Below are 45,232 nucleotides of genomic sequence, written 5' to 3'. Positions count from 1 at the left end.
CGCCCCTCCAGCCGGATCACCCGGGGCACGCGCTGGGCCGGCTCGATCGCCCGCCACTCGCGCTCCATCAGGACGGCCACCTCCTCGCGGTCGGGCGGCCCCGCGCTCTCCCGGCCGTTCTCCCGCTGCCAGACCGCCAGGACCGAGCCGATCACCTCGTGCAGGCTGGGCCGCGCGGCCGGGTCGGGGTCCAGGGACCGGGACACCAGCGGCACCAGCCCCTTGGGCAGCCCGGTCAGGTTGTACTCCCCGGCCGCGGCGCGCCCGGCGATCTCCTCGGCCTCGCCGGGGCCGAACGGCAGCCGCCCGGTGCCCGCGTAGGCGGTGACCGCGCCCCAGGCGAACACGTCGCCGGCGGGGGAGGCCTCCGCGCCCCGGTAGCGCTCCGGGCTCAGCCAGGTGGCGCCCGAACCGCTCGTGTGGGCGTCGGCGACCGCGCAGTCCATGATGTGCGGACCGTGCGACTCCAGCAGCACCCGCTCGTGGTTGAGCGACCCGTGCGCGACGCCGCGCGCGTGCAGCGCGGACAGCCCCTCGGCCAGGCCCACGGCCAGCGCCAGCAGCTTCCCGGTGCCCAGGCCGCCGCGCTTGGTGACGAAGTGCGAGAGCCGCTGCCCCTCCATGTACGGCATGGCCAGCCACGGGCGGTCGGCCCGGGCGTCGAACGTCAGGGGCACCACCACCCGTGCCGGATCCACCTGCGCCAGCGCGGTCAGCCGCCGCACCAGCGCCTCGCGTTCGGGCTCCCCTGCCGGGGACTTGAGGACCTTCACCGCGACCAGCCGCTCGCCCGCGGTGGGCGAGGCGGCGTCGACCGCGGCGTAGACCGTCCCGGACGCACCCTGCCCCAAGCGCCCGAGGACGAGGTAGGGACCTATCCTCGCCGGGTCGTCCGGATAGAGCGGGGGCAGGTGCTCCGGTACCAGTACGGAGATCTCTCGGGGAGAACGAGGGCTCATGGGTGTCCTGTCGCGATGCTTCTGGGCCGACGGGGCGGCGGAGTGTCCGGACATCGTAGTGAAGATCCGGATCCATGTTCATTCTCCCGAACGACCGGCACATGAATCGACATCCACGGCCGCCATCGGCCACCGGTCCGCGGCGGGTCGGGCCGCACACGGCGAGGCCCGCGCACGTCCGTCGGCCCGACGCGATATGGTCGGCCGGAACCCGTCGGTTCGGACGCCCCCACCCCGGAGCGCGGCCGACGGGCGGCCCCCGACGCTCTCCGGCGCGACGCGCGGGGGGCCGTGTCGCACACAGACCCTCATCAGAAGTAACCCCTATCCGCCTTACGGAGCCCGCATGCTTACCGGAGGAGAGGTCGCCGCGCTCGTCGCCGCGGTGGTCTGGGCGGTGCTGGCCACGTTCATCTGCGTGGCGCTCGTCAAACTGATCAAGCTCATCAACGCCGCGACCGTCGTCGTCTCGGAACTGGGCGACCGCACCCCGCCCCTGATGAACGACGTCGCCGCCACGGTCGAACGCGCCAACACCTCGTTGGAGCGCGTGGAGGAGATCACCGCCAACGCGCAGGCCAGCAGCGAGGACGTGGCCACCATGACCGCGCTGACCCGCTCGGTGGTCACCGGCCCGCTCGTCAAGGCGGCCTCGCTGTCCTACGGGGTCCGCCGGGTCCTGGGCCAGCGCCGCGCCCTGGCGGTCGTGCGCGGCCGCCGCCGGAGGGAGAACCGGTGATCAGGCGACTGCTCTACCTCGCCGCGGGCGCCGCCCTGGGCGGCTACGCCGTGCACCGCGTCCACCAGGCCCGGCGCGCCCTCACACCCGGCGGCATCGCCGAGCGGGTCGAGGGCCGGGTCGGCGAGTACCGGGGCGCGCTGCGCGAACTCAACGAGGACCTGGCCCACGCCGTCCGCGAGCAGGAGGAGGAGTTGCTGCGCACCTACGCGCCCCGCCGCTCCCGCGCCCTGCCGCCCGCCGACCGCCGGGCCCTCCCGGAGGACTGACCGGCTCCGGAAGCCCGGACCCCTTTTCCCATAGGGGTTTACGGGGTATCGAACCCTTCCAGGTCGGACGCGCCCGCCGTCCGGCCGGAAAGGGAATCCCCCGTGTACCCACCCCCCGGTGACGGTCCCCCGAACCCGTACGTCCCGCACGGCCCACCGCCACCGCCGCCGCCCCCGCCGATACGGCAGGGCCCCGCCGGCGTGCCCGGCGCGGCCACCCTCGTCCGGGTGCTCATGATGATCGGCGGCGTCCTCGGCCTCGGCCTGGCCCTGCTGGCGGCCTGGGTCTCCCTGGACGGTACGGCGTTGATGCAAGTGGACAGCGCTGAACTCCTCATCACCGTGGTGCTCTTTGTCCACTCCGCCATCGCCATCACCCTGGCGGTCCGGATGGGCCGTCCCGGCGCAGGCGTGTACGTGGGCGTACTCACCTTCCAGGCCTTGTCGCTCCTGGTCATCCTGGCCACCCTGATACTCACCCCGGGTCTCGGGATGAGCCTCATCTACGACCTCCTCTGGGACGACAGCGTTTTCAGGATCTTCGCGCTGCTGGTCCTCGCACCTGTCCCCTTCTCCTTGACGATGATCCTGCTCATGCTGCCGCCCGGCCCCCGCGCCTACTACCTGTCGGGCGCCTGACCGCCGCCGGGAGGCGCCGGGCAGCGGTCCACCCGGCACGGGTCCCGCCGACCCGGCGCCTCGCGGTGCCCGACGGCGATAGCCTTGGAACAACCGAGGTCCCGGCGTTGTCGTCAACGGGGCGGGGCCCGGGTCGGCAGCCCCCCACCGGGCGGTCGGCCGCGAAGACGAAAACCACAGGCATCCGCGTGGTCGTCCGCCCTACCATGGGCCACTCACCGACCACGCGCAATCAGGTCCCGGGCAGGGACGGGCCCGCCGAGGGCGGCGGAGCCGAGCACAGGAGGGCATCAATGGAGACGGCAGAGATCGCGCGCCGCTTCCTCAGTTTCTTCGAGAAGAACGGACACACCGTGGTGCCCTCGGCAAGCCTCATCGCCGAAGACCCCACGCTGCTGCTGGTGCCCGCAGGCATGGTCCCCTTCAAGCCCTACTTCCTGGGCCAGCGCACTCCGCCGTACGAGACCGCCACCAGCGTCCAGAAGTGCATCCGCACCAAGGACATCGAGGAGGTGGGCAAGACCTCCCGGCACGCCACCTTCTTCCAGATGCTCGGCAACTTCTCCTTCGGCGCCTACTTCAAGGAGCAGGCGATCCCGCTGGCGTGGGAGCTGGTCACCACCCCGGTGGCCGAGGGCGGCTTCGGCATCGACCCGGAGAAGCTGTGGGTCACCGTCTACCTCGACGACGACGAGGCCGAGGCGATCTGGCGCGACAAGGTGGGCGTGCGCCCCGAGCGCATCCAGCGCATGGGGATGGAGGAGAACTACTGGTCGATGGGCGTCCCCGGACCCTGCGGCCCCTGCTCCGAGATCTTCTACGACCGCGGCCCCGAGTACGGCGCCGAGGGCGGCCCCGAGGCGGACGAGAACCGCTACATCGAGATCTGGAACCTCGTCTTCATGCAGTACGAGCGGGGTGAGGGCGGCGACAAGTCCGGCTTCCCGATCCTCGGCGAGCTGCCCAAGAAGAACATCGACACCGGCATGGGCCTGGAGCGCCTGGCCGCGGTCCTCCAGGGCGTCGACAACATCTACGAGACCGACATCATCGGCCGCGTCCTGCACCGCGCCGCCGAGCTGGCCGGGGTCCGCTACGGCGACGACCACGAACAGGACGTCCTGCTGCGCGTGGTCGCCGACCACGTCCGCAGCGCCGTCATGCTGGTCGGCGACGGCGTCAAGCCGGGCAACGAGAAGGCCGGCTACGTCCTGCGCCGCATCCTGCGCCGCTCCATCCGCAACATGCGCCTGCTCTCGGGCACCGAGACCGCGTTCATGCACGACCTCACCGCGGTCAGCATCGACGCGATGAAGGACATCTACCCGGACCTGCTCGACAAGGCCGATGTCATCCACGGTGTCATCGACACCGAGGAGAGGAACTTCGCCGACACCCTGCGCGCGGGCACCGCCCTGTTCGCCCGGGCGGCCGAGCGCACCCGCCACGCGGGCGGCACCGTCTTCTCCGGCTCCGACGCCTTCCAGCTCCACGACACCTACGGCTTCCCCATCGACCTCACCCTGGAGATGGCGGCCGAGCAGGGCCTGACCGTGGACGAGGGCTCCTTCCGCGAGCTCATGCAGCGGCAGAAGGACACCGCCAAGGCCGACGCCAAGTCCAAGAAGCTCGGCAACGCGGACATCTCCCTGTACGCGCAGCTGCTCGAAGGCGCGGGCGCCACCGACTTCCTCGGCTACACCGACGCCCAGAGCGAGTCGACGGTCAAGGGCATCGTGGTCGGCGGGGTCTCCTCGCCCGCCGCGCGCCAGGGGGAGAAGGTCGAGATCGTCCTGGACCGCACCCCGTTCTACGCCGAGAGCGGCGGCCAGCTGGCCGACACCGGCACGCTCACCGTCGACGGCCGCGGGATCGTCGACGTCGAGGACGTCCAGAAGCCCCTGCCGGGCCTGTTCGTCCACCGCGGCACCGTCCGCGCGGGCGAGGTCACCGTGGACGACACCGTGCACGCGGCGATCGACAGCGGCCGCCGGCACGCCATCGAGCGCTCCCACTCGGCCACCCACCTCATCCACTCGGCGCTGCGCAACGCGCTGGGCCCGTCGGCGGGCCAGGCCGGCTCGGAGAACAGCCCGGGCCGCCTGCGCTTCGACTTCACCGCCGACAACGCCCTGGGCGAGTCCCGGCTGGCGGAGGTCGAGGAGGAGGTCAACACCGTCCTGGCCGGCGACATCGCGGTGCGCACCGAGGAGAAGAGCCTGGACGAGGCCCTCAAGATGGGCGCCCTGGCCATGTTCGGCGAGAAGTACGGCGACCGCGTCCGCGTCGTGGAGATGAGCGATTACTCGGTCGAGCTGTGCGGTGGCACCCACGTGCCCTCCACCGCGCGGCTGGGCATCGTCAAGCTCCTGGGCGAGTCCTCCATCGGCTCCGGCGTGCGCCGGGTCGAGGCGGCGGTCGGCGTGGACGCCTTCAAGCGCCTGTCCAAGGAGTCGGCGCTGGTCGGCCGCCTGTCCGAGCAGCTCAAGGCCCCGCGCGAGGAACTGCCCGAGCGCATCGACGCCGTGATCTCCCGGCTGCGCGCCGCGGAGAAGGAGATCGAGAAGCTGCGCGCCGCGCAGGTCCTCCAGGCCGCGGGCTCCATCGCGGAGAAGGCCCGCCGCCACGGCCCGGCGCTGGTCGTGGCCGAGCGGGCCCCCGAGGGCACCGGCGGCGACGAGCTGCGCGCCCTGGCCGCGGACGTGCGCGGCCGCCTGGGCGAGGCCGAGCCCGCCGTGGTGGCGCTGACCGCGGTGCCCAAGGACCGCCCGGTCGTGGTGATCGCGGTCAACAAGGCGGCGCAGAAGGCCGGCATCAAGGCCGGTGACCTGGTGGGCGTGGCGGCCCGCGCGCTCGGCGGCGGTGGCGGCGGCAAGCCCGACATGGCCCAGGGCGGCGGCACCGACGCGACCAAGGTCGACGAGGCCCTGCGCGCCGTCGAGGCCCGCGTCGCGAGCGCCTAGCCGTCGCGTGCCCGCCGGGGACGGTGACCCTCATCCGGTCGCCGTCCCCGGCGTGGTCTTCGCAACACGGGTGTGATTACACACCGTGACACACAAAGCCGGGTAACATCACGACCTGTGACGATCCGGGCGAACGCGGTCGTCCGTACGCCCGGCCTCGGCCGTGCGCGGACGGTTCGTCGCGGTGATGGGGGATTCGGGTGACTTACACTCGGATGCGGCCTCCACGGCCGACCCCGCATCCCGTACAGCGGCGGACCGGACGCCCGGGTCGTGACCCGGTGACCGCTCCGCGTGACCCGGGCTGCGTACGGTCATCGAATCGGGCATACTGTGGCGCGTCACAGCCGATCACACGGCTGTCTGCGCGGAGTTTTCCCGCGATCCACCTGACGAACAGGACCACCGTGTCGAGGATTTTCCCATCGCGGTGCCGTACCCGTACCGGGACGGCCCGCCCGTGCCGCCTCCCCCGAGCAGGGGGGCGCTCCTCGTGAGGAACGGTGTGCGCCTGGCCGTCGACCCGGGCAACGCCCGCATCGGTGTGGCCGTCAGCGACCCCTCCGGCACGCTCGCCAGCCCCCTGGAGACGGTCCCGCGCGGCAGGGGCGACAAGAACCGGATCGCCCTGCTGGTCCTGGAGAAAGAGGCGCGGGAAGTCATCGTGGGTTACCCTGCCTCTCTGTCAGGAGAGGAGGGGCCGGCCGCCCGGTCGGCCCGGGAGTTCGCAACGGGACTGGCCGGACTCCTGCACCCCGTCCCCGTCCGCTTGGTCGACGAACGCCTCACCACGGTGACCGCGCAGGGACATCTGCTCTCCGGAGCCTCCTTCAGTAAGAAGGGCGCCAAGGGCGGACGTGCCCGTCGAACGGTCATCGACCAGGCGGCGGCCACGGTCCTCCTGCAGAGCGCCTTGGACCAGGAACGGTCGACAGGCCGGCCCCCGGGCGAGATCGTCCGCTCCAGCCAGGGAGAATCATGAACGACAGGGATGACCACCCCGACAATCCCTATCGTGGACGCGCCGACCGCGAGAGCGGTCGCGACTACGACCCGCGCGGCGGCCCCGCGCGCGGCCGCCGTGCCCGGCCCGAGGCCTCCCCGTGGGCCGAGCCCGAGGCGCCGGACCCGCGGCGCTCGGGACCCTCGACCGGTGAGTTCCGCACCCCCCGCTACGCCCCCCGCCCCGACCAGGAGTACGACCCCGTGAACCAGGGCCGTTCCGGCCGCGACCAGGAGCCCACCGGCGCACCGCGCCGCGGCGGCGCCGCCGACGCCCTGCGGGGCGGTCGCGCGGCCCGCTCCGGCGGCCGACGCGCCGCGGAGCCCGCTCCCGCCGCCGACACCACCCAGGACGCCCTGGCCGCACTGGCCGGCCTGGGATCGCCCGCGGCGCCCGCGCACACCGAGGAGCCGCCGCGCCGCGCCCGGCGCCCCGAACCCGAGCCCGAGCCGGCACCGCCCGCGGCCGAGGAGGAGCCGCCGCGCGGCCCCCGCCGCGGCCGCCGCAACGCCGCCGCCGAGGAGGCCCCGCGCCGCGGGCGCGGGGGCCGCAAGCGCGGCCGCCGCGACGAGGAGCCCGGCTTCCTGGACGGCCTGCCCGAGGACACCGGGGCGTTCGACGCCGTCGCGTTCCCCGGCGTGAACAGCTCCGCCGACACCGGCGCGTTCGCCGCCCTCACCGACGCGGACACGCGGCCGCGCCGCGCCCGCGGCGAGGACGCCTCCGACACCGGCTCCTTCGACTCCGCCCCGCGCCGGGGCCGCCGCCACCGCGGGGCCGCCGCCGAGGAACCGGCCGAGCCGGCCCCGGAGACGGGCCGCACCCGCTCCGGTCGCCGCCGCCGGGGGCCGGTGGACGAGCCGCCCGCGGACGGCGGCGCGTTCGTCGCCGACGCCCCGCCCCGGGGCCGCCGCGCCCGCCGCGCGCAGGAGCGGCCCCAGGACACGGGCGCCCAGGACACCGGTTCGCACGACACCGGGTCGTACGACACGGGCTCCTATGACACCGGCTCCTATGACACCGGGTCCTACGACACGGGTTCCCTGAACACCGGGTCCCGGTCCCGCGACACGGGCTCCCACGACACCGGTTCCTACGACGCGGAGTCCTTCCAGGACGCCGCCTCCGCCGACAGCGGCGCCTTCGAGGCCCCGGCGGAGCCCCGCCGCTCCCGGCGCCGCCGCGGTGCGGCCGCCGACGAGGCACCCGAGCCCGAGGAGACCCCCGAGTCCGAGGACGCCGGGTTCGGCGCCGAGGCCGACGAGGACGAGGAGCCCTCCGGCCGGCGCGGCCGGGGCCGCGGCCGGCGCGGCGGCGGCACCCGTCGCGGGGGCCGCAAGCGCGGCCGCCGCGAGGAGGAGCCCGAACCCGAGCCCGAGGAGACCGCCGAGGCCGACGAGGACGACTACGAGTACGAAGAACCGGCCCTCGCCGACATCGCCGCCGCCTACGGGGGCGGCCGCAGCAGCCGCAAGAAGGCCAAGGAACTCAAACGAGCCCGCCTGGCCCAGCACCACCGCACCCCGGAGGGCCGCCGGGCCAAGGCGCGCGGCAAGGGCATGATGATCCTGCTCGTCCTGGCGCTCATCGCCGGCATCGGCGGCGGCGGGTTCTTCGTGATGCGCACCTACGTCTTCCCGCCGGACTTCGACGGCGCGGGCAGCGGCGAGGTCGTCTACGTCATCCAGGAGAACCAGAGCGGCCTGGCCGTCGGCCAGGGGCTGACCGACCTGGGCGTGGTGGCCAGCCCGCGGGCGTTCACCAATGCCCTGGAGGACCTGTCCGAGGAGGAGCTCGGCCAGGGCCTGGTCCCGGGCAGCTACTCCCTGGCCCTGGGCATGAGCGCCGACGACGCCGTGCGCGCCCTGCTGGACCCCGCCAACCGCCTGGGCGGCCGGGTCACCATCAAGGAGGGGCTGCGCAACGAGCAGGCCATGGAGGAGCTGGCCCTCAAGACCGGCGTCCCCTACGAGGAGCTGGAGGAGGCCCACTCCCGCCCCGACGAACTCGGCCTGCCCGAGTACGCCGAGGGCGAGGCCGCCGGCTACCTGTTCCCCTCGACCTACATGTTCGACCCCGGCACCGACGCGCAGACCATGCTCAGGACCATGGTCCAGCAGTTCCACAAGGTCGCCGAGGAGGTGCAGCTGGAGGAGAAGGCCGCCGCGCTGGACCTCACGCCCGACGAGGTCATGGCCGTCGCCTCCATCGTCCAGGCCGAGAGCGGCAACGAGGGCGACATGCCCAAGGTCGCCCAGGTGATCTACAACCGCCTTGAGATCAACATGAACCTCGGCATGGACAGCACCTGCTTCTACGCCATCGGCGAGTACGGCATCGCGCTCAACAACGAGCAGCTGCAGAAGTGCAACCAGGACACCAGCGGGTTCGACACCTACCACAAGCCGGGCCTGCCCCCGGGGCCGTTCGTCGCCCCCGGCCAGGCGGCCATCGAGGCGGCCCTGAACCCCGCCGACGTCCCGTACCTGTACTTCGTGACCACCGACCCGGAGAACGGCGTCACCAAGTTCACCGACAGCGAGGCCGAGTTCCTGCTCCTCAAGCAGGAGTTCATGGAGAACTGGGGCGGCGGCTGATGCGCGCGGCCGTCCTGGGCTCCCCGGTCGCCCACTCGCTCTCCCCGGTCCTGCACACCGCCGCCTACGCGGCGATGGGCCTGGACGACTGGTCCTACGGTCTGCACGAGTGCGGCGAGGAGGGGCTGGCCCCCCTCCTCGCCGGGCTCGGCCCGGACTGGGCCGGGCTGTCCCTGACCATGCCGCTCAAGCGGCGGGCGCTGGAGCTGGCCGACCGGGCCGAGGACCTGGCCGTCCGGGTCGGCGGGGCCAACACCCTGGTCCGCGAGGGCGGCGGCTGGGCCGCCCACAACACCGACGTCGAGGGCATCGTCACCGCCCTGGCCGAAGCGGGTGTGGACGCCCCGCGCAGCGCCACCGTCCTGGGCGCCGGGGCCACCGCGGCCTCGGCCCTGGCCGCGCTGCGCGGCCTCGGGCTCACCGCCCCGGTCACCGTCCTGGCCCGGGACACCTCCCGGGCCGGCGAGGTGGTCGCCGCCGCCGGACGCCTGGGACACCCGGTGGAGGTGTTCCCGCTGGCCGAGGTCGACCGGCACCTGGACGTCGACCTCGTCGTCTCGTCGCTGCCCTCGGGCGCGGCCGACGACCTGACCGAACCGCTGGCCAAGAGCGGCGCCGACCTGTTCGACGTGGTGTACGCCCCCTGGCCCACCGCCGCCGCCCGGCGTGTGGCCGAACGCGGCGGCCGGGTCGTGGGCGGGTTCCCCATGCTGCTGCACCAGGCGGTGGCCCAGGTCCGCCTCATGACGGGACACGAACAGGTGCCGGTGGAGGCGATGCGCGCCGCCGGCGAGGCCGAACTGGCCCGCCGCGCCGCCGCCTGAACAGCCGGGCCCGGCGCCGGGCCCGCCCGGTCCGTTCGGCTGGTAACATGAGATATCGACTTGGTCCGGTGTGCCTGGCACACTGGAACCGCAAGCGGAGATGATCCTCCCACCCGTCGGGTTTCGCCCGGGCGGGTCCACCGAGTCGGCCCGATCCGTTGCCATCGTGACGGGACGCCGTGTACACGGCGCCCGCCCGGCACCCGGATCGTCGTGCCGTCCACCGGATCGACCCCGCTTGCACACGCTGGCGGGGTTTTCGCTTTTTCAGGGGGACCCCGACGCGGTCGGTCCAACCGGTGGAGACGGGCGGGCCGATCCAGCAGGCCGCTCCAATCAGGGGCGGCCGGTCCCAGGTAATCCGAGAAAGCTAGGGAGGGGTCTCATCAGCGCCGAGCCCCGCATCAATGACCGCATCCGGGTGCCCGAGGTCCGACTCGTCGGACCCAACGGTGAGCAGGTCGGAATCGTCTCCGTGCAGGACGCACTGCGTCTGGCCCAGGAGTCGGACCTCGACCTCGTCGAGGTAGCGCCGACCGCGCGCCCGCCGGTCGCCAAGCTGATGGACTACGGCAAGTTCAAGTACGAGTCAGCGGTCAAGGCCCGCGAAGCCCGTAAGAACCAGTCGAACACGATCATCAAGGAGATCAAGCTCCGCCCGAAGATCGACCCGCACGACTACGAGACCAAGAAGGGTCACGTGGTGCGGTTCCTCAAGAGCGGGGACAAGGTCAAGGTGACGATCATGTTCCGTGGTCGTGAGCAGTCCCGTCCGGAGCTGGGCCGCCGTCTGCTGGCGCGGCTCGCCGAGGACGTCCAGGACCTTGGCACGGTGGAGTCGCAGCCCAAGCAGGACGGCCGCAACATGGTCATGGTGATCGGCCCGCACAAGCGGCGGTCCGAGCACAAGGCCGAGGCCCGCGCGGCCGCGGCGGGGGACAAGGCCCGCCGCGAACAGCCCGACGCAGAGGCCTAGCGGCTCCGGGGAAGTCCCCCACCGCCCGGCCGCCGGAAGGGACCGGGTGGTGGGGTGGGCTGTGCGCGGACATCCGGACGCGTCACGGCCGGCGTCCAGGGACCCCGCCACGGTGACGGATTCAGTGGCGGAACAACCGTGTCGCCCGCGCCCCGTGCGCGGACCGACACGCCGACGGAGTAGGAGACGACGGCGACATGCCGAAGAACAAGACCCACAGTGGGGCCAAGGACCGCTTCAAGGTCACCGGCTCTGGCAAGATCATGCGCCGCCGTGCCAACAAGAACCACATCCTTGAGCACAAGACCTCCAAGCGCAAGCGCAAGCTGGGCAACGAGGCCGTGGTCGCCCCCGCGGACGCGAAGTTCATCAAGAAGCTTCTCGGCAAGTAGTCCGCGAACCTTCCCCTCCCCCCGGAAGAGCCCCCGCGCCCTCACGGCGCGGTGACGGCCGCCGGGCGGGATCTTTCAGAAGCGAATCCGGTCGCCGGACTCCTCGGAGTCGGGCCGGTCGGCGCGCCCCGCGCGCCGGAACACACAAGAGGGAGTCACAGTGGCACGCGTGAAGCGGGCTCTCAACGCCAAGAAGAAGCGCAAGGTCGTCCTCGACCGGGCGAGCGGCTACCGCGGTCAGCGTTCGCGCCTGTACCGCAAGGCCAAGGAGCAGATGCTCCACTCGATGACCTACGCCTACCGCGACCGCAAGGACCGCAAGGGCCAGTTCCGTCGTCTGTGGATCCAGCGGATCAACGCCGCCTCCCGCGCCAACGGCCTCACCTACAACCGCTTCATGCAGGGCCTGAAGCTGGCCGGCATCGAGGTCGACCGCCGCATGCTCGCCGAGCTGGCCGTCAACGACGAGGCCGCGTTCGCGACCCTGGTGGAGACCGCCAAGAAGGCCCTCCCGGCCGAGACCGCGGCCTGACCGGAGTCTGACGGGTAGAGCGATGGCGAGCCACGAGTTCACGAGTGTCCGGTCACCCAGGATCAAGGGGGTTCGGCGGCTCGCCAAACGCACCTTCCGCCAGCGCGAGCGGCGCTTCCTCGCCGAGGGGCCGCAGGCCGTGCGCGAGGCACTGGCCGCCGCGGGCGGTGCCGGGCGGTCCCCCTACGGCGGGACCGCCCCCGGCGTGGTCGAGGTGTACGCCACGACCGAGGCGATGCAGCGCCACCTGGACCTGGTGGACGCCGCCCACACGGCGGGCGTCCCGGTCCACCGGGTCAGCCTCGACGTCATGACGGAGCTGGCCCAGACCGTCACCCCGCAGGGCGTCATCGCCGTCTGCGAGTTCGTCGACGTCCCCCTGGACAAGGTCGGCGACGTGCGGCTGGCGGCGGTCCTGTCCCACGTCCGCGACCCGGGCAACGCCGGCACGGTGCTGCGCACCGCCGACGCCGCCGGGGCCGACGTGGTCATCTTCACCGACGCCTCCGTCGACCCCTACAACGGCAAGTGCGTGCGGGCCTCCGCCGGAAGCCTGTTCCACCTGCCGATCGTGGTGGGCGTCCCGGTGGCGCGCGCGGTCGACTTCCTGCGCGAACGCGGCGCCCGCGTCTGGGCCGCCGACGGCGGCGGGACCCGCGACCTGCACGAAGTGGCCGACGGCGGGGACCTGGACGGCCCGGTCGGCTGGGTCTTCGGCAACGAGGCCTGGGGGCTGCCCGAGGAGACCGTCCGACTGACGGACGGCGCGGTCAGCGTCCCCATCTACGGCGGGGCCGAAAGCCTGAATCTGGCCACGGCCGCGGCCGTGTGCCTCTACACCACCGCACGCCAGCAGCGCCGCCCCTGACGGTCCCGCGAGGGATTTTCCGACACCGACCCGCCATTCGCATTGGCAAATGCACGTGCACGGGGGGTCGGTGCCGATAGGGTCTGAGCGGGATCTCGGTGGCGCCCCCCGATGCGCCGCACACCCCCGACGTGGGCGGAGATCCCTGTTCAAGAGGCGTACCGGGCGGACGTGCCGGGTAGATCTGCGGTGGTGGTCGCGGATGCCGGCGCCATCGGTCGGCGGCCCGCAGGCGCAGATGCCCTGCGTCCGTGGACCTACAAGGGGAGCGGGGAGAGGCGTGGGCAGCGGCCGGCAGGTGGATCACCCGGTGGAGGACGGAGAGGGCACACCCCCCTCCGACACCCCCCCGGACGAGGGCACCGGAGGCGACCGGACCCCCGCACCGCTGTGGGACGTGGACGACACCGTCACCGGCCACACCCCCCTGCACGCCGACGACCTGCCCGACGGCGTCGTCGTCGCCGACGCCCGCGGCCGCGTCGTCCTCTACAACGCCCAGGCCGCCCAGCTCACCGGCATCCCCGCCGACGCCGCCCTGCGCCGCGACTTCCGCGCCGCCCTGCCGCTGGTCGGCGCCGACGGCAACGACTGGTGGGAGGCCAGCGACCCCTACGGAGGCGACCGCGGCCGCACCCGCCAGACCGAGCGCGCCCTGTACCTGCCCGACGACCGCGAGATCCTCGTCGCCGCCCGCTACGTGCGCGCCCGCCCCGGCGGCGACCTCGTCCGCCTGGTCGTCACCCTGCGCGACGCCTCCACCCGCGCCGAGCGCAGCCGCGCCGACCTGGTGTCCGAGGTCGCCCACGAGCTGCGCTCCCCGCTGACCAGCGTCAAAGGGTTCACCTCCACCCTGCTCACCAAGTGGGAACGGCTCACCGACAAGCAGAAGCTGTTCATGCTGGAGACCGTCAACGCCGACGCCGACCGCGTCACCCGGCTCATCCACGACCTGCTCGACGTGTCCCGCATCGAGTCCGGGCGCATCGAGGTCCGCCGCCAGATCGTCGACGTCACCGAGGTGGTGCGCCGGGTCGTCGCCGGGCGCGTCGCCTCCGGCGAGTCCGAGGAGCGCTTCCGGGTCGAGACGCGCGCCGGCCTGCCGCAGATGTGGCTGGACCCCGACAAGATCGAGCAGGTCCTCTCCAACCTGGTGGAAAACGGGGTGCGGCACGGCGCTGGTACTGTCAGTATCGTGATCGAGCCGTGTGAGGGAGGAGCAGCGGTGTCGGTGCGCGACGAAGGCCAGGGCATAGCGCCCGAGACCATTCCGCGCGTCTTCCGCCAGTTCTGGCGCAGCAAGCGCCGGAGCGGGACCGGCCTCGGGCTGTTCATCGTCAAGGGCCTCGTCGAGGCCCACGGCGGCACGATCACCGTCGGACGCGCCCCCAGCGGCGGCGCCGAGTTCCGATTTACCATGCCCGCCGGGACGCCCGAGTTCGTCTGAGCCCTTCAGACCCTCCACGTCCCCGGTGGGCTCCACGGCGTGCCCGGGATCGGTGAGTGGACCCTTCCGTGCGCGCCCGACATCCCTGAGCCTTCCCTGTCGGCCTCGTCCGCCCCACGGCGGACCGTGACCACCGCGCGCCCCCTCCTGCACGGGGCGCGACGGTGAGGTGAGCAACCATGTCTGCACCGAACAATTCCTTCGACCCGGTCGAGGTGACCCCCCTGCACCCCGACGAGGTCGCCCGCATGCGCGAGGAGGCACTGGCCGCCATCGCCGCGGCCGCCGACCTCGCCGAACTCAAAGAGGTCCGCCTCGCCCACGCCGGCGACCGGTCCCCGCTGGCCCTGGCCAACCGGGAGATCGGGGCGCTGCCCCCGGCCGCCAAGGCCGACGCGGGCAAGCGCGTCGGCGGCGCCCGCCGCGACGTCGGCCAGGCCCTCAAGGAGCGCCAGGCCGCCCTGGAGGCCGAGCGCGACGAGCGCGTCCTCGTCGAGGAGCGGGTCGACGTCACCCTGCCCTGGGACCGGGCCCCGCGCGGCGCCCGCCACCCGCTGACCACCGTCGCCGAGCGCATGGCCGACGTGTTCGTCGGCATGGGCTTCGAGGTCGCGGAGGGCCCCGAGGTCGAGGCCGAGTGGTTCAACTTCGACGCCCTCAACTTCCAGCCCGACCACCCGGCCCGCACCATGCAGGACACGTTCTTCGTGGAGGGCCCCAAGGGCGCCGAATCAGGCCTGGTCATGCGCACCCACACCTCGCCGGTGCAGGTCCGCGCGCTGCTCTCGCGCGAGCTGCCCGTCTACGTGGTCGCGCCCGGCAAGACCTTCCGCACCGACGAGCTCGACGCCACCCACAGCCCGGTCTTCCACCAGCTGGAGGGCCTGGTCGTGGACAGGGGCATCACGATGGCGCATCTGCGCGGCGCCATCGACGCCTTCGTCGAGACCATGTTCGGCGCGGGCCTGCGCACCCGGTTCCGCGCCTCCTACTTCCCCTTCACCGAGCCGTCGGCCGAGGTGGACATGGAGTGCTTCGTGTGCCGCGGCGCGTCGGTGGGCGACCCCGACAACCCGTGCCGCACCTGCTCCAGCGAGGGCTGGATCGAGATCGGCGGCTGCGGCGTGGTCAACCCGCGCGTGCTCGTCGCCGCCGGGGTCGACCCCGAGGTCTACAGCGGCTGGGCCTTCGGCCTGGGAATCGAACGGACACTGATGTTCGCGCACGGCGTGCGCGACATGCACGACATGGTCGAGGGCGACATCCGCTTCACCTCGGCGTTCGGGAGTGAGAACTGATGCGCGTCCCCCTTTCCTGGCTGCGGGAGTACGTCGACCTGCCGGCCGACGTCACCGCACGCGACCTGGCCTCCAGGCTCACCCTGGCCGGGCTGGAGGTCGAGACCGTCGACGCCCTGGGCGCGGACCTGACCGGTCCCATCGTCTACGGGCGCGTCCTGGAGATCGAGGAGCTCACCGAGTTCAAGAAGCCGATCCGCTACTGCAAGGTGGACGTCGGGTCGGCCAACGGCACCGGCGAGCCCCAGCGGATCATCTGCGGCGCCCGCAACTTCTCCGAGGGCGACCTGGTCGTCGTCTCGCTGCCCGGCGCCGAGCTGCCCGGCGGCTTCAAGATCGGGTCCCGCAAGACCTACGGCCGGATGTCCGAGGGCATGATCTGCTCGGCCACCGAGCTGGGCCTGTGGGAGGACCACAGCGGCATCGTCATCCTCCCCGAGGGCTTCGGCGAGGTCGGCGAGGACGCGATCGGCCCGCTCGGCCTGCGCGAGGACGTCCTCGACATCGCCGTCACGCCCGACCGCGGCTACGCGCTGTCGATCCGCGGCGTGGCCCGCGACACCGCCTCCCTGTACGGCGTCGCGTTCCACGACCCGGCCGGCATCGCCGTGCCCGCACCCGCGGGGGAGGGTCACCCGGCCGCCATCGCCGACGACACCCTGTGCGACAGCCTCGTGCTGCGCGGGGCCACCGGGTTCGACCCCGACGCGCCCAGCCCGCTGTGGATGATGCGCCGCCTGCACCAGAGCGGGGTGCGCCCCGTCTCCCTGGCCGTCGACGTCACCAACTACGTGATGCTCGAACTCGGCCAGCCGCTGCACGCCTGGGACCGCGACCGCCTCACCGGCACCGTCACCGTGCGCGCCGCCGAGGCGGGGGAGAAGCTGGAGACCCTGGACCACGTCCAGCGCTCCCTGGACCCCGACGACATCGTCATCGCCGACGGGTCCGGCGCCCAGGCGATCGCCGGGGTCATGGGCGGGGTGGACACCGAGATCGGCCTGTCCTCCACCGCGGTCCTCATCGAGGCCGCCCACTTCGACGAGATGCACATCGCCCGCGCCTCGCGCCGCCACCAGCTCTCCTCCGAGGCCTCCCGCCGCTTCGAGCGCGGTGTGGACTCCGGGCTCCAGCTCGCCGCCGCCACCCGCGCCGTCGGGCTGCTGGCCGAGCTGGGCGGGGCGACCGTCGAGGACGCCTACACCCACCTGGACCGGGTCGCCCCGCGCACGCCCATCACGGTCCGCGCCGGGCACGCCGCCTCGGTGTCGGGGGTCGACTACCCGGCGGGCACCGCCGAGAAGTGGCTGACGGCCATCGGCTGCGAGGTCGCCGCCGACGGGGACACCCTGGCGGTCACCCCGCCGTCCTGGCGGCCCGACCTCACCGACCCCAACGACCTGGCCGAAGAGGTCATCCGGTTCGAGGGCTACGAGAACATCCCCTCGATCCGGCCGCGCGGCTCGGGCCGCGGCCTCACCCCGGGCCAGCGGCTGCGCCGCGCCGTCGGCCGCACCCTGGCCGACGCCGGGTACAACGAGGTGCTGTCGTACCCGTTCACCGGCGAGCGCGACCTCGACGGGCTCCAGCTGCCCGCCGACGACGCCCGCCGGGCGGCCCTGCGCCTGGCCAACCCGCTCAAAGACGAGGAGCCGCTGCTGCGGACCACGCTGCTGCCGGGCCTGTTCAAGGCGCTGGCCCGCAACGTGGGGCGCGGCTTCACCGACGTCGCCCTCTTCGAGGTCGGCCTGGTGTACCGGCCCAAGCCGGATGCGGGGAGCGCCCCGCTGCTTCCGGTGGACCGAGGTCCGAGCACCGAGGAGCTGGCGCTGATCGACGCAGCCCTGCCCGAGCAGCCGCGCCGGGTCGGCGTCGTCATCACCGGCGACGCCGAGCGCGCCGGCTGGTGGGGCCAGGGCCGCACGGCCACCTGGGCCGACGCGATCCAGGCCGCCCGCGAGGTCGCCCGGGTCGCCGGTGTGGAGCTGGAGGTCGAGGCCGACGCCCACGCCCCCTGGCACCCCGGCCGCTGCGCCGCGCTGTACGTGCGGGTGGCGGACGAGCGCGTGCTCGTCGGCCACGCCGGTGAACTGCACCCGCGCACCGTCAAGGCGTTCGGGCTGCCCGAGCGCACCGCCGCGATGGAGCTGGAGCTGGACCGCATCGAGCGGGCCCGCACCCCGGTCGTCGCCCCGGAGGTGTCCACCTACCCGGTGGCCGTCCAGGACGTCGCCCTGGTCGTGGACGCGTCCGTGCCGGTCGGCGCCATCCAGGAGGCTCTGGCGGCGGGCGCCGGCGAGCTGCTGGAGAGCGTGCGCCTGTTCGACGTCTACACCGGCGAGCAGGTGGGCGAGGGCCGCAAGTCGGCGGCCTTCACCCTGCGCTTCCGCGCCGCCGACCGCACGCTGACGGCGGAGGAGGCGGGCGCCGCCCGCGACGCCGCCGTGGCGGCGGCCGCCGAGCGCACCGGCGCCGCGCTGCGCGCCTGACGCGCCGCGCCCGGTACGCCGGGCCGCTGTGAGGGGGCCGCCCCGTTGGGGGCGGCCCCCTCCGTGTTTCCCGGAGATGGCCGGAAGAGGTCGAAACAACGCCCCGATGAGCGGGGTCCAAGAACTTTTTCGGGCCCGTTCTCCCTGCGTGTCATGGGTTTTCGGGACCATGCGCCGGGGTAGCCGGAATGACCTCGGTGTTTCGGGGCATGAAAGTTCGTTTCGACTCTTGCTGTGAGGCACCCCCCGCATTTAGCCTGCAAGCAACCCGCCTCTCCTAGGGCGCCCGGAGACGGGTCCGCAGCATTCCCGGCAGCGCGTCGTCACTCGCGCACGTCCACGGCTCGGAGGTCGCCCCATGACCGAAACGGTTCTCCCGTCCGTCCCCGTCGCCCCGCCGACGCGGGAGCCCGGCCGCCTCTGGCACACGTTCTGCGATATGAACACGGTCCGCAAGGGCCCGGAATTCACGGTGGCGCGCGCCGAGGGCGTGTGGCTCTGGGACGAGGCGGGCGACCGGTACCTCGACGGCACGGCCAGCCTCTGGTACTGCAACGTCGGCCACGGCCGCCCCGAGATCGCCGAGGCCGTCCACCGGCAGATGCTGACCCTGGACGCCTACACCGTCTACGGCGACTTCTCCAACGCCCCCGCGGTGCGGCTCAGCGAACGGCTGGCCGCGCACGCCCCGGTCGCCGACCCGCGGGTCATCCTCACCTGCGGGGGAGGGGAGTCCATCGACACCGCGGCCAAGCTGGCCCGCCGCTTCCACGCCGTCACCGGCGCCCCGGACAAGGTCCACCTGATCAGCCGCACCGGCGGGTACCACGGCCTGCACGGGTTCGGCACCAGCGTCATCGGCATGGAGCGGTTCCGCACCGGGTACGGGCCGCTGGTCGAGGACGTGTCCGTGGTCCCGCACGACTCCGCGGCCGCTCTGGAGGCGGAGATCCTGCGGGTGGGGCCCGGCCGGGTGGCCGCGTTCTTCGCCGAACCCGTCATCGGGGCGGGCGGGGTGTACGCGCCGCCGCCGGACTACTTCACCGAGGTGGCCCGCATCTGCGATCGGTACGGCGTGCTGTTCATCGTCGACAGCGTCATCTGCGGGTTCGCCCGGCTGGGCGACTGGTTCGGGATCGAGCGCTTCGGGGTGCGCCCCGACATGATCGTTTTCGCCAAGGGCATCTCCAGCGGCTACCTGCCGCTGGGCGGCGTGGTGGTGAGCGGCCGGGTGGCCGACCCGTTCTGGTACCAGGACGGCCACCCGTTCCTGCACGGCACCACCTACGCGGGGCACCCGACCGCCTGCGCGGCGGCCATGGCCAACCTCGACATCCTGGAGCGGGAGGACCTGTTCACGGTCTCCCTGGAGGTGGAGCGCCAGCTCGACGGGGCGCTGCGCACCCTGGCCGACCACCCGCTGGTGGCGCAGGTCCGCGCGGGCACGGGGGTGATGGCCGCGGTGGAGCTCACCGAGGAGGCGCTGGCCGGGCGGGGGATCACCACGGCGGAGGTGTTCGCCGAGGCGCGGGCCCGCGGGGTGATCCTGCGGGCGGTCCCGACGGCGCTGCTGATCTCGCCGCCGCTGATCATCACCTGGGAGCAGATCGACCACCTGGTCTCCACCCTGGCCGGCGCCCTGGACGCGGTCGCCGCCCGCCACTGAGGGACCGGCCCGCGGGCACTCTCTGATTTCGGGCGGCCGGGGCGCGTTGCCCCGGCCGCCGCGAAGTTTTCCCGATGAAGTATTTTCCTTGGAAAAGACTTTCCTGTGTGACCATCGTCCGGTATTGTTTCTCGGGAAGATACTTCTTAAGGGGGCGGACGATGACCGCGCAGCCGACCGAGGACACCGCGACACTCACCGACGACGACCTGATCACCGCCTGGGGACTGCTGCACGAGGCCATGAACGGCGTGCACCCCAAGCTGCTGCGCGGCATCACCCCCGACGGCAAGGACATGGCCGGACCCTGGTTCGAGGTGCTCATACGCCTCCAGCGCACCCCCGGCCACCGGCTCCCGATGAGCCGCCTGGCCCGCGAGGTCAGCCTCAGCACCGGCGGCTTCACCAAGCTCGCCGACCGGCTCGAACGCGAGGGGTACCTCAAGCGCGAGAACTGTTCCTCCGACCGGCGCGTGGTCTACGCGACCCTCACCCCCCAGGGGGTGGAGTTCATCGGCCAGGTCCGGGTCAAGCACGTCGAGCGGCTGCGCGAACACGTCCTGGGTCCGCTGGGCGAGGAGGGCGTGCGCACCCTGTCCTCCGTCGCGCGCACGCTCCGTGACAGCTCCATCTGACCGGGGATCACCCGGCGGAAACGCTCGGTAGTCGATTCCCCGGCCGGAAGGCCGCCGCATCCGTACGAAAGTACGGGAAACGTCCCACCGGCCTTCGTTCCCGTGTAGGTTGGCGGATGTTCGAGGACCCCGCGGGGAGGGGTCCCAACGGGAGGCCCCGGGGGGAATCATGGGACTGTTCACCACTGCCGCGCAGCTGAGGCCGATCCCCCGGTCCACCCGGTTCGTCAACGGCTCCGTCTCCTTCTGGTTCCGTGACATCGGGCTTCCCGAGCGCCGGGACCCGCTGCCGGGCACCGCGGACTACGACGTCTGCATCGTCGGCGCCGGGTACACGGGGCTGTGGACCGCCTACTACCTCAAGAAGGCGCAGCCCGATCTGCGCATCGCGATCGTCGAGCGCGAGTTCGCCGGCTTCGGCGCCTCCGGCCGTAACGGAGGGTGGCTGTCGGCCGAGTTCGCGGGCTCCCGCGAGCGCTACGCGCAGTCACACGGCAAGAGCGCGTTCATCGCCCTGCAACGCGCCATGATGAGCACCGTCGACGAGGTCATCTCCGCCACCGCCGCCGAGGGCATCGACGCCGACATCGTCAAGGGCGGCATGCGCCTGGTCGCCACCAACGCCGCCCAGCGCGACCGGCTGGCCGAGGACATCGAGTACCTCCAGGAGTGGGGGTACTGGCCCGACGACATCCACATGCTCCCCGAGGGGCACACCCCCTCCCTGGCCATCGCCGACGCGGTCGCCTGCGCCTACTCCCCGCACGCCGCGCGCGTGCAGCCCGCCAAGCTGGTCACCGGCCTGGCCCGGGCGGTCGAGGCGCTGGGCGTGACCATCTTCGAGGGCACCGCGGTGGAGGAGATCCGCCCCCGCCGGGGCGCGGCCCGCCCGGCCGTGGTCACCGACCACGGCACCGTCTACGCCGACCACGTCGTCCGCGCCACCGAGGGCTTCACCTCCACCCTGCGCGGCCAGCGCCGCGAGTGGCTGCCGATGAACTCCTCGATGATCGTCACCGAGCCCGTTCCCGCGCAGGTCTGGGAGAAGATCGGCTGGGAGGGCCGCGACGTCCTGGGCGACACCGCCCACGCCTACGTCTACGCCCAGCGCACCGCCGACGACCGCATCGCCATCGGCGGCCGCGGCGTGCCCTACCGCTTCGGCTCGGCCCAGGACAAGGACGGCGCCACCCAGCCCCAGGCCATCGCCGAGCTGTGGCGCGCGCTCACCCGCATGTTCCCGGACGTGGCCGAGGTCCCCGTCGAGCACGCCTGGTCCGGCGTCCTGGGAGTGCCCCGCGACTGGTGCCCCAGCGTCCACATGGACACCGAGACCGGCATCGGCTGGGCCGGCGGCTACGTCGGCAGCGGCGTGGCCACCAGCAACCTGGCCGGCCGCACCCTGCGCGACCTCATCCTGGGCCGCGACACCGAGCTCACCCGCCTGCCCTGGGTGGGCCACCAGGTCCGCGGCTGGGAGCCCGAGCCGCTGCGCTGGGTCGGCACCCAGGTCATCTACGGCCTCTACCGCACCGCCGACCGCCGCGAGTCCAAGACCCCGGACGAGAAGGCCCACACCTCCCGCCTCGCCGACATCGCCACCCGCATCGCCGGCCGCTGACCGGACTCCGCCCGCCCGGGCCGGTGTGAGCGTGCTCGCACCGGCCCTCCTCCGATCCGGCTTGCATAAATTTGCAGCAGTGTGCATGATAGTTCAGTCATCGAGAGCGAGGGGAGCACCATGGGTTACAACGCGGCGGTCGCCGGGGCCAGTGGATACGCCGGAGGCGAGGTGCTCCGCCTGCTCATCGACCACCCCGACATCGAGATCGGCGCCGTCACCGCCGCCAGGAACGCCGGGACCCCCCTCATCCAACACCAGCCGCACCTGCTCCCGCTGGCGGACCGCGTCCTCGCCCCCACCGACGTCGACTCCCTGCGCGGCCACGACCTCGTGTTCCTGGCCCTGCCGCACGGCCAGTCCGCCGAGATCGCCCGGCAGCTCGGCGAGGACGTCCTCGTCATCGACTGCGGCGCCGACTTCCGGCTCGTGGACTCCTCCTCCTGGGAACGCTTCTACGGCACCCCCCACGTCGGCACCTGGCCCTACGGCCTGCCCGAGCTCCCCGGCCAGCGCGAACGCCTCACCGGTGCCAGGCGCGTCGCCGTCCCCGGCTGCCACGTCACCGTCGCCACCCTCGCGCTCTTCCCCGGCCTGGCCGAGCAGCTCGTCGAACCCGACCTCACCGTCGTCGCCGTCACCGGCACCTCCGGCGCCGGCAAGGCCCCCAAGCCCAACCTCGTCGGCAGCGAGGTCATGGGCGCCCTCACCCCCTACGGCGTCGGCGGCGTCCACCGCCACAACCCCGAGATCGTCCAGAACCTCACCGCGGTCACCGGCGAACCCGTCAAGCTGTCCTTCACCCCGGTCCTGGCCCCCCTGCCCCGCGGCATCCTCGCCACCTGCACCGCCCCCCTCAAGCCCGGCGTCACCGCCGACCAGGTCCGCGCCGCCTACGCGACCACCTACGCCGACGAGCCCTTCGTCCACCTCCTGCCCGAGGGGACCTGGCCCAGCACCGCCATGACGCTCGCCGCCAACACCACCCTCGTCCAGGTCACCGTCGACCCCGAGGCCGGCCGCATGGTCGCCGTCGCCGCCCTGGACAACCTCACCAAGGGCACCGCGGGCGGCGCGATCCAGAGCGCCAACCTCGCCCTGGGCCTGCCCGAGACCACCGGCCTCCCGCTCGCCGCCGTGGCCCCCTGACCACCGGAAATCCGGAAAGGCACAACGTGAGCGTCACCGCACCCCTGGGCTTTCGGGCCGCGGGCGTCAGCGCGGGCATCACCGGCACCGACGTGCGCGACGTCGCCGTCCTCGTCAACGACGGCCCCTCCCGGGCCGCCGGGGCGGTCTTCGGCACCGGCGCCGACCGCTCGGCGCCCGCCCTGTGGTCCCGCCAGGTCCTGGCCGGCGGCCGCGTCCGCGCCGCCGTCGTCCACTCCGGCCACGCCAACGTCGACACCGTCCCGCTCGGCTTCCAGGACGTCCACGCCCTGGCCGAGCACACCGCGAACGCCGTCGACGACTCCGCCGCCGAGATCGCCCTGTGCGCCGCCGGCCCCGTCGGCACCCGCCCGCCCCTGGACCGCCTCACCGCCGGGGTCACCGCCGCCGTCGCCGAACTCTCCCGCTCCGGCGGGCTGACCGCCGCCGACGCCGTCCGCACCACCGACACCGTCGTCAAGATCGTCTTCCGGCGCGGGGACGGCTACACCGTCGGCGCCATGGCCAAGGGCCCCGACCCGTCCCTGTCCAGCGGTCTGTACATCGTCACCACCGACGCCGACCTGCCCGCCGACCGCTGCCGCGCCCTCATCGCCGACGCCGCCGCCAAGACCCTGCCGCCGCTCACCGGCCCGGCCGACACCGCCCTGCTCATGGCCAGCGGAGCCGCCGGCACCACCCCCGACGAGGAGGCCTTCGCGGCCCTGCTCGCCGACGTGTGCGCGGACCTGGCCGCCCAGATCGACGCCGACCCCGCCACCACGGAGCACGAGAACCGGACATGATCTCCCGATCCACCGACAGCACCGCCACCGGCGACGACCGGGCCCAGGCCATCGACAAGGCCGCCAACCTCATCGAGGCGCTGCCCTGGCTGTCCCGCTTCCACGGCCGCACCGTCGTCGTCAAGTACGGCGGCAACGCCATGATCAGCGAGGAACTGCGCGTCCGCTTCGCCGAATCGGTCGTCTTCCTCTACTACGCCGGACTGCGCCCCGTCGTCGTCCACGGCGGCGGACCCCAGATCAGCGCCATGCTCGACCGCTCCGGCGTGGAGTCCACCTTCACCGCCGGGCTGCGCGTCACCACCGACGAGGCCATGGACATCGTCCGCATGGTCCTCACCGGCCAGGTCAACCGCGAGATCGTCGGCCTGATCAACCGGCACGGCCCCTTCGCCGTCGGCATGTCCGGCGAGGACGCCAACCTGCTGGTCGCCGAACGCAAGAGCGTCCGGGTGGACGGCGAGACCGTCGACATCGGCCGCGTCGGCGAGGTCACCGAGGTCAACGCCGGCGCCGTCGCCGCCCTGCTGGCCGACGGCCGCATCCCGGTGATCTCCAGCGTCGCCCGCGCCGACGACGGCGGCGTCTACAACGTCAACGCCGACACCGCCGCCTCCGAGCTCGCCGTCGCCCTGGGCGCAAGCAAGCTCATCATGCTCACCGACGTCGAAGGCCTCTACGCCGACTACCCGGCCAACACCGAGCTGATCAGCCGCCTCAACGTCGACGAGCTCAAGGCCCTGCTGCCCACGCTCTCCGCCGGCATGCTCCCCAAGATGGAGGCCTGCCTCACCGCCGTCCGGGGCGGCGTCCCCCAGGCCCACATCATCGACGGCCGCGTCCCGCACTCCCTCCTCCTGGAGGTCTTCACCGACCAGGGCGTCGGCACGATGGTCGCCGACGAGGAACTGGAGGCGGCCCTGCTCGCCGGCGACCGCCCGCGCCCCTGGCGCCCCCACGACATCCGCACCGACGACACCGACGGAGGCAGGCCATGACCGGCTCCGAACTGCGCGAACGCTTCTCCGCCTCGCTCATGCCCAACTACGGCGTCCCGCCGATCGCCCTCACCCTGGGCCGCGGCTGCGAGGTCTACGACGCCGACGGGCGCCAGTACCTCGACCTCATCGCGGGCATCGCCGTCTCCTCCCTGGGGCACGGCCACCCCGCCCTGGTCAAGGCCGTCGCCCACCAGGCGGCCACCCTCGCCCACACCAGCAACCTCTACATCAACGAACGCGAGATCGAGCTGGCCGAGCGGCTCGTCTCCCTGCTCGGCGGCGACGCCAAGGTCTTCTTCGCCAACTCCGGCACCGAGGCCAACGAGGCCGCCCTCAAGGTGGTCAAGCGCGCCGCCGGACCGGGCCGCCACTACTTCGTCGCCGCCGGCAGGGGCTTCCACGGCCGCACCTCCGGCTCCCTCGCCCTGACCGGCAAGGACTCCATCCGCGAGCCCTTCGGGCCGTTCGGCATGGACGTGCGCTTCGTCCCCCACGGCGACCTCGACGCCCTGCGCGAGGCCGTCGACACCGGCTGCACCGCCGTGTTCGTCGAACCCACCCAGGGCGAGGCCGGGGTCGTCCCCGCCCCCGAGGGCTACCTCGCCGGGGTCCGCGAGATCTGCGACGCCACCGGCGCCGCCTTCGTCCTGGACGAGATCCAGAGCGGCATCGGCCGCACCGGCGCCTGGTTCGCCCACCAGGAGGCCGGGGTGCGCCCCGACGTCCTCACCCTCGCCAAGGGGCTGGGCGGCGGCCTGCCCATCGGCGCCTGCGTCGGGTTCGGCCGCTACGCCGACGCCCTCCAGAAGGGCGACCACGGCTCCACCTTCGGCGGCAACCCCATCGCCTGCGCCGCGGCCCTGGCCGTCCTGGACACCATCGAGAAGGAGGGCCTGCTCGCGCACACCGCCGTCATGGGCGACCTGCTCGCCGAGCAGCTCGACGCGATCGACCACCCCCTGCTGGCCGGACAGCGCGGCTCGGGCCTGTGGCGGGCGCTGGCCCTGACCGGGCCGTACGCCGCCCACGTCCAGGAGCAGGCCGCCGTCCGCGGATTCCTCGTCAACGCCGTCGCCCCCGACGTCATCCGGCTCGCCCCGCCGCTGGTCATCACCCCCGAGCAGATCGGGGTGTTCATCGAGGCCCTGCCCACCGTCCTGGACGCCGCAGAGGCGGCCGCCGCCAAGGAGAAGCAGTCATGACCCGCCACTTCCTGCGCGACGACGACCTGAGCCGGGCCGAGCAGGCCCGGGTCCTCGACCTCGCCGACGCCATGAAGAAGGACCGCTTCGCCCAGCGGCCCCTGGCCGGGCCGCGCACCGTCGCCCTCCTCTTCGACAAGCCCTCGACCCGTACCCGCCTGTCCTTCAGCGTCGGCGTCGCCGACCTCGGCGGCACCCCGCTGGTCCTGGACTCGGGCAGCACCCAGATGGGCCGCGGCGAACCCCTCGCCGACACCGCCCGCGTCCTGGAGCGCCAGGTCGCCGCCGTCGTCTGGCGCACCTTCGCCCAGGCCGACCTGGAGACCCTGGCCGCCGACATCACCGTCCCGGTGGTCAACGCCCTCACCGACGAGTTCCACCCCTGCCAGATCCTCGCCGACCTCCAGACGGTCCGCGAGCACAAGGGCACCCTGGCCGGGCTCACCCTCGCCTACCTCGGCGACGGCGCCAACAACATGTCCCACTCCTACCTGCTGGGCGGCGCCACCGCCGGACTCCACGTCCGCATCGGCGCCCCCGACGGCTACCACCCCGACCCCGGGGTCCTGGCCCGGGCCGCCGAGATCGCCCGCACCACCGGGGGCTCGGTCGCCGTCACCACCGACCCCCGCGAGGCCGCCGCCGGGGCCGACGTCGTCGCCACCGACACCTGGGTGTCCATGGGCCAGGAGGCCGAGGCCGCCGACCGCGAGGCCCCCTTCCGCCCCTACATCGTCGACGAGGACCTCATGTCCGCCGCCGACCCCGCCGCGATCGCCCTGCACTGCCTGCCCGCCTACCGTGGGAAGGAGATCTCGGCCGGGGTCATCGACGGGCCCCAGAGCGTCGTCTGGGACGAGGCCGAGAACCGACGCCACGCGCAGAAGGCCCTGCTGGCCTTCCTGCTGGAGCGCACCGACGCCGAAGGGGACGTTCGACGATGACCGTTGACGGGGGCGCCACCGCACCGATGACCAAGGCGGCGCGGCACGCCCGCATCACCGAGGTCCTCACCCGCGAGGACATCCGCTCCCAGGGCGAGCTGGCCAAACGGCTCGCCGAGACGGGCGTCCAGGTCACCCAGGCCACCCTCTCCCGGGACCTGGACGAGCTCGGCGCGGTCAAGCTCCGCACCGCCGCCGGGCACCTGGCCTACGTCCTGCCGGGGGAGGGCGGCGAACGCCTCCAGCGCACCCGCCCCGACACCCTCGACCTGTCCCAGGCCTCCGGCGCCCGACTCACCCGGCTGGCCGAGGACCTGCTGGTGTCGGCGGAGGCGTCCGCCAACATGGTCATCGTCCGCACCCCGCCGGGCGCCGCGCAGTTCCTGGCCTCGGCCATCGACCACACCGACTTCCACGCCATCCTGGGGACGATCGCCGGAGACGACACCATCCTGGTCATCTCCCGCGACCCCCAGGGCGGCGAGGACCTGGCCGCCGCCCTGCTGCGGCTGGCCGACCGCAGGCCCTAGCGGCGCCCGCGCGCCGCCACCGGCGGCCCGCGGGCCGCATCCGAATCCAGAGGAGAACGACACCATGGCCGACCAGCCCGAGGCGCTGCGCCTGTGGGGAGGCCGCTTCGAGGGCGGACCGGACCAGGCCCTGGCCCGGCTGTCACTGAGCACCCACTTCGACTGGCGGCTGGCCCGCCACGACATCGCCGGATCGCGCGCCCACGCCCGGGCGCTGCACCGCGCCGGACTGCTCACCGCAGACGAGCTCGACCGCATGATCGCCGGCCTGGACCGGCTGGAGGCCGACGTCGCCTCGGGCGCCTTCACCCCCGTCCTGGAGGACGAGGACGTGCACACCGCCCTGGAGCGCGGCTTCATCGAGCGGGTCGGCGCCGAACTGGGCGGCCGCCTGCGCGCCGGCCGCTCCCGCAACGACCAGATCGCCACCCTGGTCCGCATGTACCTGCGCGAGGAGGCCCGGGCGATCGCCGCCGGGCTGCTGGAACTGGTCACCGCCCTGGCCGACCAGGCCGCCGCCCACCCCGGCGCCGCCATGCCCGGCCGCACCCACCTGCAGCACGCCCAGCCGGTCCTGCTCGCCCACCACCTCATGGCGCACGCCTGGCCGCTGGTCCGCGACATCGAGCGCCTGCGCGACTGGGACCGCCGCGCCGCCGTGTCCGCCTACGGCTCCGGCGCGCTGGCCGGGTCCTCCCTGGGCCTGGACCCCGAGGCCGTCGCCGCCGAACTGGGCTTCCCCGCCTCGGTGGAGAACTCCATCGACGGCACCGCCTCCCGCGACGTCGTCGCCGAGTTCGCGTTCGTCACCGCCATGATCGGCGTGGACCTGTCCCGCCTGTCGGAGGAGGTCATCCTCTGGGCGACCAAGGAGTTCTCCTTCGTCACCCTCGACGACGCCTTCTCCACCGGGTCGTCGATCATGCCCCAGAAGAAGAACCCCGACGTGGCCGAGCTGGCCCGCGGCAAGGCCGGCCGCCTCATCGGCGACCTCGCCGGGCTGCTCGCGACCCTCAAGGGCCTGCCGCTCGCCTACAACCGCGACCTCCAGGAGGACAAGGAGCCGGTGTTCGACGCCGTCGACACCCTCCACCTGCTGCTGCCCGCGATGACCGGCATGGTCGCGACCCTGGCCTTCCACACCGACCGCATGGCCGAGCTGGCCCCGCAGGGCTTCTCGCTGGCCACCGACATCGCCGAGTGGCTGGTCCGCGAGCGGGTGCCGTTCCGCGACGCCCACGAGATCGCCGGGACCTGCGTGCGGGTGTGCGAGGAACGCGGCATCGACCTGCCCGACCTGTCCGACGAGGACTTCGCCGCGATCTCCCCGCACCTGACCCCCGCGGTCCGCGAGGTGCTGGCGGTGGAGGGCTCCCTGGCCTCGCGCTCGGGCCGGGGCGGCACCGCGCCCGTCCGCGTCGCCGAGCAGCTCGACCGGCTGCGCGCCGCCGTCGACGAGAACCGCAAGGCCTTCTCCTAGACCTCTCCCCGGATCTTCCCCAGGCCTTCTCCGAGGTCGTTTTCACAGGTCGACATGGCAGGGCGTCCCGAGACACCGGGACGCCCTGCGGTGCTTTCCGCTCCCGGCACGGGACGGGCGCCGCGGCCGCTCCCGCGCGCCGATCGTGCGGCGGGCGCCCGGACCCGGGCGTATTTCGCCGTTTCCCCGGCGACCCGACCCGCGGTGCGATAGCTTCCAAAGACTGCGGGTGCCGCTGAGTGCTCTCCCCTTTGCACACGGTGACGATCCGCGTCGGAGCCACACCGACCGGTGCCCGCGATCAGTCCGCTGGAGGAGCGCAATGGGAAGACCGGGAGGCCAACGCCGAGGCATCCGGGCTCAGCTCAACAAGATCGTGCTGATCCCGAGCATCACCTTCCTGGCCCTGTTCGTCCTGCTCAGCATGGCGACACTGGCCCAGGCCGTCTCGCTGCGCTCGGCGGTGACCGAGGGCCGGGCGGGCATCCACCTGGTCACCGCGCTCACCCGCCTCCAGGAGGAGCGCCGCCTGGCCGCCGAACACCTGGCCGCCCCCGGGGCCGAGAGCCGGCAGGACCTGGCCGACCGCGCCCGCCTCACCGACGAGGCCGTCGCCACCGTCCGCGACCTCGACGGCTCCCTCGGCGACCGGGACGACCCCGCCACCCCCGCCCGCACCGAGGAGCTCCTGGCCTCCTTCGACGCCGTCGCCGCGGCCCGCACCGCCGCCCTGGACGACCCCCCGGCCGCCGCCGACGACACCCTGGAGACCTACACCTCGGCGATCCACCAGGGCATCCGCGTGTACTCCGGCACCATCCGCTCCCTGGACGACGGCCGCGCCTCCGCCGAGGCCGCCGCCACCACCGACCTGCTCTGGGCCCAGGAGTCCTTCAGCCACGCCGACGCCCTGGTCGCCGCCGTCGCCGCCCGCGGCGAGCTCACCCGCGACGACCAGACCCGGATCACCGCCCTGCTCCACGACGCCCGCATGCGCCTGGACACCGTCCACCCCGGCGACGATCGCCTGGAGCGCACCCCCGCCGCCGTCACCGAGAGCGGCGAATGGCTCCGCCTGCTGGAGATCGGCGGCGCCATCGGCACCCACGAGGCCCCCACCTCCCTCGACCCGATCACCGCCGAGATCGTCCGCGACACCTCCCCGCCCGCCGGGCTCGCCGATTGGCGGGCCGCGGCCGACCGGGTCAACGCCGAACTCGGCGACCTCACCGGGAACCGGGCCGGCGACGTGGTCACCGCCACCGAGGCCGCCAGCACCTGGATGCTTAGCCTGTCCCTGGGCGGCGGCATCACCTCCCTGTTCGCGGGCACCGTCGCCTACGGCGTGGCCGCCCGCTCCGCCGGGCGCCTCACCCACCGGCTGGCCCGGCTGCGCGCCGAGACCCTGGGCATCGCCCGCGTCGACCTGCCCCGCATCGTGCGCCGCCTGGAGGCCGGGGAGAGCGTCGACCCCGACGCCGAGATCAAGCAGCTCGACCACGGCGACGACGAGGTCGGCCAGGTCGCCGACGCGTTCAACATCGCCCAGCGCACCGCCGTCGCCGCCACCGTCAAACAGGCCCAGCTGCGCTCGGGCGTCAACCGGGTGTTCCTGGGCATCGCCCACCGCAACCAGTCCCTGGTACAGCGCCAGCTCCAGCTGCTGGACCGGATCGAACGCGAAGAGGACGACCCCGACCTGCTGGAGAGCATCTTCCGGCTCGACCACCTGGCCACCCGCGGCCGCCGCCACGCCGAGAACCTCATCATCCTCGGCGGCTCCCGGCCCGGGCGGCGCTGGCGACAGCCCATCCCGCTGATCGACATCCTGCGGGCCGCCGTCTCCGAGACCGAGGAGTACGCCCGGGTCCACGTCACCGCCGTGCCCGAGCTGTCCCTGACCGGGGCCGCCGTCGCCGACGTCATCCACCTGCTCGCCGAACTGGTGGAGAACGCCACCGCCTACTCGCCCCCGCACACCGACGTCACCATCTCGGCCGAACCCGTGCCCAAGGGCGTGGCCGTCGAGATCGAGGACCGCGGCCTGGGCATCACCGAGGACGCCCTGGCCCGCGCCAACACCACCCTGAGCGAGGCGCCAGAGTTCGACGTCATGGCGCCGGGCACCGACGCCCGCCTGGGCCTGTTCGTCGTCGCCCGCCTGGCCGTCAAACACGACGTCCAGGTGGAGCTGCGGCCCTCGCCCTACGGCGGTACCCGCGCGGTCGTGCTCATCCCCGGAGCGCTGTTCACCTCCGCCGGGGCGGTGCCCGACCGCCCCCGGTCCACCGCCCGCCGCGTTCCGCGCACCCCGGGCCACGACGGCGCCGACACCGGGACCGCGGTCGGCATCCTGGTCACCACCGACGACGCCCCCGCGCCCCGGCCCCTGCTGCGCCCGGTGCCCCCGCCCCAGGAGCACGACGGCGACCCCGGACACCGCGCCCCGCTGCTGCGCAGCGTTCCCGACCTGCGGCCCGCGCAGGAGGCGCCGGCCATCGCCGCGCCCCCGGCCGACCCCGATCGAGGCGGTACCGGACCGGACGGTCCCTCCCGCACCGACGACCGTGTGGAGGTCGCCGGAGACCGTCCCGGCCTGCCCCGACGCCGGCGGCAGGCCAACCTCGCCCCCCAGCTCAGACGCTCGCCCGCACCGGGACCGGGGGAGGAGACGGCCGAGCCGTCCAACGCCCGCAGCCCCGAACAGGCCCGCCGGATGATGGACGCCTTCAGCGCCGGGACCCGCCGGGGCCGCGCGGCGGAGGCCGACGGGGACGGGCGGCAGTACGACAGCAATGTCGGTGGCAGTACCGACGACCACACGGGAGAGAACGACTGAGATGGTGGGCAAGAGCAACGCCGCGGACAACCTCGACTGGCTCCTGGACGACCTGGCCGACCGGGTCGTCGGGGCCGCGCACGCGATCGTGCTGTCGGCCGACGGACTCCTCCTGGGCCGCTCCCGGGACCTGCCGCCCGAGGACGCCGAGCACCTGTCGGCCCTGGCCTCCGCCTTCCAGAGCCTGGCCCGCGGCACCGGCCGGCACTTCGGCGGCGGCGACGTCCGCCAGACGGTGGTGGAGATGGAGCGCTCCTACCTCTTCGTCACCGCCGCCGGCTCCGGGGCCTGCCTGGCGGTGCTGGCCGCCGAGGACGCCGACGTGGGCCTGGTCGCCTACGAGATGAACCTGCGGGTCAAACGGGTGGGCCAGTTCCTCACCGCCGCGCCCCGCCGCCCCGGGGAACTCACCGCCACCGGGGGTGCCGGCTCATGACCCCGCAGGAGGAACGACGGGGCCGGACCTCCCGGCGCCCCGCCATGCCCTGGCACCCCGGGCGCGGGCACCCCACCTCGGAGGGGCCGTCCGCGGGCGTATCGCCCGGCGCCGCCCCCGAGGGCGCCCTGGTCCGCCCCTACACGCTGACCCGCGGCCGTGTCCGGCCCAGCGCCATGGGCCCCCGGCTGGACCTCATCACCATCGTGGTGGCCGCCCGCGACCGGCGCGACCGGCCGCTGGAACCGGAGTGCCGGGCCATCCTCGAACTGTGTCGCAGGCCCATCTCGGTGGCGGAGGTCTCCGCCCGACTCGACATCCCCCTCACCGTGGTCAGGGTGCTGCTGGGCGACCTGCTCGCCGACGGCGACATCCGCACCCGGGCGGCGACGCCCATGTCCCGACTCCCCGAGAAGAAAGTGTTGCAGGCGGTACTCGATGGCATCCGCAGACTCTGAGACCAGGCCGGGGGAGACCGAGGCGATCCCCCAGGCGGTCAAGATCATCATCGCCGGCGGCTTCGGCGCCGGGAAGACCACCATGGTGGCCTCGGTCAGCGAGATCACCCCGCTGAGCACGGAGGAGGTGATGACCGAGGCCAGCTACGGGATCGACGACCTCGGGGGAGTGGAGGACAAGACCACCACCACCGTCGCCCTGGACTTCGGCCGCATCACCGTCAACTCCGACGTCGTCCTCTACCTCTTCGGCACCCCCGGGCAGAACCGCTTCTGGTTCATGTGGGACGAGCTCGCCGAGGGCGCCCTGGGCGCGGTGGTCCTGGCCGACACCCGCCGCCTGGAGACCTGCTTCCACGCGGTGGACTTCTTCGAGCGCCGCGGGGTGCCCTTCGTGGTGGCGGTCAACCGGTTCGAGGGCGCCGAGGACTACGACACCGAGGAGGTGCGCCGGGCCCTGGACGTGGACGCCGCGGTGCCCATCGTCCTGGCCGACGCCCGGGACCGCGCCTCCTGCCGGGACGTGCTGGTCGCCCTGGTCACCCACGTCATCCACGGCCGCAGCCCGGCCCTGAGCGGGTGAGCCCGCCGGGGTGGTACCCCGCCCCACCGGTGGGGGAGCGATCCGGTGTACGTTCGGGAGACACGCCCGTGGATATGCCCTGGAACGCTACAATGGCGCGTCAGTGACAACGCTCCGACCGGGCATCCCGTCCGCCTCTCATCCTGAATCCTGGTATGCGAAACTCTGATCGACTTCCCCCACGCGAACTGCCCAAGCGCAGGTCCGGCCGCCACCGGAACCCGCTGTCCTTCGACGACTGGTTCGGGACCCCGACCCTGATCATGGCGGTCCCGGGCACGGCCGAGCAGGCCAGGGGTGTCGACGGCGAGTCCATCGGTGCCCGGATGGCCGACCTGGTGCGCGCCTACCGGCCCGAGGTGACGATCCGCCACGGGCACCTCGAAGGTGAGGAGGACACCCTCGCCGAGGCGCTGGCCGGCCTGCAGGGCGACGGCGAGCGTCCGCTGACCGGCGTGGTCGTTCCGCTGGTCACCGCCCCGCACGCCGGGGTCTCGGCGACCATCGACGCCGCCGTGCGCGCCTCCGGCGCCGACGTGCGCGTCAGCGAGGGCCTGGGCCCGCACCCGATGCTCGCCGAGGTGCTGCACCTGCGGCTGGCCGAGAGCGGTTACGTGCGCGCCGACCGCATGCGCCTGATCAGCGTCGTGGCCCGTGACACCGGCATGGCCGACGGCGTCGTGGTGGGCGCGGTCGGCGGCGAGGCCGCCGTGGCCGCGGCCGGGGTGACCGCGGTCCTGCTGGCCGCCCGCCTGGGGCTGACCGTGCTGCCCGCCGACCTGGAGAACGAGGCGGCCCTGGAGCTGGCCATCGCCCAGCTGCGCCAGGGCGGCTGCCGCCGCCCGGTCATCGCCCCCAGCGCCCTGGGCCCGGAGCTGCACGCGGACCTGTCGGCCACGGCGGAGCGGTTCGGCGCGCGCCTGGGCACGTCGCTGGGCGCCGACGGCCTGCTCGGCAAGATCGCCGCGCTGCGCTACGCCGAGATCCTCAACTCGCTGGGCGTCGAGCAGCCGCCGACCGCCGACCAGCTGCCCGCCCCGGTCGGCTCGCGCCACCGCCCGGAGGCCTGATCGCGGCGACACGCCGTGGGATGAAGCGTGTTCGGGGGGCCGTCCGCTGTCGCGGGCGGCCCCTTCGGTGTTCACAGGGGCCTCGACCTGGCGGTTCGGAGGTGTCCGGGACGGTCATCGGGGGCCCTCCGTATCTCCGAAGGCAACTCGTAGTAATCGTTTGACAACGTTCCGCCATGATTTTTCGATAGCCTCGGCACGACCGAAAGCCGCCGAGGCCACCGGGCCCGGCACCCGCACAGGCTGGAGGGGCCATGCGCAGAACCCGGGTCAAAGCATCCACGATCCGTGGACAGCTCAACCGCATCGTGCTCGTTCCGAGCCTGTGCTTCCTGGCCCTGTGGCTGATCGTCGCCGCAGTCGGCACCGTCCAGGCCGTCCGGCTCATGGGCGCCGTCGCCCAGGCCCGCGAAGGCACCGAGGTCTTCTCCGCCGCCGTCCTCGAACTGCGCGCCGAACGCCGCCTGGGCCTGGTGCACCTGGGCCGCCTCGAAGCCGGGGACACCGTCGACACCGACGCCCTGCGCGAGCAGCGCGACCGCACCGACACCGCCGTCGCCGCCGCCGTCGGCCTGGCCGGGCAGCTCGAAGCCACCCGCGACGACGAGGTCCACCGCAGCGCCGAGGCGTTCATCGAGGCCGCCGACACCCTGCCCGCCCTGCGCACCGCCCTGGACGACGGCTCCGCCGTCCAGGAACAGATCCTCGTCGGCTACGCGCGGGTCCTCGACGACGCCACCGCCGTCACCACCGCCCTGGTGCACACCACCGACGGCGGGGAGAACCTCACCGACGCCGTCCTCACCAGCGAACTCCTCGGCGCCGCCGACGAATACTCCACCGCCGACGCCCTCCTGGCCGGGGTCGCCGCCCGCGGCGCCATGGGCTACGAGGAGACCGCCCACTTCACCTACCTCACCGCCTCCTACCGCGACACCCTGTCCGGGGCCGCCCCCCTGCTCTCCGCGACCGTGGCCGGCCACCACGAGTCGATGGCCGCCGACCCGGCCTGGACCCGCGCCGAGGACCTCAGCCGCGGCGTCGTCACCCGCCCGCCGGTGACCGCCGCCGACGACCCCGCACAGGCCGCGTCGCCGGAGTGGAACACCGCCATCGACGTCGACGCCGCCGACTGGGACGAATCCTCCGGCGCCTCCGTCGCCCTGCTTGACCGGGTGGCCCGCGCCCAGGCCGACCGGACCGTCGACCTGGCCTGGAGCGCCGCCCTCACCCAGGTGTCCCTCGGGATGGGCGCCGCCGTGGTCTTCCTGGCCGGCGGCGCCCTCGCCCTGGCCACCGTCGGCCGCTCCTCCCGGCGCCTCACCGACCGGCTCGCCCTGCTGCGCGAACGCGTCATGGAACGCGACGACGACCTGCCCGACATCGTCGACCGGGCCCAGCGCGGGGACCGGGTGGACGCCCACGAGGAGCTGCCGCCGCTGGACGAGTTCGGCGACGACGAGATCGGCCAGGTCGCCGAGGCGTTCGACAGCGCCCAGCTCACCGCCGTCGAGGCGGCCGTGCGCCAGGCCGAGATCCGCCGCGGCGCCAACAAGGCGTTCCTGGGCATCGCCTTCCGCAACCAGAACCTCGTCCAGCGCCAACTGCGGCTGCTCGACGAGATCGAATACGACGAACAGGACCCCGAGGCCCTCGGCAGGCTGTTCCGGCTCGACCACCTCACCACCCGGGCCCGCCGCTACGCCGACAACCTCATCATCCTCGGCGGCGGCCAGTCCGCCCGCCGCTGGCGCCAGCCGCGCCCCCTCGTGGACGTGCTGCGCGCCGCCATCGCCGAGACCGAGGACTTCGAACGCGTCCGGCTCACCTCGGCGCCCCGCCTGCTCATGCACGGCCAGGCCGTCGCCGACATCGTGCACCTGCTGGCGGAGCTGATCGAGAACGCCACCCAGTTCTCCCCGGCGGGCACCCCGGTGGACGTGGGCTGCGGCCCCTGCCCGGAGGGACTCCTGGTGGAGGTCGAGGACCGCGGCCTGGGCATGTCCGAGCACGGCTACGAGCAGGCCCGCCGCACCCTGGCGCGGCCGCCGGAGTTCGACGTCATGGCACTGCCCGACGACCCCCGGCTCGGCCTGTTCGTGGTGGCCCGCCTGGCCGAACGCCACGGCGTGCGCGTTTGGCTGGAGCCCTCGCCCTACGGGGGAACCCGAGCGATCACGCTCATCCCCAAGGCCCTGCTGGAACCCGCCGACGCCCCGGCCGCGGCGGGCCCCCGCGGCGTGGTCCCGCCCGCCGCCGCCCCCCAGGGCGACGTCCGCCGCGCCTTCGGCCTGCTGGAGCCCCAGCCCACCGCCGCGGGCGCGTGCCCCGAGCGCGAACCGGAACGCTGGACCGACCCCGACACCACCGACGACCTCGTCGAACTCGACCCCCGCACCGACGACCCCGTCCAGGCCGCCGGCCCCCGGGCCTCCCACGCCGACGGCCCGGGTCGGCCGGGCCCCCACCGCGCCCAGGGCACCGGTCCACAGATCGCTTTCGGAGATGGTTCCGATGCGGCGGGCCCGCATCCCGAGCACGTCCGGACCACCGGCCCGCAGCCCGCCTTCGGGGATTCGGGCCCCCACCGCGCCCAGGGCACCGGTCCACAGATCGCTTTCGGAGATGTGGGGCCGCACTCCGATCCGGTTCGGGTAACCGGTCCGCGGACATCCGGCGCCGGCAGCCCCGCGGATTCGGGTCCGCACCGTGTCCAGGGCAGCGGCCCGCAGCCGCCGGTCGATCCCCACTCCCCGGGGGAGGAACTCCGGTACGGGCAGCAGCCGGTCGACGTCTCGGGCGAGATCGACCTGTTCGCGGAACCGCCCGTCTTCGAGGACGCGCCCACCGGCGAGCGGCCGCGGCCGCGGCACTCCGCCCCGGCCCCGCCCGCCGGGCCCCGGCCGGGCCCCGACCAGTCGTGGGACGTGCGCTGGGGGAACACCGGTCCCCAGGAGGTACTCGGCGACGCCCGTCGGCGTCCCGATTCCTTCCCCGCCGCCGCCCCCCGGCCGTCCGGCCACCCGGGGGAGCCCACCGAACCCCTGCCCCACCTGACGGCGGAGCACCGACGGCCCGACCCCGCCGCACCGCGCCCGGGCGGCGCGCACGAGGGCGGCCGCACCCCGCACCGCCGCGACCTGCCTCCCGGGTTCACCGGGCCGCGGCCCGTCGCCCCCGACCACGGCCGCCCGCCCGGCCCCGCCGGGCCGTGGGCGGAGGGGGCGCCGAGCGCGCCCTTCCCGACCCCGGACGGGCCGCCCGCCGGCGAGCACCCCCGCGGCGTCCCCGACGAGCGGGCCGCGGGCCCCCGCCGCTCCCGGCGGTCCCCCGACGGGCCCCCGGAGCCGGAGCGGGTCCCCCTGCCCAAACGCCCCGTGCCCCGCGAGCGGGACGCCCCCCGAGTACCGGCTCCCACACCACCGGGAGGACACAGTGAGCCATGACAGACGCCGGGCCCTGGCCCGGCACGAAAAGGAGGGCGCGGACCGCGACCCCGACGACGAGAACGGCCCGGACCGGGCCGAGGAGCGGTTCCTGCGCCCGTTCGCCGTGGCCGCCGGCGACCCGGACGGAACCGGCCCGGGCCCGGGGCCGGAGACGCTCGACCTGCTCACCCTGGTGGTCGCCGCGCGCACCCCGGGGCGGCGCGAATGGCTGCGCCCCGAACGTGAGGCCATCCTCCGCCACGCCCTGAGGGCCCGCACCGTCGTCGAGCTGGCGGCCGAGGTCAACCTCCCCGTCGGCCAGGTCAGGGCCATCGCCGCCCGGATGATCGCGGACGGCTCCCTCCAGCGGTGCGGTCCCTCCCGCCCGCTGGCCCGCAAGGACATCCTGCACGCCGTCCTCGTCGGCCTGCGCTCCCTGTAGCGCCCCGCGCGGCAGGCCCCCGCCCCCGCGAGCCCGCACCCGGCGGCCCCCGCCCGTGCGCGCCCTCTCCGCGGCCCGGCGACCCCGAACGCCACCCCGGTTCCGGCCCCGCTGCACTCCCGTTTCCCCACGCTTCACACCGATATCCCCCGCCGTCCCCCGCCCCACCGGATTGGTCCGGGCGTGAGCGGGAAGGGGGAACCGGGCGGCGACGCGTGTCGGAGCGGGGTTATCCACAGGTTCCGGAACACGCTGGTCTGGGCCTCGGGCACGACCCAGCATGAAAAGGAGCCGGAAGGTCCGGGAGGGTCCCGCACCACACCGGTCGGAGGCCCCATGCCCGTCATCCGCCCGGCCGCGGCGTTCCTCGCCGCGGTGTTCATGCTCGCGCTCACGACGGCCGCCGCCGTCACCGACCTACGAGGGGGAGAGTTGGACGGCTTCAGCATCGGACATCTGCCCGCAGCGATCGACGACCGGACCTCGGTGCCCGACTTCGAGTACGAGTGGGGTGACGTCGCCTTCACCAGCAGGGTGTGGGAGCGCCCCAGGGAGGGGGGCGGCGCCGAGGTGGTGCTCCAGGTCCTGGTCCTGCGCGGGGACGCGCTCACCGACCTGGACGCGCTGCGCGCCTTCCTCGCCGAGTACCACGAACGCGACCCCGACGAGTGGGCGCTCACCCCGTTCGACAACGGCGGGGTCCCGGCCCTGCACGGCGAGACCGAGGCCTTCTGGACCCCCGGGCCGGGGGTCGCGGTGGAGGTCCGCGACGCCTTCGGGATCCTCGGCCAAGAGGAGCTGCTCGCCACCGCCCAGGGGGTCACCCCCGCCGAACCCACCGACCCCGGCTGAGGCCCGCCGCACGGCCCGGCGGCCCGACCCCGCCGTGCCCGGCTCCCACCGCCCTGCGACGGACGGCCCGGCGCCACGGGCCGGCCCCGGCCTGCCCACGGCCCGGCGGCCCGCCCCGTGCGGAACCCGTCCCGCCCCGCCCCACCGCCCTACGACGGACGGCCCGGCGCACCCGGGACGCACCCCGGCGCGCCGGGCCGTCCCGGCGTCGGTGCCGCCCCGCGGGCGGCCCCGGTCCAGCGGCTCAGCAGCCGGCCAGCACCTCGCGCAGCGCGGTCTCCTCCTCGGGGTCCACGCTCAGCTTCCAGACGTGCTTGACCTCGATCCACGCGGCCACGTACTCGCAGTGCACCGACTCCAGCGGCGGCATCCACTCGGAGGGGTCGGCGTCGCCCTTGGACCGGTTGGTCGAGGCGCTGACCGCCCACAGCTGCGGCGAGGACTCCAGGTCGTTGGCGAACCTGCCCCGCTCCTCCGTGGTCCACGCGTGGGCCCCCGAGCGCCAGCCCTCCTTCAGCGGCACCATGTGGTCGATGTCCAGGTCCGCGGGGTCGGTGAAGGTCTCGCCGTCGTAGGCGCTGTACCAGGAACCGGAGACGGCCTTGCAGTCGTCGCCCATGTCCACGCCCTCCCCGGACCGCTCCAGCACCGTCTGCCGGGTGTTGCACCCGTCCTGGCTGCTCCAGTGGGGGAACACCGCGCGGTCGTACCCGGGCGGGTCGTTCTCCTCCTCGACGGTCAACTCGTCCAGCATGGTCCGGGCCTGTTCGACGGACAGGTCCTCGGAGGGGGCGGAGGTGCCGCCGTCCTGCGGGGCGCCGCCGCCGGCCTCCTCCTGGCCCAGGTCGATGATCCCGAGCTGATACAGGACGAACGCCGCGACGACGATCGCACCGACGACGGCGGAGACGAGCCCGCCCAGCTTCGACGACGACTTCTTGTTCGACGACGACTTCTTATCGGCCATGAGGGAACTCCACGAGCTGGCGAACGGGGTGTACCGCCTGGGGGCGGCTGTACCGCCTGGGGGCGGCGTCGACCTCCAGCTTGTCGCATATCGGGGCCGGTCGGGAACACCGGGTGGCGTCACGTTCGTCTCGGCCGACCGGAACGGGGGAGGAGGTGGGGGCCGGGACGGGAGGGAGGAACGGGCCCCGGACCCATGGAACCTATGGGATCCATGGGGTCCGGGAACCTGTGGGGTCCAGAGGATCTGTGGGACACAGGGGACTCAGGAGGCGAAGACGTCGAACACGAACGACCCGGCCAGCAGCACCCCGATCCCGATGCTGTACGCCCACGCCCGTCTGCGGTCCGGCAGGTCCCGCAGCGTGCGCCACCCGTACAGCAGCACCCCGGCCGCGACCAGCGCGCCCTCCACCACGGCCGCCGCCACGGGGACCTCCCACAGGCCCAGGCCCAGCAGCGGGCCCGAACCGCCGGGCAGCAGCGGCATGTCGGGCCGGTGCACCAGCAGGTCGAGCAGCCAGTGCGAGAACACCACCCCGCCCAGCACCCACCCGGCGTCGGGCCCCCACCGCTCCCGCAGGAACACGTGCACCAGCAGCCCCACGGCCGCCGCCAGCACCACGTTCGACACCAGGGCGTGCGAGAACGGCGCCGTGATGAGCAGCGACCCGTACCCGCTCGCCCCGGGCTCGGCCGGGGCCAGGGACTCCACACCCATCGCGGCCAGCGGCGCGAACACCAGGTCGGGGACCTGGGAGGCCACCAGCAGCGCCGCCATCGGTATCCCCGGCCGCCACGCCTTGACGATTCCGGCCACTCCGAAATGTCCGGCCAACATCAGTCCGTCCCCTCTCCGCGGGTCCCCCCGCCGTCACCCGCGCCCCCGGGCCAGTCCCGGTAAGCGCGCACGAACCCCTCCACCAGCAGCGCGAAACTCTCGTCCACGTCCTCGGGCAGGCCGAACCCGCCCTGTACCTCCAGGTCCACGAACCCGTGCAGCGCGCTGCGCAGCGCCCGGATCGCGTGCACCGACCGGTCCTCGTCGATCCCGAACCCGCGCAGCACCGCCGCCAGCACCGCGACCGGATCGGTGTCGAGCTTCACCTCGGTGGCGGCGACCACCCGGGGTAGCCCCTGCAGGGCGGCGTACCGCCCGGGGTGGGCGTGGGCGTAGGCGCGGTAGGCGTCGGCGCAGGAGCGCAGCGCGTCCGCCCCGGACCGGCCCACCGCCGCCCGCTGGACGGCCTCACCGATCTCGTTCGCGGCCAGGAGCGCGATCCGGCTCCGCAGCCCGGGCAGGCCCTCGACGTGCTTGTACAGGCTGGGCACGGCGACGCCGAACCGCTTGGCCACCGCGGCCAGGGACAGCGCCTCCCAGCCCTCCTCGTCCACCAGCCGGGCCGCCTCGGCGACCACCAGCTCCGGGGTGAGCCCGACCCTAGGCACCGGCGCGCACCTGCGCGATCAGCTCCTCCAGCACCGGCACGACCAGGTCGGGGCGCTGGCTCTGGGGGTAGTGGCCGGTCTCGGGCAGCATCACCACGCGGCCGCCGACGACCGAGCCCACCCAGGCGGCCTCCGCCGCCGGGTCCTTCCAGTCGGGGTCCAGCTCCCCGCCGATCACCACGGCCCGGGCGCGCAGCCCTTCCGCCGCCAGGATCTCCTCGTTCGGTGCGTAGAGGGTCGCGCGCACGGACCGGAAGCGGTCGGCAGGACGCAGCATGGCCAGGACCCGGTCCAGCTGCTCGCGGTGCCCCCGCGGCGTGCGGCCCTTGTGCAGGCCGTCGTAGAAGGCCACCAGCAGCCGCGGGCCCCAGGGCCGCACCATCATCAGCCGCAGGGCGACCCGCATGAGCGGGCCCGGCTTCCCGGCGCGCAGGAAGGCGGCCATGGGGACGATGCCGGCCACCAGGTCGGGCCGCTCCAGCGCGGCGATGGTCACGGCCGCGCCGCCCATCGAGGTGCCGACCATGACGACGTCCCGCCCGCCCAGCTCCTCGGCGAGGGCGATGGCGTCGCCGGCCGCGGCCCGGCTGGTGTGGTCGTCGAAGGTCGCGTCGCTGTCCCCGTGCCCGCGCAGGTCCATGACGGCGACGCGGTGCCCGGCCGCGGCCAGGGCCTCGCCCACGAACCGGAAGGACGCCCGGTGGTCGAACATCCCGGGCACGGCGACCACCAGGGTCCCGTCGGTGTTGCCGGCCCCGTACAGGTCGTAGGCGATCCGCCCCCCGGGCCGGGTGAGGTGTCGCACGGTCCGCTCTTCACCACTCAAGCTCATCTCCATAGCCCAGAAGCTAATAGCATTAGCTTGAGATGTCAAGGGCCCTGTGCCGCAAGGAATCCGGGAGCCGTGCGAGCCCGTCCGGACACGGAACCGATAGCGTGGCGGTGGAGCGCAGGTCAGAGGCGGCGGAGGGAAAAGAGGGTGAGCCTCCTTCGGCCCCGACCTACACTGCAAGGCAGATCGGGCCCCGGGCCCGCCTACGAATCAGAGAGCAAGCACAGTGACCGACATCATCGACGAACTCCAGTGGCGCGACCTCATCGCGCAGACGACCGACCTTGACGCACTCCGCAAGGCGATCGCCGATGGTCCGATCACCCTGTATTGCGGATTCGACCCGACGGCGGGGAGCCTGCACGTCGGCCACCTCACCCAGATCCTCACCCTGGCCCGCTTCCAGCAGGCGGGCCACCGGCCCATCGCCCTGGTCGGCGGCGGGACCGGCATGATCGGCGACCCCAAGCCCAACGCCGAGCGCCAGCTCAACTCCGTGGAGACGGTGCTGGGCTGGGTGGAGGCGCTGCGCGGCCAGCTGTCCGCGTTCCTGCGGTTCACCCCGGAGGGGGAGACCGCGGCGCCGACCGACGCGATCCTGGCCAACAACGCCGAGTGGCTGTCGGGGATCAACGCCATCGAGTTCCTGCGCGACGTGGGCAAGCACTTCAGCATCAACCAGATGCTCGCCCGCGAGACCGTCAAGAGCCGCCTCGACGGCGAGGGCATGAGCTACACCGAGTTCAGCTACGTGCTGCTGCAGTCCTACGACTTCGTGCAGCTCTACCGGCGCTTCGGGTGCACGCTCCAGACCGGCGGCTCCGACCAGTGGGGCAACATCACCGCCGGCCTGGACCTCGTCCGCCGGATCGACGGCAACGAGCCGCACGGCCAGGCGCACGCCCTGACCACCAACCTGCTCACCAAGGCCGACGGCACCAAGTTCGGCAAGACCGAGACCGGCACCGTGTGGCTGGATCCGGAGCTGACCTCGCCGTACGCGTTCTACCAGTTCTGGTTCAACGCCGACGACCGCGACGTGGTCCGCTACCTCAAGGTGTTCAGCTTCCGCTCCCGGGACGAGATCGCCGAGCTGGAGCGCCAGACGCAGGAGCGCCCGCAAGCCCGCGCGGCCCAGCGCGCCCTGGCGGAGGAGCTCACCACGCTGGTGCACGGCGCGGACGAGTGCCGCAAGGTCATCGACGCCAGCCTGGCCCTCTTCGGCCGCGCCGAGCTCTCCGAGCTCGACGCGCGCACCCTGGAGGCGGCCCTGGCCGAGGTGCCCAAGGCCGAGGTCTCCGGCCCGGTGGCCGACCTGCCGACGGTCGCGGACCTGTTCGCCCAGAGCGGCCTGACCCCGAGCAAGTCCGCGGCCCGCCGCGCCATCCAGGAGGGCGGCGCCTACGTGAACAACACCAAGGTCACCGACGTGGAGGCGCGCCTCACCGAGGACGACGTCCTCCAGGGGCGGTTCGTGGTGCTGCGCAAGGGCAAGCGCAACATCGGCGGGGTCGTCCTGACCGGCTGAACCACACGATCGAAGGTGATCCAGGGGGTCGGCGCCTGTGGGCGCCGGCCCCCTGCGTTGTGGGGGAGGCGCGCGGCGGAGGGGGCACGCCGTGGAGGGGACGCGGTGTGCCGCGGAGGAGAGCGGTCGTGGAGGAGGCGGAAAATTTGCCCCGGTATGAGGGTTTCGAGGGGGAATCTCCCGGGGAGAACGACTGTTGTCCAGAGACAACGGCCCCGTGCGCAAGCGCTCCCGGTGTGGGGAGCGCCCGAGACACGAGGCCCCCAGGACCCAGAGACGCGACCGCAGCCCTCAGGGGCGCCGGGTTCCCGGTTCGACACACGACCCGGGCCGTGGTTTGACGTCCTCGATACACCTCCCTATACTCATGAGAGTCGCTGCGGGACGGCGAACGCCCTGAGGGCGTGTTCGGCCCCGGACCGCGTTGACGCGACACTTCTTCTCCACCTCGACCAGAGCGTCACGGGCATGTGCCCGGAGGCGGTAGGGTTCGAGGGTCGCCCTGAAAAGGGCAACGAAGGGAAACAGGAATTCTGCACTCCTGGTCGGTTGATTCCGGAAAACGCCGGTTTGGCGGGACATGGAAACGCTGATAAAGTGAAGACACAACAAAGCGGAAACGCAGACGCCTTCCACGGAAGAGCGATCGGGTCGAAAGACTCCGGGGCTTGTACGGGAAGGGCGGTTGCTTCTTGAGAACTCAACAGCGCGTGTTCGATTTTCTTTAAGCCAAGTTTGTTTTGGCCCCGTCACACGAACCGGTCGGTGAGACCGGCAGAGTGTGCGAGGTTCCTTTGATTGAGCCAGACATGGTTCGGTCAGGATTGCTTCTAGGTTTCCGCGCCCCCTTTGTGGGGGTGGCGGTGCAAGACCTTTATGGAGAGTTTGATCCTGGCTCAGGACGAACGCTGGCGGCGTGCTTAACACATGCAAGTCGAGCGGTAAGGCCCTTCGGGGTACACGAGCGGCGAACGGGTGAGTAACACGTGAGCAACCTGCCCCTGACTCCGGGATAAGCGGTGGAAACGCCGTCTAATACCGGATACGACCCTCCTCCGCATGGTGGGGGGTGGAAAGTTTTTTCGGTCGGGGATGGGCTCGCGGCCTATCAGCTTGTTGGTGGGGTAACGGCCTACCAAGGCGATTACGGGTAGCCGGCCTGAGAGGGCGACCGGCCACACTGGGACTGAGACACGGCCCAGACTCCTGCGGGAGGCAGCAGTGGGGAATATTGCGCAATGGGCGAAAGCCTGACGCAGCGACGCCGCGTGGGGGATGACGGCCTTCGGGTTGTAAACCTCTTTTACCACTCACGCAGGC

Annotated in this window: 38 protein-coding genes and 1 rRNA gene; 34 read left to right on the top strand and 5 right to left on the bottom strand. The window is 73.3% G+C overall.

The features are described from left to right. A partial coding sequence (locus tag ACJOT3_RS10895; RefSeq protein WP_406971512.1) for a protein kinase occupies nucleotides 1-959 on the bottom strand: 959 nt, incomplete at its 3' end. Between the two features lie 346 nt (nucleotides 960-1,305). On the opposite strand from ACJOT3_RS10895, the gene ACJOT3_RS10890 reads away from it, so the two are divergent. From ACJOT3_RS10890 to ACJOT3_RS10735, 32 genes are all read left to right on the top strand, one after another. Then, a complete protein-coding gene (locus ACJOT3_RS10890; protein ID WP_406971510.1) occupies nucleotides 1,306-1,698 on the top strand; it encodes a DUF948 domain-containing protein in 393 nt (130 codons plus the stop codon). Continuing rightward, entirely contained in the window at nucleotides 1,695-1,967 is a 273-nt protein-coding gene (locus ACJOT3_RS10885; RefSeq protein WP_406971508.1) for a hypothetical protein, read from the top strand. Before ACJOT3_RS10890 ends, ACJOT3_RS10885 begins: the two co-directional genes overlap by 4 nt. A 201-nt stretch (nucleotides 1,968-2,168) precedes the next feature. After that, on the top strand, nucleotides 2,169-2,606 hold the full coding sequence (locus tag ACJOT3_RS10880) for a hypothetical protein (protein ID WP_406971506.1): 438 nt from the start codon (nucleotides 2,169-2,171) through the stop codon (nucleotides 2,604-2,606). Between the two features lie 293 nt (nucleotides 2,607-2,899). After that, nucleotides 2,900-5,569 (top strand): alanine--tRNA ligase, encoded by a 2,670-nt coding sequence (alaS, locus tag ACJOT3_RS10875; RefSeq protein WP_406971504.1) that lies wholly within the window; start codon nucleotides 2,900-2,902, stop codon nucleotides 5,567-5,569. Between the two features lie 493 nt (nucleotides 5,570-6,062). Beyond that, entirely contained in the window at nucleotides 6,063-6,551 is a 489-nt protein-coding gene (ruvX, locus tag ACJOT3_RS10870) for a Holliday junction resolvase RuvX (RefSeq protein WP_406971502.1), read from the top strand. Then, nucleotides 6,548-9,169, top strand: coding sequence for an endolytic transglycosylase MltG (gene mltG, locus ACJOT3_RS10865; RefSeq protein WP_406971500.1), 2,622 nt, complete (start codon nucleotides 6,548-6,550; stop codon nucleotides 9,167-9,169). The genes ruvX and mltG overlap by 4 nt, the downstream gene beginning before the upstream one ends. Further along, nucleotides 9,169-9,993 (top strand): shikimate dehydrogenase, encoded by an 825-nt coding sequence (locus ACJOT3_RS10860; protein WP_406971498.1) that lies wholly within the window; start codon nucleotides 9,169-9,171, stop codon nucleotides 9,991-9,993. Before mltG ends, ACJOT3_RS10860 begins: the two co-directional genes overlap by 1 nt. Nucleotides 9,994-10,378: 385 nt before the next feature. After that, nucleotides 10,379-10,969 carry a translation initiation factor IF-3 gene (infC, locus tag ACJOT3_RS10855; RefSeq protein ID WP_406971518.1) on the top strand — a complete coding sequence of 197 codons (591 nt, stop codon included), beginning with the start codon at nucleotides 10,379-10,381 and terminating at the stop codon, nucleotides 10,967-10,969. Nucleotides 10,970-11,166: 197 nt separating this feature from the next. Beyond that, nucleotides 11,167-11,361 carry a 50S ribosomal protein L35 gene (rpmI, locus tag ACJOT3_RS10850; RefSeq protein ID WP_306371508.1) on the top strand — a complete coding sequence of 65 codons (195 nt, stop codon included), beginning with the start codon at nucleotides 11,167-11,169 and terminating at the stop codon, nucleotides 11,359-11,361. A 160-nt stretch (nucleotides 11,362-11,521) separates the two neighbouring features. After that, nucleotides 11,522-11,893, top strand: a complete 372-nt coding sequence (rplT, locus tag ACJOT3_RS10845; protein ID WP_406971496.1) for a 50S ribosomal protein L20 — start codon at nucleotides 11,522-11,524, stop codon at nucleotides 11,891-11,893. A 22-nt stretch (nucleotides 11,894-11,915) separates the two neighbouring features. Continuing rightward, nucleotides 11,916-12,761 (top strand): TrmH family RNA methyltransferase, encoded by an 846-nt coding sequence (locus tag ACJOT3_RS10840; RefSeq protein WP_406971494.1) that lies wholly within the window; start codon nucleotides 11,916-11,918, stop codon nucleotides 12,759-12,761. Between the two features lie 280 nt (nucleotides 12,762-13,041). Then, nucleotides 13,042-14,208, top strand: a complete 1,167-nt coding sequence (locus tag ACJOT3_RS10835; RefSeq protein WP_406971492.1) for a sensor histidine kinase — start codon at nucleotides 13,042-13,044, stop codon at nucleotides 14,206-14,208. Nucleotides 14,209-14,387: 179 nt separating this feature from the next. Then, the gene (gene pheS, locus ACJOT3_RS10830; RefSeq protein ID WP_406971490.1) at nucleotides 14,388-15,506 is read left to right on the top strand and encodes a phenylalanine--tRNA ligase subunit alpha; all 1,119 of its coding nucleotides are present in this window, start codon (nucleotides 14,388-14,390) and stop codon (nucleotides 15,504-15,506) included. Further along, complete coding sequence (pheT, locus tag ACJOT3_RS10825) at nucleotides 15,506-17,995, top strand: phenylalanine--tRNA ligase subunit beta (RefSeq protein WP_406971488.1); 2,490 nt, start codon at nucleotides 15,506-15,508, stop codon at nucleotides 17,993-17,995. Before pheS ends, pheT begins: the two co-directional genes overlap by 1 nt. A gap of 439 nt (nucleotides 17,996-18,434) precedes the next feature. Then, complete coding sequence (locus ACJOT3_RS10820; protein ID WP_406971516.1) at nucleotides 18,435-19,661, top strand: aminotransferase family protein; 1,227 nt, start codon at nucleotides 18,435-18,437, stop codon at nucleotides 19,659-19,661. A gap of 161 nt (nucleotides 19,662-19,822) precedes the next feature. Continuing rightward, nucleotides 19,823-20,296: a MarR family winged helix-turn-helix transcriptional regulator gene (locus ACJOT3_RS10815; RefSeq protein ID WP_406971486.1), complete on the top strand. Its 474-nt coding sequence runs from the start codon at nucleotides 19,823-19,825 to the stop codon at nucleotides 20,294-20,296. A 169-nt stretch (nucleotides 20,297-20,465) separates the two neighbouring features. Further along, nucleotides 20,466-21,917, top strand: coding sequence for an NAD(P)/FAD-dependent oxidoreductase (locus ACJOT3_RS10810; protein ID WP_406971484.1), 1,452 nt, complete (start codon nucleotides 20,466-20,468; stop codon nucleotides 21,915-21,917). 120 nt (nucleotides 21,918-22,037) lie between these two features. Further along, nucleotides 22,038-23,066, top strand: a complete 1,029-nt coding sequence (gene argC / locus ACJOT3_RS10805) for an N-acetyl-gamma-glutamyl-phosphate reductase (RefSeq protein WP_406971514.1) — start codon at nucleotides 22,038-22,040, stop codon at nucleotides 23,064-23,066. Between the two features lie 26 nt (nucleotides 23,067-23,092). Next, on the top strand, nucleotides 23,093-23,872 hold the full coding sequence (locus ACJOT3_RS10800; RefSeq protein WP_406971482.1) for a bifunctional ornithine acetyltransferase/N-acetylglutamate synthase: 780 nt from the start codon (nucleotides 23,093-23,095) through the stop codon (nucleotides 23,870-23,872). Further along, the gene (gene argB / locus ACJOT3_RS10795) at nucleotides 23,869-24,870 is read left to right on the top strand and encodes an acetylglutamate kinase (RefSeq protein WP_406971480.1); all 1,002 of its coding nucleotides are present in this window, start codon (nucleotides 23,869-23,871) and stop codon (nucleotides 24,868-24,870) included. Before ACJOT3_RS10800 ends, argB begins: the two co-directional genes overlap by 4 nt. Continuing rightward, nucleotides 24,867-26,075, top strand: a complete 1,209-nt coding sequence (locus ACJOT3_RS10790) for an acetylornithine transaminase (RefSeq protein ID WP_406971478.1) — start codon at nucleotides 24,867-24,869, stop codon at nucleotides 26,073-26,075. The genes argB and ACJOT3_RS10790 overlap by 4 nt, the downstream gene beginning before the upstream one ends. Then, nucleotides 26,072-27,019: an ornithine carbamoyltransferase gene (gene argF, locus ACJOT3_RS10785; protein WP_406971476.1), complete on the top strand. Its 948-nt coding sequence runs from the start codon at nucleotides 26,072-26,074 to the stop codon at nucleotides 27,017-27,019. The genes ACJOT3_RS10790 and argF overlap by 4 nt, the downstream gene beginning before the upstream one ends. Beyond that, nucleotides 27,016-27,549, top strand: coding sequence for an arginine repressor (locus tag ACJOT3_RS10780; protein ID WP_406971474.1), 534 nt, complete (start codon nucleotides 27,016-27,018; stop codon nucleotides 27,547-27,549). The genes argF and ACJOT3_RS10780 overlap by 4 nt, the downstream gene beginning before the upstream one ends. Before the next feature lie 64 nt (nucleotides 27,550-27,613). Next, entirely contained in the window at nucleotides 27,614-29,029 is a 1,416-nt protein-coding gene (argH, locus tag ACJOT3_RS10775) for an argininosuccinate lyase (protein WP_406971472.1), read from the top strand. A 322-nt stretch (nucleotides 29,030-29,351) separates the two neighbouring features. Next, entirely contained in the window at nucleotides 29,352-31,868 is a 2,517-nt protein-coding gene (locus tag ACJOT3_RS10770) for a sensor histidine kinase (protein WP_406971470.1), read from the top strand. 1 nt (nucleotide 31,869) lies between these two features. Beyond that, entirely contained in the window at nucleotides 31,870-32,304 is a 435-nt protein-coding gene (locus ACJOT3_RS10765) for a roadblock/LC7 domain-containing protein (protein ID WP_406971468.1), read from the top strand. Beyond that, entirely contained in the window at nucleotides 32,301-32,762 is a 462-nt protein-coding gene (locus tag ACJOT3_RS10760) for a DUF742 domain-containing protein (protein WP_406971466.1), read from the top strand. Before ACJOT3_RS10765 ends, ACJOT3_RS10760 begins: the two co-directional genes overlap by 4 nt. After that, on the top strand, nucleotides 32,743-33,345 hold the full coding sequence (locus ACJOT3_RS10755) for a GTP-binding protein (protein ID WP_406971464.1): 603 nt from the start codon (nucleotides 32,743-32,745) through the stop codon (nucleotides 33,343-33,345). The genes ACJOT3_RS10760 and ACJOT3_RS10755 overlap by 20 nt, the downstream gene beginning before the upstream one ends. A 155-nt stretch (nucleotides 33,346-33,500) precedes the next feature. Beyond that, nucleotides 33,501-34,415 carry a sirohydrochlorin chelatase gene (locus tag ACJOT3_RS10750; protein WP_406971462.1) on the top strand — a complete coding sequence of 305 codons (915 nt, stop codon included), beginning with the start codon at nucleotides 33,501-33,503 and terminating at the stop codon, nucleotides 34,413-34,415. Nucleotides 34,416-34,669: 254 nt separating this feature from the next. Continuing rightward, nucleotides 34,670-37,861 (top strand): sensor histidine kinase, encoded by a 3,192-nt coding sequence (locus tag ACJOT3_RS10745; RefSeq protein ID WP_406971460.1) that lies wholly within the window; start codon nucleotides 34,670-34,672, stop codon nucleotides 37,859-37,861. Continuing rightward, nucleotides 37,851-38,285, top strand: coding sequence for a DUF742 domain-containing protein (locus tag ACJOT3_RS10740; protein ID WP_406971458.1), 435 nt, complete (start codon nucleotides 37,851-37,853; stop codon nucleotides 38,283-38,285). The genes ACJOT3_RS10745 and ACJOT3_RS10740 overlap by 11 nt, the downstream gene beginning before the upstream one ends. 336 nt (nucleotides 38,286-38,621) lie before the next feature. Next, nucleotides 38,622-39,137, top strand: a complete 516-nt coding sequence (locus ACJOT3_RS10735) for a hypothetical protein (protein WP_406971456.1) — start codon at nucleotides 38,622-38,624, stop codon at nucleotides 39,135-39,137. Between the two features lie 244 nt (nucleotides 39,138-39,381). Here ACJOT3_RS10735 and ACJOT3_RS10730 read toward each other — a convergent pair whose 3' ends face one another. The 4 genes from ACJOT3_RS10730 to ACJOT3_RS10715 form a co-directional block, all read right to left on the bottom strand. Then, the gene (locus ACJOT3_RS10730; protein WP_406971454.1) at nucleotides 39,382-40,104 is read right to left on the bottom strand and encodes an HNH endonuclease family protein; all 723 of its coding nucleotides are present in this window, start codon (nucleotides 40,102-40,104) and stop codon (nucleotides 39,382-39,384) included. Between the two features lie 264 nt (nucleotides 40,105-40,368). Next, nucleotides 40,369-40,944, bottom strand: coding sequence for a permease (locus tag ACJOT3_RS10725; RefSeq protein ID WP_406971452.1), 576 nt, complete (start codon nucleotides 40,942-40,944; stop codon nucleotides 40,369-40,371). Beyond that, the gene (locus ACJOT3_RS10720; protein WP_406971450.1) at nucleotides 40,944-41,552 is read right to left on the bottom strand and encodes a TetR/AcrR family transcriptional regulator; all 609 of its coding nucleotides are present in this window, start codon (nucleotides 41,550-41,552) and stop codon (nucleotides 40,944-40,946) included. The genes ACJOT3_RS10725 and ACJOT3_RS10720 overlap by 1 nt, the downstream gene beginning before the upstream one ends. Further along, entirely contained in the window at nucleotides 41,545-42,357 is an 813-nt protein-coding gene (locus ACJOT3_RS10715; protein ID WP_406971448.1) for an alpha/beta fold hydrolase, read from the bottom strand. The genes ACJOT3_RS10720 and ACJOT3_RS10715 overlap by 8 nt, the downstream gene beginning before the upstream one ends. 253 nt (nucleotides 42,358-42,610) lie before the next feature. On the opposite strand from ACJOT3_RS10715, the gene tyrS reads away from it, so the two are divergent. Both tyrS and ACJOT3_RS10705 read left to right on the top strand, forming a co-directional pair. After that, nucleotides 42,611-43,912 carry a tyrosine--tRNA ligase gene (tyrS, locus tag ACJOT3_RS10710; RefSeq protein WP_406971446.1) on the top strand — a complete coding sequence of 434 codons (1,302 nt, stop codon included), beginning with the start codon at nucleotides 42,611-42,613 and terminating at the stop codon, nucleotides 43,910-43,912. A gap of 873 nt (nucleotides 43,913-44,785) precedes the next feature. Beyond that, nucleotides 44,786-45,232 (top strand): 16S ribosomal RNA (locus tag ACJOT3_RS10705); the annotation flags it as partial.

Origin of the sequence: Nocardiopsis protaetiae (assembly GCF_045446735.1) — a bacterium.
In the GTDB taxonomy this organism is placed as follows: domain Bacteria; phylum Actinomycetota; class Actinomycetes; order Streptosporangiales; family Streptosporangiaceae; genus Nocardiopsis; species Nocardiopsis protaetiae.
Note: the sequence above shows the minus strand (reverse complement) of the source record. Positions and strands in the feature narration are given on the sequence as shown.

Bases quoted from the DNA above. Each gene is read 5' to 3' on its own strand.
- rpmI (WP_306371508.1), top strand. From the start codon at position 11,167: ATGCCGAAGAACAAGACCCACAGTGGGGCCAAGGACCGCTTCAAGGTC.
- ACJOT3_RS10735 (WP_406971456.1), top strand. From the start codon at position 38,622: ATGCCCGTCATCCGCCCGGCCGCGGCGTTCCTCGCCGCGGTGTTCATG.
- ACJOT3_RS10745 (WP_406971460.1), top strand. From the start codon at position 34,670: ATGCGCAGAACCCGGGTCAAAGCATCCACGATCCGTGGACAGCTCAAC.
- mltG (WP_406971500.1), top strand. From the start codon at position 6,548: ATGAACGACAGGGATGACCACCCCGACAATCCCTATCGTGGACGCGCC.
- argB (WP_406971480.1), top strand. From the start codon at position 23,869: ATGATCTCCCGATCCACCGACAGCACCGCCACCGGCGACGACCGGGCC.
- ACJOT3_RS10820 (WP_406971516.1), top strand. From the start codon at position 18,435: ATGAACACGGTCCGCAAGGGCCCGGAATTCACGGTGGCGCGCGCCGAG.
- argH (WP_406971472.1), top strand. From the start codon at position 27,614: ATGGCCGACCAGCCCGAGGCGCTGCGCCTGTGGGGAGGCCGCTTCGAG.
- ACJOT3_RS10840 (WP_406971494.1), top strand. From the start codon at position 11,916: ATGGCGAGCCACGAGTTCACGAGTGTCCGGTCACCCAGGATCAAGGGG.
- ACJOT3_RS10815 (WP_406971486.1), top strand. From the start codon at position 19,823: ATGACCGCGCAGCCGACCGAGGACACCGCGACACTCACCGACGACGAC.
- ACJOT3_RS10725 (WP_406971452.1), bottom strand. From the start codon at position 40,944: ATGTTGGCCGGACATTTCGGAGTGGCCGGAATCGTCAAGGCGTGGCGG.
- ACJOT3_RS10810 (WP_406971484.1), top strand. From the start codon at position 20,466: ATGGGACTGTTCACCACTGCCGCGCAGCTGAGGCCGATCCCCCGGTCC.
- ACJOT3_RS10730 (WP_406971454.1), bottom strand. From the start codon at position 40,104: ATGGCCGATAAGAAGTCGTCGTCGAACAAGAAGTCGTCGTCGAAGCTG.
- ACJOT3_RS10890 (WP_406971510.1), top strand. From the start codon at position 1,306: ATGCTTACCGGAGGAGAGGTCGCCGCGCTCGTCGCCGCGGTGGTCTGG.
- ACJOT3_RS10760 (WP_406971466.1), top strand. From the start codon at position 32,301: ATGACCCCGCAGGAGGAACGACGGGGCCGGACCTCCCGGCGCCCCGCC.
- ACJOT3_RS10770 (WP_406971470.1), top strand. From the start codon at position 29,352: ATGGGAAGACCGGGAGGCCAACGCCGAGGCATCCGGGCTCAGCTCAAC.
- argF (WP_406971476.1), top strand. From the start codon at position 26,072: ATGACCCGCCACTTCCTGCGCGACGACGACCTGAGCCGGGCCGAGCAG.
- ACJOT3_RS10755 (WP_406971464.1), top strand. From the start codon at position 32,743: ATGGCATCCGCAGACTCTGAGACCAGGCCGGGGGAGACCGAGGCGATC.
- argC (WP_406971514.1), top strand. From the start codon at position 22,038: ATGGGTTACAACGCGGCGGTCGCCGGGGCCAGTGGATACGCCGGAGGC.
- pheT (WP_406971488.1), top strand. From the start codon at position 15,506: ATGCGCGTCCCCCTTTCCTGGCTGCGGGAGTACGTCGACCTGCCGGCC.
- ACJOT3_RS10790 (WP_406971478.1), top strand. From the start codon at position 24,867: ATGACCGGCTCCGAACTGCGCGAACGCTTCTCCGCCTCGCTCATGCCC.
- ACJOT3_RS10860 (WP_406971498.1), top strand. From the start codon at position 9,169: ATGCGCGCGGCCGTCCTGGGCTCCCCGGTCGCCCACTCGCTCTCCCCG.
- alaS (WP_406971504.1), top strand. From the start codon at position 2,900: ATGGAGACGGCAGAGATCGCGCGCCGCTTCCTCAGTTTCTTCGAGAAG.
- ACJOT3_RS10750 (WP_406971462.1), top strand. From the start codon at position 33,501: ATGCGAAACTCTGATCGACTTCCCCCACGCGAACTGCCCAAGCGCAGG.
- ACJOT3_RS10780 (WP_406971474.1), top strand. From the start codon at position 27,016: ATGACCGTTGACGGGGGCGCCACCGCACCGATGACCAAGGCGGCGCGG.
- ACJOT3_RS10765 (WP_406971468.1), top strand. From the start codon at position 31,870: ATGGTGGGCAAGAGCAACGCCGCGGACAACCTCGACTGGCTCCTGGAC.
- pheS (WP_406971490.1), top strand. From the start codon at position 14,388: ATGTCTGCACCGAACAATTCCTTCGACCCGGTCGAGGTGACCCCCCTG.